A 46,515-nucleotide genomic window follows, 5' to 3' on the forward strand; every position below is an offset into this window, starting at 1 on the left:
TCGCGGCGATGTGGGCCGGCTTCGCCCTGGCGTTCATGACCAAGGGGCCGCCGGGCCTGCTGCCGTTGCCGGCGCTGCTGCTGTTCAACGCGGTGACGCCGGGGCCGCCGCGGCGCGCGCTGCAACTTTCCGGCATCGCGCTGTTCACGGTGCTGGCGCTGCCCTGGTACCTGGCGGTGATCCATGGCCATCCCGGCTTGCTGCAGTACTTCGTCGGCGACGAGGTGGTCAAGCGCGTGGCCAGCGATGCGTTCGGGCGCAACGCGCAGTGGTATGGCTGGGCGGTGGCGTATGCGCCGATCCTGGTCCTGGGCACGCTGCCGTGGACGCCGGCGCTGGCGCGCTGGGTCTGGCAGCTGCCGCGGCAGCTGCGGCAATGGTGGCGAACCCCGGCGCTGCGTCTGCAGCAGGCCGCGCCGCTGCTGCTGACCCTGTGGCTGCTGCTGCCACTGCTGGTGCTATGCCTGTCGCGCTCGCGGCTGCCGCTGTACGTGCTGCCGCTGTTCGTGCCGCTGGCGTTGCTGGCGGCGTGGCAGCGCGCGCAGGAGGGGCGCGCGCCGTGGCGCTGGCCGTGGCTGCTGGGCTGGTGCGGGCTGCTGCTGGCGCTCGCGCTGGCGCTGGCGCTGCTGCCCACGCACAAGGACGCCGGCGCCTGGGCGCAGGCGATCGCACAGCGCGCCGGCACGCCGGTGCGCGAGGTGGTGTTCGTCGAGGACATGGCGCGCTACGGCCTGCGCCTGGAACTGGGCGCGCAAGTGCGCAAGATCCGCCTGGATCCGCTGCCCGACGCGCCGCGCTTCGGTCCCGAGTACGACGCCGACCTGTCCACGGTCTTGCGGCAACCGTGCGCCGGCCGCGTGTGGGTGTGCAAGCAGGAGGTCTGGCCGCAGGTGGTCGCGCGCATCGCCGCGCAGGGGGCGCAGGTGCAGGCGCTGGGTCCGCCCTACCGGGGCCGGGTGCTGTTCCGGGTGCGGCCCGGCTCAGTCGCCGCGGCGGCGGATCGGGATCGCTGACAGCGGCACCGCAGCGATCTCGCCGCCGCCTTCGCGGATCGGCGCGCCCGGCGGTGGCGCCCAGGCGTGCGCGTAGATCACTTCCCAGGTGCTGGGCAGGGTGCCGTCGGCACCGCGCAGCGGCTCGTAGGCGGCGGTGGCGGCGGCGAACCGGCCGCGGCCGGTGAGGGTATGGCGGCGCGCCTGCAGCGCGTTGGTGGCCCCGATCGCGCGCAGTTCGCGCATCAGCGCGGCGAGGTCCGGATAGGTCAGGTTGAACACGTCGCGGTCCAGCACCGGATCGCGGAAGCCGGACAGCATCAGCGCATCGCCGAACTGCGCGATCGGCGCGAAGCGGCTCACGTGCGGCGTGGTCTGGTCGGCCTGGGCGAAGGCCTCGCGCAGTTCGATCAGCGTCTCTGGGCCGAAGCTGGAGCACAGCAACAGGCCGCCGGGGCGCAGCACGCGGCGGAACCCGGCGAACACCGCCGGCAGGTCCTCGACCCACTGCAGGCACAGATTGCTGAAGATCACATCGACGCTGTGCTCGGCCAGCGGCAGCGCGCGCGCGTCGGCGCAAACGCGGCCGAACGGCTTCCACCAGCCGGCCTGGCGCTTGGCCTGCTGCAGCATCGGCAGGGCCTGGTCGAGCGCGATCACCTGTGCGCGCGGCCAGCGCTTCTTCATCGCCGCGGCGGCATGCGCCGGACCGCTGCCCACGTCCAGCACCACCTGCGGCACGCGGTCGCCGAGGTAGTCCAGCGATTCCAGCAAGCGCCCCTGCACCTCGCGTTGCAGCGCCGCGGCGGCGTCGTAACTGGCGGCCGCACGCGCGAAGGCGCGGCGGATGTGCTGGGAGTCGAACGCGGAAGGATCCATCCGCGCATTATCGCCGCCCGCGTCGCGCTGCGGCCAGCGGTGGCGCCTGCATCACCGCGTTCTGCGCACGCGCCGCCAATCTCGGCTGACGAATCCCGACTCCCCAATCCCCAATCCCGGCGTTTCAGAATGTCCCCGGATAGCTCCCGCCATCCAGCAACAGGTTCTGCCCGCTCAGGTAACCCGCCTGCGCGCTGCACAGGAAGGCGCAGGCCGCGCCGAACTCCTCGGCGGTGCCGAAGCGCCCGGCCGGAATCTGCCGGCGCTTGCGTTCGGCCAGGTCGGCGGGGTCGACACCCTCGCGCTGCGCGGCATGGGCGATGTTGCCGCGCAGGCGGTCGGTATCGAACTGCCCCGGCAGCAGGTTGTTGATGGTCACGTTGTGCGCCACCGTACGCCGCGCCAGCCCGGCGACGAAGCCGGTGAGGCCGGCACGCGCGCCGTTGGACAGGCCCAGGCTGTCGATCGGCGCCTTCACCGCGGCGGAGGTGATGTTGACGATGCGGCCGAAGCCGCGCGCCTGCATCGCATCGACCGTGGCGCGGATCAGCGCGATCGGCGCCAGCATGTTGGCGTCGAGCGCGCGCAGCCAGTCCTCGCGTTCCCAGTCGCGGAAATCGCCGGGCGGTGGCCCGCCGGCGTTGTTGATCAGGATGTCGACCTGCGGGCAGGCGGCCAGTGCGGCGGCGCGTCCGGCCTCGGTGGCGATGTCCGCGGCTACGGCGACCACCTCGCCACCGCCGTGCAGCGCGCGCAGTTGCGCCGCGGCCGCATCCAGCCCGGCCTGGCCGCGCGCCACGATCGCCACATGCACGCCCTCGCGCGCCAGCGCCTGCGCGCAGCCCAGTCCCAGTCCCTTGCTCGCGGCGCACACCAGTGCCCACTTGCCGGCGATTCCCAGGTCCATGCTTGCACTCCGGTTCGAAGGAGTGGCGATGATCGGACATCGCCGCTGTGGCGGCCAGCGTCACATCGCGACGTTGAGGACACCGAGCACGCAAGGCAGGTGCAGGAGCGGCCTCGCTGCGCAGCGTTCATGCGTCGCGACTGAAGTCGCTCCCACAGGGGTGGCCGGCATCCTTGTGGGAGGGACTTCAGTCCCGACGACGGAGGCTGTCAGTCGGCTTTCTGCTTCGCTTGTCGCGGCGGTACGACAGTTGAGTCCCACGGCGGAGCCGCTTGCGTCTTTCTGACGTCGGTGCGGGTCGCGTGATGCGTTGTGGGAGTCAACTGTCATGTAGCGCGCGACGCACGAGACGGTGTGCGCTTTCCGACGGCGCAATGCGTCGGGACTGAAGTCCCTCCCACAGTGCACCCGGCGGGCTCGCCGCGAGCGGCTTCAGCCGCGACCCGACGCAACGGGCGCGTCGCGGCTGAAGCCGCTCCTACGACAGCATCGTGGAACGCGCGGCGCGACGCCGCTAGTCCAGCGTCGCCAGGAATCCGCGCAGCGCGTCGGTCACGGTATCGGCATGGCCGAGGAACGGGGCGTGGCCGCCGCCGGCGACGATCAGCGCGTGCGCGTTCGGCGCCAGTGCCGCGGCAGCCTCCATGCCCGCGGGCGGGACCAGGCGGTCGCGCTGGCCACCAATCCACAGGCTGGGTACGCGCAGGCCGGGCAGGGCGCGGCGCAGGTCGGTGCGTTCCAGCAGGGTCAGGCCGTCTTGCAGCACATGCGGGTCGGGTGCGCCGCGGGCGTCGAGCGCTTCGCGCAGGGTGCGCAGTTCGGCGCGCGCGTGCGCCGAGCCGAGCGTGTCCAGCGCCAGGAAGCGTTCGAGGGTGCCGCGGTAGTCCTCGGCGAGGTCGCGGCCGAACTGTTCGAACACCTGTGGCTCCACCGCGTGCGGCCAGTCGCTGCCGCGCACGAAGCGCGGCGTCGCCGCGAGCATCGCCAGCCCGCGTACCTGCGGTTGCGTGGCGGCGGCATGCAGCGCGAACAGCCCACCCAGCGACCAGCCCAGCCACACCGCCGGCGGCGTGGCCGCGGCGATCGCGCTGACCACGTGCGGCAGTGCCAGCGGCGTGTCGTCGCCGCGGCTGTGGCCGTGCCCGGGCAGGTCCACCAGGTGCAGGCGGTACTGCGCCGACAGGCGCTCCACCAGCGGCGCGAAGATGCCGCCATTCAGTGCCCAGCCGTGCAGCAGGACCAGATCGGGGCCCTGCCCCAGGGTGTCGATATGCATCGGTGTCGGTCGTCGCGAAGGAACAGGAGAGCGGCGTCGGCCGCCGCGTCAGTGCGCCGCGCGCCGCGCCAGCACCTGCGGCAGCAGCAGGCGCCAGTGCCGGCGCGGATAGCCGCGGGTGCACCAGGCCGACCAGCGATGCGCGCCGCGGCGCTGCTGGATCGCCGTACTCAGCCAGTCGCCGTCGATGCCTTGCCAGGCGCCGGCCGGCCTCAGCAGGTTGGGCGCCAGCCGTGGATGCACGTCGTCGCGCAGCATCTGCCACAGCGTGTCGGTGGCGAACGGCGAGGCGGCGAGCACGCCGGCGATGTGCGGATGGTGCGCGTCGACCGCAGTGTCCAGGTACAGCGCCGACAGCGCCTCCCAGACCTTGCGCCGCGCGGCCAGCGCACCGTCGCTCACGCCGGCAGACCGGGCGGATGTGCGGCCACGCGGTCGCGGGCCAGCGCCAGCGCATCCAGCAGCGCCTGCACCTGCGCCGGCGTGTGCAGCGCCGACAGGGTCACGCGCAGCCGCGACTTGCCTTCCGGCACGGTCGGCGGGCGGATCGCCGAGACCAGATAGCCGGCCTGTTCCAGCGCCGCCGACCACGCCAGCGCGGTGCGCTCCTCGCCGCACAGCAGCGGCTGGATCGGCGTGTCCGAGGCCATCAGGTCGAGGCCATGGCGACGTGCGCCGCCACGGAACAGGGCGATCAGTTCGACCAGGCGTTCGCGCCGCCACTGGTCGCGCCGCGCCAGCTTGACCGCGGCCAGCGACGCGGCGGCCTGCGCCGGCGGCAGCGCGGTGGTGTACAGATACGGCCGCGCGGTTTCGGCCAGGTGCCGGATCAGGGTGGCATCGCCGACCACCGCGGCGCCGTAGCCGCCCAGCGCCTTGCCCAGGGTCACCAGTTGCAGCGGGACGTCGTCGACTCCGAGGCCGGCCTCGGCGACGCTGCCGCGCCCATGCGGACCGACCACGCCGACGCCGTGCGCGTCGTCCAAGTACAGCAGTGCCTGTTGCGTGCGTGCCACCAGCGCCAGCGAGCGCAGCGGGGCGACGTCGCCGTCCATGCTGAACACGCCATCGGTGGCGAGCATCGCCGCGCCGTCGGCAGCGTGTTTGAGCTGGCGCATCGCGCCTTCGGCATCCAGGTGCGGATAGCGGCGCAGGCGGCAGCCGGCCAGGCGGCTGGCGTCGAGCAGGCTGGCGTGGTTGAGCCGGTCCTGCACGCACACGTCCTCTTCCTCGCTCAACAGCGCCTGCTGCACCGCCAGGTTGGCGATGAAGCCGCTGCCGAACAGCAGCGCCTGCGGATAGCCGAGCCAGTCGGCGATCTCGCGTTCCAGCGCCTCGTGCAGCGCGTGGTGGCCGCACACCAGGTGCGAGGCGGTGGCGCCGGCGCCTTCGCGCGCGGCCGCGTCCTGCAGGGCCGCGACCACTTCGAACTGCTGCGCCAGGCCCAGGTAGTCGTTGCTGCAGAAGCCGGTCAGCCAGCGGCCGTCGACTTCCAGGCGCACGCCGTCGCGGCGGCCGACGCTGCGGCGCATGCGCAGGCGCCCCTGCGCTTCGCGCAAGGCGCGCGCGGACTGGATGCGGTCGTGCAGGTCGGGACGGGCCATGGGCGCGGGACGGGCATCTGGCGGGCTAGCGTAGCGCGTCCCCGGCCGGGCCGGGCGTCGCCGGCGATGGACGGCCGGATCGGCGGACGGACGCGCGGCGTCAGACCAGGGCGGCGGCGATCGCCGGCGGGGTGGTGATGTCGGCGTGCACGGTGCCGGGATGGTCGTGGGCATCGGCATCGACCATCACCTGCATTGGCCGCAGCCCCAGCCGTGCGAACAGCGCCTGGTCGCGTTCGGTGTCCGGGTTGCCGGTGGTCAGCAGTTTCTCGCCGTAGAAGATCGAGTTGGCGCCGGCGCAGAAGCACAGCGCCTGCAGTTCGTCGCTCATGCTCTCGCGCCCGGCCGACAGCCGCACCATCGCCCGCGGCATCGCGATGCGGGCGACGGCGATCGTGCGCACGAACTCGAAGGGGTCCAGCTCGACCGTGCCGTGCAGCGGCGTGCCGGCGACCTGCACCAGCCGGTTGATCGGCACCGAATCCGGATGCACCGGCAGGTTGGCCAGCGCCTGCAGCAGGCCGGCGCGCTGGTCGCGCGACTCGCCCATGCCGACGATGCCGCCGCAGCAGGTCTTCAGGCCGGCGTCGCGCACGTGGGTCAGGGTGTCCAGGCGGTCCTGGTACTGGCGGGTGTGGATGATCGAGTCGTAGAAATCCGGCGCGGTGTCCAGATTGTGGTTGTAGTAGTCCAGCCCGGCCGCCTTCAGCGCCTGCGCCTGGGTGCCGTCGAGCATGCCCAGGGTGGCGCACGTCTCCAGGCCCAGCGCCTTCACCTCGCGGATCATCTCCGCCACCTTCGGGATGTCGCGGTCCTTGGGCGAACGCCAGGCCGCGCCCATGCAGAACCGCGACGCACCGGCGGCCTTGGCCTGGCGCGCCTTGTCCAGCACCGCCTCGGTGCTCATCAGCTTCTGCGCTTCCACGCCGGTGGCGTAGCGCTGCGCCTGCGGGCAATAGGCGCAGTCCTCCGGGCAACCGCCGGTCTTCACCGACAGCAGCGTGGACACCTGCACCTGCGCCGGATCGAAGTGTTCGCGGTGCACGGCGGCGGCGCGGTGCAGCAGCTCCGGGAACGGCAGATCGAACAGGGCAAGCAATTCCTGGCGTTGCCAGTCGTGTCGGACGACAGCGGACATGGGGGTTTCCTGACGGTCAGCGGCTGGGAAAGCGGGCAGTCTGGTGAGCATGCAAAGTCCTGTCAACTTTATGGGCGGTGGTTTGGTTGACGGCGGCTGGCGCTGGCTGCAGCGCCGCCTGCTGCCGGAACGCTGCCTGGTCTGCGCCGAGCCAGGCGTGCCCGGCCTGGACCTGTGCGCGGCCTGTCGCGATGGCGTGCCATGGAATGCGGCGGCCTGTTGCCGCTGTGCACTGCCGCTGCCGGCGCTGGATGCCGAGCAGGTCTGCGGCGCGTGCCAGCGTCAGCCGCCGCCGCTGGAGCGCGTCGCCAGCGCCTGCGTGTACGCCCCGCCGGTCGATGGCCTGTTGCGCCGCTTCAAGTTCCACCAGGATCTGGCGGCCGGGCGCGTGCTCGCCGCACTGCTGCAGGCACGCTGCGTGGCCTTGCCGCGGCCGCAGGCGCTGCTGCCGGTGCCGTTGCATCCGGCCCGGCTGCGCCAGCGCGGTTACGACCAGGCGCTGGAGCTGGCGCGGCCACTGGCGCGCGCGCTGGCGCTGCCGCTGTGCCTGGACCTGCAGCGGATGCGGGCAACCGCGGCGCAGTCCGAACTGGACGCCCGTGCGCGTCGGCGCAATCTGCGTGGCGCGTTCGCGGTGCCGGCCTCGGCTGCGTTGCCGGCGCATGTGGCCCTGATCGACGACGTGATGACCACCGGCGCGACCCTGCACGCCGCGGCAAAGGCGCTTCGCCGCGCCGGTGTGGAACGGGTCGATGCCTGGGTGGTGGCGCGGGTGCCGTGAGCGTGGTGCGTCTGTCGCACGCGCTGGCACAGGGGGCTCTGCAGCAAAGGACGTGCGGCACGGCGCATTGTCTGTCGTGAGCGCCGACCGCGACGCACTGCGTCGCGCGCATCGGCCGACGTGCCGCAGTGGCGATCTCTGCCAGGGCGCCGACGCCTTGGCGCATGAACGGTCGGCAGACACGCGCGGCTTTATGCTGGTGAAGAGGCCAACAACGAAAGGAGCGTGCGATGCGCTGGAAGGCTTTGGCTCTGTCGATGACGCTGTGTGTCTTCGCTGTCGCCGGGTGCGGTTATGGCAAGGCACCGGATGTCGCCGCCGCCATCCCGGTCAAGGCGAAGATCGAATGGCGCCTGGCCAGCCATGCGCCCACCCCCGACGCTGTCCAGGCCGACTACCACGGACAGCCGGTGTACCTGGCGCCGCAAGCGTTGCTGGTCGTCGAGGAGGCGGCGACCGTCGCGTCCGCCGACAACGGCGATGGCCAGCCCGCGCTGGATCTGCGCTTTCCTGGGCACGGCCAACGGCTGACCCAGGCCACCGCGCAGAACGTCGGCAAGCCGGTCGCCCTGCTGGCCGATGGCCAGGTGCTGACCGTGGCCACGATCATGGCGCCGCTGCCGGGGGACAGCCTGCGGATCAGTGGGTTGCAGGACATGCAGGAGCAGCAGCGGGTGCTGGCGCTGTTGACCCGCGCGCCGGCCGCGACCGTGCCGGCACCGGCCGCCAAACGCGAGAACGCATCGGTGCAAGGAGCCGCGGCGGGGTGCGCCCTGGCTCATCTCGGTGAGCGCCGGAGCAGCGGCCTTTGTGAGGACTTGAAGTTGGTTCCAGCGCACGATGCGCACTGCGCGTGAGCCCGACAGCTGCTAGGCGGCGCGCAGCGCCAGCGCCACGGCGATGCCGACGAAGATCGCCAGGCCGACCCAGTTGTTGTGCATGAAGGCGCGGAAGCACGCCGCGCGTTCACGATGCCGGGCCATGCGGAACTCGGCCGCCACCAGCAGTGCCGCCACGCCCAGGCCGGCCCAGTACCACACGCCCAGGCCCGCGCGATGCCCGACGAAGGCCAGGGCCACGAACATCAGCGCGTACAGCACGCCCTGGATGACCAGGTCCAGTTCGCCGAACAGGATCGCGGTGGACTTGGAGCCGGCGCGCAGGTCGTCCTCGCGATCGACCATCGCATACCAGGTGTCGTAGGCGGTGGCCCACAGGATGTTGGTCGCGTACAGCAGCCAGCCCAGTGCCGGCACCTCGCCGCGCACGGCGGCGAAGGCCATCGGGATGCCCCAGCCGAAGGCCATGCCCAGGTAGACCTGCGGCAGGTAGGTGTAGCGCTTCAGGTAGGGATAGCTGGCGGCCAGCAACAGCCCGACCACGCTCAGGCCGATGGTCAGCGCGTTCATGGTCAGCACCAGCGCGAACGCCACCAGCATCAGCACCGCGAACACCGCCAGTGCCTCGCGGCCGCTGACCGCGCCGGTGGCCAGCGGCCGGCTGCGGGTGCGCTCGACCTGCGGGTCCAGCCAGCGGTCGGCGTAGTCGTTGATCACGCAGCCGGCCGAGCGGGTCAGCCACACCCCGGCGGTGAACACGAACAGGGTCCACAGCGGCGGCACCCCGTCGGCGGCCAGCCACAGCGCCCACCAGGTCGGCCACAGCAGCAGCAGCGCGCCGATCGGCCGGTCGCCGCGCAGCAGTTTCCAGTACTGGCCCAGGCGCGCGCGCGGCGGCAGCGCGGCAGGCGTTTCGTAGCGTTCGTAAGCCATCGCGCAAGGGTAGCAGCCGCGTGGTGCCGGCGGCAGCACGCAATGTCGTGGCGGTGGCCTGCGACGCACGGTGACTGCCTGGGGCGCGAGGCGGCGTCGTCGCGTGTGGGTCTGCAGATGCGCTTTGGCAGTCAGTCCGGCCCCAGCCTGCGGGCGCGTCCGAGCGGCGCGTCTGCTACGCCTGGGGGATCGGCCTCGGCGCCGCCTGTGCGCCGCGCGCGGTTGCCTGGTCAAGCGGGACGGCCTCGTCAGAACGTCCGCGGGAGTGCTGTCGCAGGGAGTTGCGGCCGGGGGAGACGCGGCCGACGAATGCCGTTAGAATGCGCGTCCGTTGCGCCCGTAGCTCAGCCGGATAGAGTAGTGGCTTCCGAAGCCATTGGTCGGGGGTTCGAATCCCTCCGGGCGCGCCACCTAGTACTGCTCCCTGCTTCCTCCGCATCGCCTTTCCGGCGGTCGCGTGCTCGGCAAACAGACCCGCTGGCGCCGCATCGCGCCCGCCGGCGACGCGGCTATCGTATGCGTATGCCTGCGCTCATCTTCCCCATGCGTGTTCTTGCTCCTGCCCGTCCTGTCATCTGCTGCGCCGCAGACGTCGGCACCACCGCGCGCCAGCGCATCGGGCGCGCTGCGCAGATCCGCGCGTGGGCATGACCGTTCAACGTCCCACCAGCCCGCGGGCGGCCTTGCCCAAGCCGGCCGTCCGCCGGCTCGGCGCGGACGATGCGCTGGCCTATCTGCGGGTGGGCGAGGGCGCGCCGGTGCTGCTGGTGCACGGGGCGTTGTGCGACTACCGCTACTGGGCGCCGCAGCTGCGCGGCCTGGCCGACCGCTTCCAGCTCAGTGCGCTGAGCCTGGGCCAGTACTACCCGCGGCTGCCGTCGGCGGCGCGGCATGCATTCGGTTGGCGCTGGCATGCGCAGCAGCTCGCCGCCTTCATCGCCGAGGAAGCGCGGCCGGTGCATCTGGTCGGGCACTCCCGCGGCGCCGCCGTCGCCTGGCAGGCGGCGCTGCTGCGGCCCGACGCCATCGCCAGCCTGACCCTGTTCGATCCGGGCGGCCCGCAACCGCAGGGCCTGCCGGCCGAGGTGCAGGCGGTCCGCGCGCAGGCGATCGCGCTGCTCCAGGGCGGCCAGGTCGAGGCCGGCCTGGAATGCTTCGTCGACTCGGTCAGCCAGCCCGGCGCCTGGGCGCGCAGCAGCGCGAGCTTCCGGCAGATGGTGCGCGACAACGCGCAGACCCTGGTGCCGCAGATCGCCGACGCGCTGCCGGCGTACCGGCCCGAGCAGGCCGCTATCCTGACGATGCCGGTGTTGCTGGTCGCCGGCGAACGCAGCCCGGCGCAGTACCGCGACAACGCCACCGCGCTGGCGGCCTGGCTGCCCGATGCGCAACTGCAGAGCATCGCTGGCGCGTCTCATGGCATGACCTTTACCCATGTCCGGCGTTGCAATGGGGCGATCGCCGATGTGGTCGCCGCTGCTGAGCGTGTGCGTTGAATGCTGCCGGGGTGCGCGCCAGCGTGGAACATGCAGACGCTGGACGATTATCTAGACAAGAAGCGTGACCGGCCAATTTCTATGCACGGCACGTGTCCCCCGATCGCGGTCGGACGCACAGGCAAAATTCCTCTGGGTTTTGCGCATCGCCCGGATGCGCCTGTAAGCCAGCGGTTATAAATCGCCAGCGCCGATGCGCTGAATGAATCTTCACGCACTGTCACGATGAGACGGTCGTTGCAGACCGGAATTATTCATTTTTTCGGTATTGACAGTATCTGCCGGCTCGCTGAATTTCGAATCGAACACGCCCGCTGCCCATTCACGCCGACAGCCCTCGTGTTCCACGCAAGAAAAACAGCCGCAGTTGCTACTTTCTCAAATGACCTCAGGGGATTCCGTCATGAAAATGATCCGGATGCACGCACTCGTGCATGCTTTAGCGATCGCGACCTTTGCGTTTCCTGCCACACTGCTTGCGCCCGACGCGATGGCGCAGGCGATCGGCACGTTTCCGCCGATCGAAACCAGTATCTCGCTTCCGCACGATGAGGCTGCGCATCGTCAGCCGGCCGAATGGTGGTACATAACCGGCTTTCTGGACGGCACCGACCCGTCCGGCGGAAAACATGCGTACGCGTACGAAATGGTCGTGTTCCAGATCGATGGCGTGGCCAATATGCCACCAGTCTACGATGCGCATTTTGCGATCTCGGATCTGGATCGCGGCGATTTTCGCTTCAAGAAGCAGGTGACCACCGGTCCGTTCACCACCTCGACCGACCGGTTCGATCTGGACGTTGCCGGTTTTCAGATGGGTGGATCGATGGGCAGTTACTACGCCAAGGCCGCGCCTGCCGATCTGGATTACGCCATCGACCTCAGCACGCAGGCATTGCAGAAACCGACCTTGAACGGCACCAATGGCGTGGAAACCTACGGCGATTTCATCTCCCCGTATTATTCCTTCAACGTCAATGCCACCAGTGGTACGGTCTGGGATCACGGCGTGCCGGTCAAGGTGACCGGAACCTCGTGGTACGACCACGAATGGGCCAACGGCATTCCCGGCGATGCCAACAGCGGCTGGACCTGGTTCGGCGTGTCGCTGGACGACAACAGCCAGTACAACATCAGTTTCTTCATGAAAGGCGACGGCACGGTCGATCAGGCGCTCGCCGTCAAGACCGCCGACGGCCACTATGCGCCGGTCGATCCCGTCGCGATCAAGCTGGAGCGGATCGGCAGCTGGACCAGTCCGCATACCGGCTACACCTATCCGGCGCAGTGGAAGGTCACCCTGCCGGACGGCGCAATCACCATCACCCCGATGCTGCAGGACGCCGAACTGTATGCGCCGGCCACGCAGAAGTTCTATTTCGAAGGACCGGCCAAGGTGGTGGGCACGCTGGCCGGAAAATCCATTACCGGCAAGGCATTCGCAGAAATGAATCCCTGGGGCGTGGAGTGGGGTGCGCGCATCCTGCCTTGATCTCGTCGCCTCGCATCCAGTCCGCATCACATCCATCATTCATCCAGGACATCACCATGCATCTCTCATCAAGAACGTTCGGGCGCTTCCGCGGCTGGCTCGCCGCGGCCATGGTCATCGCGTGCGCATTCTCGTCCGTGCCCGCGGCTGCGCAAATCTTCGAAGAACCCGCACCGGTGCAGTTGCCGCGCGACGAAGGCCCACACCACAGCCAGTTGGAATGGTGGTATTTCGTCGGCCATCTGTACGGCGTCGATCCCAGCGGCGCCAAGCGCGAATTCGGCTACGAGGTCACCGTGTTCCAGTTGTGGCCGATCGGCTCCGGGCCTGCCACCTACTCCTGGCATTTCGCGGTGACGGACGTGAACAACAAGCTGCACAAGGTGGAAGAGCGCGTCGTCTCCGAACAGATCCCGGATCAGCAGGGATCCTTCAACTTCACCAACAACGGCTGGTCGATCAGCGGCTCGCAGCAAGCCTATGCGATCAAGGGCGCGCTCAGCGACGGACGTTTCGCCATCGACCTGAAGACCAGCAGCGACATGCCCTTCGTCCTGCATAACGGCAACGGCGTGGTGGATTATCGGCCGATCGCCAAGACCTCGGCCTACTACTCGTCCACGGCGCTGGATACGGAAGGCACGGTCTACGACAACGGCGTGCCGATCAAGATCGTCGGCACCTCGTGGCAGGACCGCCAGTGGTTCATCAAGGGCATGGCGTCCGACGAGAACGGCTCCTTCTTCGGCGGCGGCTGGAACTGGTTCGCCATCCAGCTCGATAACGACACGCAGTACATGCTGTATTACCTGCAGGACCCCAACACCGGCGCCATCACCAACAAGTTCGGCACGCGCGTCTCCAAGGGCGTGGCGACGCCGGTGTCCGGCGACCAGATGGACCTGCAGCGGCTCGCGACCTGGACCAGCCCGAATTCCGGCTACACCTACGAGTCGAAGTGGAACGTGATCCTGCCCGAGGGCAATCTGCTCATCACCCCATTGGTCGACGACCAGGAGATGTTGTGGACTGGTCACCGCACGTACTGGGAAGGCGCTTCGCAAGTGGTCGGCAACCTCAACGGCGCTGCCGTGACTGGCCGCAGCTACGTCGAGGTCAATCCGTGGCGGCAGCCGTACACGTCGCTGCCCTGAACGCCGCGACGTAGTGCAGCAGCGCTGTTCCAGGCGGAGACATCCGCCTGGAACACCGGCGTATGTGACGTCGGCAGTGGGGATGGTACGCGGCGCGGCCACGGCCACGTCGATTGGCCCGAGGCGGCGGCGCCGCCTCGCGATTGCCCAGGTCGGGCAGCAGAGGCGCGACGCAGCGTCAGGGATGGATGCCATCCTGCAGGAATGCGGTACCTGCCGCGTTCCCCGCACCACGGCTTGCCGGCCGCGGCCTGGTCAAGGTCACCTGTAGGCGCAGCTGAAGCCGCGCCTACGACAGACTTTCCGTCGTGACTGGCGGTGCCTTGAAGCCGCCCCGTTCGCCAGGTCACCGTTCCTGCGGCTCGAGTTCGCAGAGGACGATGTGCGTTGGACGTGGTACAGGCAGCGCTTCGACATGGCCCGCACCCGCTGGGTCCACGTGCCAACCGGCCCACCTACCGACGAGGTCGGCCCTAGGCGCTGCGCGCTAACGGTGCCGGCTCCCCACGATCCAGTTGCCGGTAGGCGATGGCCTCGGTCAGGTGCGCGGTGGCGATGGCGTCGCTGGCGTCCAGGTCGGCGATGGTGCGGGCCACGCGCAGGATCCGATGCAGCGAGCGCGCCGATAGCCGCAGGCGCTCGATGGCCTGTTCCAGCAGCGCCTCGTCGCGCGGCTGCAGGCGGCAGTCGCGCAGGGTTTCGCTGTGCCCGAGCTGACCATTGGGCCGGCCGGCGCGGGCCTGCTGGCGTTGCCGCGCCTGCTCCACCCGCGCGCGCACGGCGGCGCTGGTTTCGCCGGGCGGCGCATCGGCACGCAGCGCCTGTGGCGGGAGCCGCGGCACGTCCACGTGCAGGTCGATGCGGTCCAGCAGTGGGCCGGAGATGCGCGCGCGATAGCGCCGCACCGCGTCCTCGCTGCAGCGGCAGCGGCCGCTGGGGTCGCCGGCCCAGCCGCAGGGGCAGGGGTTCATCGCCGCCACCAACTGGAAGCGCGAAGGAAACTCGGCACTGCGCGCCGCGCGCGACACCGTCACCTGGCCCGACTCCAGCGGCTCGCGCAACACTTCCAGCGCGTGCCGGTTCCACTCGGGCAGCTCGTCCAGGAACAGCACGCCGTGGTGCGCCAGCGAGATTTCGCCGGGGCGCGGATGGGTGCCGCCACCGACCAGCGACACCGCGCTGGCGGTGTGATGCGGCGCCCGGTAGGGGCGTTGCCGCCAGCGCGCCGGATCCACGCCGCGGCCGCTGACCGAGGCGATGGCTGCGCTCTCCAGCGCCTCGGCTTCGCTGGCCTCGGGCAGGATGCCGGGCAGGCGCGAGGCCAGCAGAGTCTTGCCGCAGCCGGGGCTGCCGATCAGCAGCAGGTGGTGATGTCCGGCCGCGGCGATCTCCAGGGCGCGCCGCGCCTGCGCCTGGCCGCGCACGTCGCTCAGGTCGGGAAAGGGCGCGGCGACGGCCGGCGGCGCCGTCGCCGCGGGCAGGGTCTTGCTGCCGTTGAGCAACCCGCAGACCTCCAGCAGGGTGCGCGCGGTGAACGCCTGCACGTGTTGCGCCAGCGCGGCCTCGGCGCCGTTGTCGGCCGGCACGATCAGGGTGCGTCCGGCCTGTGCCGCGGCCAGCGCGGCCGGCAGGACGCCGTCGACCGGGCGCAATTCGCCGGTCAGGGCCAGTTCGCCGAGGAATTCATACTGGCCGAGCACCTGCGGGTCGAGCTGGCCGGCGGCGGCGAGGATGCCCAGCGCGATCGGCAGGTCGAAGCGGCCGCCCTCCTTGGGCAGGTCGGCCGGGGCCAGGTTGACGGTGATCCGCCGTGCCGGGAATTCGTACTGCGCACAGAGCAGGGCGGCGCGCACGCGATCGCGCGATTCGCGCACCGCTGCCTCGGGCAGGCCGACGATCTGCGTGGCCGGCAGGCCGCCGGAGAGATGGACTTCGACCCGAACCGGAGGCGCAAGCACCCCCGCGCGGGCACGGCTGTGCACCAGCGCCAGGCTCATGGTGGCGGGTGGATCAGGGGTTGGTGCTGGGCGTCTGCCCGCTGCGCGCCGCTTCCAGCGCGGCGACGCTGCGCTCCAGCGCTTCGAGCTTCTCGCGCGTGCGCAGCAGCACCGCGCGCTGCACTTCGAACTCCTCGCGGGTGACCAGGTCGAGCTTGCCCAGCCCGGCCTGCAGCGCACTCTTGAAGGTGCTCTGCAGTTCGTCGCGGGATTGGCGCAGACCCGGCGGCACCAGGTCGCTGAGGCGGCGGGCGAGGTCGTCGAGATGGTTGAGATCGATCATGGCTGTGCTCCGGCAGGTGGCGTCAGACTGCGGTATCCGGCGGGTCGGCACCATCGGGATCGGACGCGGCGCGCTGTCGGAAAATTCCGGCGTTGGGGGCGCGCGGCCATTGAACCCGACGGCCGCCGATCGCGCAACCGCGCTATCCTGAGGCCATTGTGATTGGAGAATGCCGCATGAAGATGATCATGGCCGTGATCAAGCCGTTCAAGCTCGACGACGTGCGCGAAGCGCTCGCCGCGCAGGGCGTGGCCGGCATCACCGTCACCGAGGTCAAGGGCTTCGGCCGGCAGAAGGGCCACACCGAGCTGTATCGCGGCGCCGAGTACGTGGTCGATTTCCTGCCGAAGGTGAAGCTGGAAGTGGCCGTCAGCGAGGACCAGGTGGAGCGCGTGGTCGAGGCCATCGTCAAGGCCGCCGCCACCGGCAAGATCGGCGACGGCAAGGTGTTCGTCTACGACCTGGGCACGGTGGTGCGCATCCGCACCGGCGAGCTGGACGCGGACGCGCTGTAACGCGATCACCGCGCCTGCATCGGCGTGGCATGGATGCGTTGTAGGAGCGGCTTCAGCCGCGACGGCGTATTCCTGTGACGCCTGTTGCGGCTGAAGCCGCGCCTATCGGCGTGGGGTTCGTGCCTGCCGGAGTCCCCGCTAGCGTGGCGGGCCAGCCGGATAGGCCGAGCACGCTTGCGCCAGGTGCCGGTTCAGATGCCGCCGCAGCCGCGGCGATTGAGTTGATACGGGACCTGGCCGAGAGTCGAGGACCGGGGCAGCGCCTGCGATCCGCGGCATCGGCGCACGTCGCGCGCGCCGATGCCGAAGAGGACCGGGGCTTAGCCGCCCAGTGCCTCGGCCACGAACGGCGGCAGCACCTGGGTGCCGGTGTGCAGGTGCGCGCTGTAGTAGCGGGTGGCGAACGGCTTGGCCGCGGCGTCGGCCTGGCGGAAGTCGAAGCCGCCCTGCTTGCGCGCCATGGTCACGCTCCACCAGCCGGTCGGGTAGCACGGCTGCGGGAACGGCACGGTGTGGAAGCTCGCAAAGCCGGCCTTGCCCATTTCCGCGCGCATTTCCTTGATCAGGTCCAGCAGCGCCAGCGGCGATTCGGACTGCTGCACCAGGATGCCGTCGTCCTTCAGCGCCTTGAAGCAACTCTCGTAGAAGGCCTTGTTGAACAGGCCTTCGGCCGGGCCGACCGGGTCGGTGGAGTCCACGATGACGATGTCCACGCTGCCGGCCGGGCAGTTGGCCATGTAGGCCACGCCGTCGTCGAACAGCAGTTCGGCGCGCGGGTCGTTGTTGGAGTCGCACAGTTCCGGGAAGTACTTCTCGGCCATGCGCGTGACCTGCTCGTCGATGTCGCACTGGGTGGCGCTTTCTACGCCCGGGTGCTTGAGGACTTCGCGCAGGGTGCCGCAGTCGCCGCCACCGATGATCACCACGCGCTTGGGCGCGGCGTGGGTGAACAGCGCCGGGTGGCTGATCATCTCGTGGTAGAAGAAGTTGTCGCGCGTGGTCAGCATGACCGCGCCGTCGATCACCATCAGCTTGCCCCAGTCGGTGGTGTCGTAGATCTCGATCTTCTGGAACGGCGACTGCACCTCGTCCAGCTTGCCGGTGATGCGGTAGCCGATGGCCGAGCCGGTGGGCTGGAAATGTTCGATGTACCAGTTGTCGTTGGCGCTCATGGAATGTCCTAGGAAAGCAAAAAGAAGCAGCGATCCCTTCTCCCCCCGGGAGAAGGTGGCGCGAAGCGCCGGATGAGGGTCGGGCGCAGCCTCGTGCGGCCAAGCCACGCGACGCTGTTACCACACCTCTCCGGATGAGGGTCGGGCGCAGCCTCGTGCAGCCGAGCCACGCGATGCTGTCGCCACACCCTTTCCGGATGAGCGCCAGGCGCAGGCTACGCCAGGCGCCCGCGAACCCGGCCCGGCTCCACCAGGAGCCGAGGGCGTCGGAACGGCGCGGATTGTAACGGACCCCACGCGTAGCAGGGGTTACAATCCACGCCCTTTTTCCGTCAGCCGAGCCGCCACGATGAGCGATTGGTCCCTCGACCAAGCCCGCAAGACCTACTCGATCCCGCATTGGGCCGACGGGTATTTCGATGTGGACGCGGCCGGCCGGCTGGTGGTGCGGCCGCAGGGCGCCGACGGCGTGGCGATCGCGCTGCCGGAAGTGGTGGACGCCGCGCGCGCGGCCGGCGCCAAGCTGCCGATGCTGGTGCGCTTCCCCGACATCCTCGGCGAGCGCCTGGGCAAGCTGCAGGCCGCATTCGCGCAGGCCCAGGCCGATTGGGACTACGCCGGCGGCTATACCGCCGTGTACCCGATCAAGGTCAACCAGCACCGCGGCGTGGCCGGCACCCTGGCCAGCCACCAGGGCGAGGGCTTCGGCCTGGAGGCGGGCAGCAAGCCGGAACTGATGGCGGTGCTGGCGCTGTCGCGTCCGGGCGGGCTGATCGTGTGCAACGGCTACAAGGACCGCGAATACATCCGCTTGGCGCTGATCGGGCGCAAGCTCGGCCTGCAGACCTTCATCGTCATCGAGAAGCCGTCGGAGCTGAAGCTGGTGCTGGAGGAGGCGCGCGCGCTGGACGTGAAGCCGGGCCTGGGCGTGCGCATGCGCCTGGCCTCGCTGGGCGCGGGCAAGTGGCAGAACAGCGGTGGCGACAAGGCCAAGTTCGGGCTGTCGCCGCGGCAGGTGCTGGACCTGTGGAAGACCCTGCGCGACACCGAGTACGCCGACGCGCTGAACCTGCTGCACTTCCACATGGGCTCGCAGATCTCCAACGTGCGCGACATCGCCAACGGCATGCGCGAGGCCACCCGCTATTTCGTCGAGCTGTCCAAGCTGGGCGCGAAGATCAGCCACGTCGACGTCGGCGGCGGCCTGGGCATCGACTACGAAGGCACCCGCTCGCGCAGCTACTGCTCGATCAACTACGGCCTGCATTCCTACGCCAGCAACATCGTGCAGCCGCTGGCCAGCGCCTGCGAGGAACACGGCCTGGCGCCGCCGCGCATCGTCACCGAGTGCGGGCGCGCGATGACCGCGCACCACGCGGTGCTGATCGCCAACGTGTCCGAGGTGGAGCAGGCGCCGGAAGGCCGCGTGCCCGACGCGCACGACGACGAGCCGGCGGCGATCCGCCACCTGCGCGAGATCCATGCCGAACTGGACCAGCGCCCGGCGGTGGAGCTGTTCCAGGAGGCGCAGCATTTCCACGCCGAAGGCCTCAGCGGCTACGCGCTGGGCCAGATCGACCTGACCCATCGCGCGCGCATCGACGACCTGTTCTACGCCATCGCCCACGGCGTGCGCGCGCGGCTGAGCCACGAGGAAAAGAGCCACCGCCCGGTGCTGGACGAACTCAACGAGCGCCTGGTCGACAAGTACTTCGTCAACTTCAGCGTGTTCGAATCGATTCCCGACGTGTGGGCGATCGACCAGGTGTTCCCGATCGTGCCGATCGAGCGCCTGAACGAGGCGCCGGCGCGGCGCGGCGTGGTCTGCGACATGACCTGCGATTCGGACGGCATGGTCAAGACCTACGTCGAGAACGAAAGCCTGGACAGCTCGCTGCCGCTGCACGCGCTGCGCCCGGGCGAGAGCTACCGCATCGGCTTCTTCCTGGTCGGCGCCTACCAGGAAATCCTCGGCGACATCCACAACCTGTTCGGCGACACCGACGCGGTGGAAGTGGCGGTGGACGGCGATGGCTACCGCATCGCCCAGCAGCGCCGCGGCGACACCACCGACGTGATGCTGGACTACGTCGGCTACCGCCTGGACGACCTGCGCGCCGCCTACGCCGAGCGTGTGGCCGCGGCGCAGTTGCCGGCCGCGCAGGCGACGGAACTGGCCGACGCGCTCGAGGCCGGCCTGACCGGCTACACCTACCTGTCGGACGAGCCGCTGGGCTGACAGCGCGCGACCCATTCAAGCCCCTCTCCCCGCGGGAGAGGGCTTGGGGTGAGGGTGCGCCCGTGCACGCAGCCTGGAGGTCAGCGGTCGCCGCTTGGCGCCGCGGCGGCGTTTCCCAGACGCGATCGCACCGGCGCCGGTGAACGGCCACCGCCGCAAACGCCGGCACAGCCAGTAAGCTGCGCGCTTCCTACCGCCACCTTCCTGCGATGCGCTCTCCCGGCCTCGACCTGCTGCGCGCCATCGCCATCGTCTGGGTGATGCTGTTCCACTCCTTCGTGGTCGGCGGACTGGGGCCGGATTGGGAGTGGCTGTCGCGCGATGGCTGGATGGGCGTGGACCTGTTCTTCGTGCTCAGCGGCTTTTTGATCGGCGGCCAGGTGCTGGCGCCGCTGGCCCGTGGCGAGCGGCTGCGCTACGGCGAGTTCTATCGCCGCCGCGCCTACCGCATCCTGCCGGCGTACGTGGTGGTGCTGGCGCTGTACCTGGCCTGGCCCGGCTTCCGCGAAGCGCCGGGGATCGCGCCGTGGTGGCTGTTCGCCAGCTTCACCCTCAACCTGGGCATCGACTACGCCAACCAGCAGGCGTTCTCGCATGCGTGGTCGCTGTGCGTGGAGGAGCATTTCTACCTGGTGTTCCCGCTGCTGGCGGCTTGGATGCTGCGGCGGCCGTCGGCGCCGCGTTTCGCGGCGCTGTGCGTGGCCGTGGTGCTGGGCGGCATCGCCCTGCGCAGCGCCATCTGGCTGCACGACAGCGCGCTGGATCGCATCGGCGCCGGGCTGCAGCGTAACTGGTTCATCGAGGATCTCTACTACCCGACCTGGAACCGCCTGGACGGCCTGCTGGCCGGCGTGGCGCTGGCGGTGCTGAAGACCTTCCGGCCGCAGCACTGGCAGCGGCTGCAGCGCCACGCCAGCGCCGTGACGCTTGCCGGCATCGCGGTCTGCGCGCTGGCGATGTGGCTGTTCCGCGACCGCACCGGCCTGCTCGGCAATGCGGTCGGCTGGCCGGTGCTGTCGTTGGGGCTGGCGCTGCTGGTCGGCGCCGGCGCCTCCACGCAGGGATGGCTGGGGCGTGGCCGGGTGCCGGGTGCGGGCTGGCTGGCCGCGGTGTCCTGCAGCCTGTACCTGAGCCACAAGGCCGCGTTCCATCTGACCCAGGTGTGGTTCGGCGCGCAACTGGACGGCCGCGGCCTGCTCGCCTTCGCCGCCTATGCCGGCATGGCGCTGCTGTTCGCGGCCGTCCTGCACTACGTGGTGGAGCGGCCGTTCCTGCGCCTGCGCGAGCGGCGCAGCGCGCCCGCCCCGGTCGCGCTGCCCGGGAGCTGACAGCCCTGCTACGTCCTCATCCGCGCTCGGCCAGCGCGGCGTGCGCCGCCTGCAGGCGCTGTTGCAGGATCTCCGCCAGCCGTGCCACTGCCGGCGGCGGCGTGGCGACTGCGCGATGCAGGTTCAGTCCCAGCGCCGGCAGCGTCGGCAGGCCGCCGGCACCGGGCGGGAGCAGCGCCAGTCCGGCCGGCACGCCGGCCGGCGTGCGCAGGGTGATGCCCAATCCGGCGCGCACGGCCGCCCACACGCCGCCGAGGCTGGCGCTGGTGAAGGCGATACGCCACGGGATGCCGGCGCGGTCCAGGGCGGTGGTCGCGGCCGTGCGCAGCAGGCAAGGCGCTTCCAGCATCACCAGTGGCAGCGGCGCCTCGCCGCTCCAGGTGGCCGTCGCGGGCATGTCGCTGCGGTCGGCGGCGGCGATCCAGCGCAGCGGCCACGCCGCTTGCGCCTGCCGGTGCGCCGAGGCCGCGCCGGAGTCCCAGGCCAGGGCCAGGTCCAGTTGTCCGGCCTCCACCCGCGCCAGCAGTTCCTGGTGGCGGGCGATGCGCGCTTCGATCCGCACCTGCGGGTGGGCGCGGGCGAAACGCCCCAGCACGTCCGGCAGCATGTGCTCGCCGAAGTCCTCCTGCAGCCCCAGCCGCACCCAGCCCTGCAGCGCCGTGTCCTGCAGCGCCACCACCGCCTCGTCGTTGAGTTCGAGCAGGCGCCGCGCGTAGCCCAGCAAGGCTTCGCCGGCCTCGGTCAGGGCCAGGCCGCGGCCCTGGCGGCGCAGCACCGGCTGCCCGGCCTGCTCCTCCAGCTTCTTCAGCTGCGCGCTGATCGCCGAGGTGGAACGCCCGCGGCGGTCGGCCGCCTTGGCGAAGCTGCCCAGTTCCACGCCGGCGACGAAACTGCGCAGCGCGTCGAGGTCGAAGGTGGTGGGGCGCATCGGTCGATCCTGGTTTTCCGGATGGTCGTTTCGATATTTTCCGATTTTTCGGAAGATCCTGCGCGACTAGGCTGTGCCCGTTCCCCATGCGAGGCCTGCCCGATGTCCGACCCATCCACGCCGTTTCCCTCCCCGCAGGCCGCGTTCGGCGACATCGCACCGGCCTTTGCCCGCCTGACCGACGAGGTGCTGTTCGCCGAGGTGTGGCAGCGCCCGGGCCTGTCGCCGCGCGAACGCAGCCTGGTCACGGTGGCCGCGCTGGTTGCGCTGTATCGGCTGGAGCAACTGCCGCTGCACCTGGGGCGCGCGCTGGACAACGGCCTGGACCGCGAGGCGCTGGCCGAAGCCATCACCCACCTGGCCTTCTACGCCGGTTGGCCGTGCGCGGCGTCGGCGCTGCCGTTGCTGCGTGCCGCCGTCGCGGCGCGGCCGGCCACGTCGGAGGCGCGCTGATGCCGTACGCCCGCATCTCGCTGCTGCGCGGCCACCCGCCCGAATACCTGCGCGCGCTGTCGGCCAGCCTCTACCAGGCCATGCACGAGGCGTTCGAGGTGCCGGCCGGCGACTGCTTCCAGGTCATCCACCAGCACGACCCGGACGAACTGGTGTTCGACCGTCATTACCTGGGCGGGCCGCGCTCGGAGGGCTTCATGCTGATCGCCATCACCGCCGGTCGCGAACGCAGCGCCGCCTGCAAGCAGGCGTTCTACCAACGCCTGGTCGAACTGCTGGCGATCGCGCCGGGCATCGCGCCGGAGGACGTGATGGTCACCATCGTCACCACCGCGGCGCAGGACTGGTCCTTCGGCGGCGGCCGCGCCGGCATCACCGCCAGCGGAGCGCCGGCATGATCGCCATGCAGTACAGCATCGCGTTGCCGGCGGACTACGACATGGCCATCATCCGCCGCCGCATCGCCGACAAGGGGCCGTTGCTCGATACGCTGCCGGGGTTGCAGTTCAAGGCCTACCTGGTTGCCGATCGCGCCGACCCGCTCCTGCCAGGCGGGCAGAACCTGTACGCGCCGTTCTACCTGTGGCGCGATGCCGCGGCGATGCACGCGTTCCTCGTCGGTCCCGCCTTCGCCGCGCTATGCGAGGCGTTCGGCCGACCGGCGGTGCAGTCGTGGATGGTCGGGACGGCGTCGACGTCGCCGGCGCTGCGCACGGCGCGCTATGCCACCCGCGCGCTTCAGGCACCGTCGCGCGCCGTGGGCAGCGACTCCGACGACGTGCATGCGCCTGACGCACGCGTGCTGGCCACGGTGCGCGGCTATGAACCGCAGGGATGGACGCGGCTGCGTTTCCAACTGTGGCGCGATCTGCCGCCGGCGGACGACGAGGCACAGCGCTATGCCGTACATCACCTCAGCGCCCCCGGCGTGCTCGACGCAGCCGGGTGAGCCGGCGGCGTCGCGCGCTCAGTACATGTTCTTCTTGTAGTCGGCCTGCAGCCCCTTGCGGACCACGCCGGGCACCGAGACCGCCGCGCGCATCAGCGTGGCCTGGGCGCCGCGCGCGCCGCTGAGCCGGACGTGGTCGCGGAAGATCGCCGGCGGGTCCAGGTCGTGCGCGATGGCGGCGGGTGGCCAGGCGTCGAAGCGGCCCAGCGCGGGGCTGCGCGTCTCTTCGAGGAGCGCCGGCAGCACCCGCACCGCCAGATGCGGAATGCGTCCATCGACGGCGAGCGCGCTGCGGATCGTCGCATCGGGGCTGGGGCGGGCGAGCCCTTCGATGCGGACGCAGCGCGCGCTGCCCGGGCGCAGCGCGAGCAGGGCGATCTGCGGCCGCGCCAGCAGATTGCCCAGGCTGTCGACGCGCCGATTGCCCGGCCGGTCGGCAAACCACCAGGCGTCGCGATGCGCCTGCAGCAAGGCCCCGGCGCGATCGCCGCGCGGGCTGACATCGACGCGGCCCTCGGCATCGGCGGTGGCCAGCACCAGCAGCCGGCAGTTGGCGAGAAATCCCTCCACCGTTTCCGGTGGCGTGGCGTCGGTCGGTGTCTCGGCACGCCACCAGTCGGCACGGAGCAGGGCTTTGGCACAGTGCAGATAGCACTCCTCGACGGCGATGAACAGGCGCGTGCCGTCGTCGCCGGCGATGCGGCCATTGATCCGCAAGGTCTCGCCCAAACCGGGCACCAGGAACAGCGACCCGAAGCCGGCGCCGACCTGCGGATGCGCCGTGTCCAGCGCCTGCAGCGGGATCGACAGCAGGTGCGGGGTGTCGGCGCGCGCGAAGCCGGGCGCGCCACTGCCTGCGCTCAACGCCAGACGCTGGCCGGCGACGCCGGCGAACAGCAGCGGACTGGCGGCCAGCCAGCGCAGCGCGTGCGCGTCCAGATGGTCGATCACCTTCATGTCGCGCGGGCCGGGCAGGCGGCCCACGCAGTCCTGCAGCTGCGCTGCGTCGGTGACGAAGTCGGTCATCGCGGCGTCTCCGGGAAGCGGAACACCACGCGGTCGAGCGGAGCGGGAGAGAGCATCGCAAAGCACTCCTGTGAACGAGCGGGAGGCTTGCGCGAAGGCTGGCGACGTCTGGAAACGTACCACAGCGCGGCTGACGCCGCGTCCAGCGACCGTACGTCCTTGGCCAGGCAAAACCGCGACAGGGCACCTCCCATCTCCCCGGGAACGTGTCCTGTAGACGCAGCACGCCGTGGCGGATGCAGGTGATGCGAGGCGCGCTACAGCCGCAGTTCGAACCCGAGATAGGCCGAGCGCCCGGGCGCCGGCGAGAACATCGGCTGGTTGTTGCCACCCCAGAAGAAGCTGTCGTACCAGACGTAGGCGTAGCGGGTGTCGGTGAGATTCTTGACCTGCAGGTCGAGGCTGATGCGCGGGCTGAGCTGGTAGCGCACGCTGGCGTCGACCACGCGGAAACCGCCGTACTTGCCCTGCGCGTTGCGCTCGTCGATGTAGTAGTCGCCCTGTGCGCGCGCCTGCACGCCGACCGTCCAGCGCGCATCGGGTCGGTAATCGACGCCGGCGTTGCTGATGTAGCGCGGCACCGAGAACACTTCGCGCCCGCGCAGGGATTCGCCGGAGGCGTTGTAGGCGCTGATCACCTTGGCCTCCTGCAGCGCCTGCGACAGCCACAGCGTCCAGTGCTCGCCCAGGTGCGTGCTCAGTTGCAGGTCCATGCCCTGGCGCCGGGTCTGGCCCAGGCCCACCGTGGTGCCGGAGCTGACGTTGTTGGCGACCTCGTCGGTGGCGTCCTGCCGCCATACCGCCACGCGTGCCTCGGTGCCTGCCGCCGGCTGCAGCTTCAGGCCCAGCTCCTTGCCGGTGTTGATCGACGGCCGCACGCCGGGCTGGCCGGGCGTCAGGTAGGCCGGCGCGGTGGAGCCGGTGAGGATCTGGAAGGTGCGGCCCCAGTTGGCGTACACGCTCAGCTGCGGGGTCAACGCATAGATCACGCTGAGCTTGGGCTGGTCGATCCAGCCATAGCGCTGCAGCGGTGCGTGCACGCCGCCGGGCAGCGTGGTGTCGCCGGAGAAACGGTCGACGCGGAACGCCGGCACGATCTTCAGCGCGGCGGTCGGCTGCAGCACCGCCTGCAGGTACAGGCCGAGGTTGTCGAGCGTGTAGCGGTCGTCGTTCTGCACGCGCGCCGGTGCACTCCAGAAATCGGTGGGCACCGCGTAGGCGTAGCGATCGCGGCGATAGCGGTTGTCCTGGTGCTCGGCGTTGAGGCCGGCTTCCACGCTCAGCAGGTCGCTGGCCTGCCAGGTGACGGTGCTGAGCAGGCCGGTCTGGGTTTCGTCCCATTGCCGGCGCTGCCGCGGCGCGTTGCCGACCGGATAACTGGTAAAGGTGACCCGGCGTTCTTCGTCGTAGCGATTGACGTACAGCGTGTTGCGCAGCTGCAGGCCGTCGCCGAGCCTGAAGTCGGCATGCACGCTGGCCTGGTGCAGGGTGCGCTCGCCGCCGTCGTTGGCATTCTGCGGCGGCGACTGCTCGCGGTCCTCTGCCAGTTGCGCGGCGGTGAGGAAGCCGGGCGCATCGGCGGCGAGATGATAGGCGCGGGCGATCAGGCCGATGCGCGCGGTGTCGTCGTCCTCGCCGTAGAACCACTTGCCGCCGAGGGTGTACTTGCGCGCGCTGTCATGCGCGCGTTCGCCCTGCGTGGCCTGCGCGCCGACGAAATAGTTCTGTGCCAGGCCACCGGCCTCGTGGCCGACGGCATACTGCAACTCGCGCGTGGCGAAGCTGCCGTGGCTCAGCCGCAGGTCCTGGTAGTCGCCGCCCTGGCGCGTGGCGATGTTGAGGTTGCCGCCGATGTTGTGCAGGCCGTAGCGCGGGTCGTTGGTGCCGCGCACCACTTCGATGTAGGCGATCTCCAGCGGGAAGATCATGTCGGTGAAGCGCTGGTTGCCGCTGTTGGCATCGCTCGGCACGCCATCGATCAGGATCTTGATGCCGTTGAGGTAGCCCTCGCCATTGAAGGCGCGGAACGTGGCCTTGCCGGTCTCGGCGCCCTGGCGGATCTCGGTGAGCTGCACGCCGGGCATCATGCCCAGCAATTCCCAGCCGTTCATGACCTGCTTGTCGCCGATCTGCTCGCTGCCGAGCACGTCGACCGAGCTGAGGATGTTGCGGGTGGACAGCGAGGCGGCGGTCTCGCGCCGCGCCTCCACGGTGCCCAGGGTGGTGGTGGTCTCGGAGGTCAGGGTCTGCGCGCCGGCGTGGCCGGCGGCAAGCCCGGCCAGGACGGCCAGGGCAAGGGAATCGATCTTCATGGGCCTGCAAGCAAGTGGGGACAGCGGAGGGCTGGCGGCAACGGCGAGGTTGCGGGGCTTGCTTGTTCGGGACGCTGGGCGTCCGTCGCTCCGTGAAGGCAATGTTAAACGATGTGGCGGGGGAAGTGCGGCCGTCCGCCAGCCGCGACGACGACAGGGCCTCCGGTCACGACGGGAAGCGCCTTGTAGGAGCGGCTTCAGCCGCGACGTGGTGATCCTGGTGAACCCGGCGCGGCAGACGCCGCTCCCACAAGGCAACCCGCCTCCGGCGTGGAGTAGCGGAAGCAGGTCGTTGGCGTTGCCCTACAGCCGCACTTCGACGCTCAGGTAGGCCGAGCGTCCTGGCGCCGGCGAGAACATCGGCTGGTCGTTGCCGCCCCAGAAGAAGTTGTCGTACCACACGTAGGCATAGCGGGCGTCGGTGAGGTTCTTGACCTGCAGGCCGAGGCTGCTGCGCGAGGTGAGCTGGTAGCGCACGCTGGCGTCGACCACGCGGAAACCGCCGTACTTGCCCTGCGCATTGCGCTCGTCGATGTAGTAGTCGCCCTGCGCGCGCGCCTGCACGCCGAATGTCCAACGCGCGTCGGGCCGGTAGTCGAGGCCGGCGTTGCTGATGTAGCGCGGCGTGGAGAACACCTCGCGTCCGCGCAGCGATTCGCCGGTGGCGGTGTAGGCGCTGACCACCTTGGCTTCCTGCACCGCGTGCGAGAGCCACGCGGTCCAGCGCTCGCCCAGCTGCGTGCTCAGTTGCAGGTCCACGCCTTGCCGGCGGGTCTGGCCGAGCCCGACCGTGGTGCCGGTGCTGGGCATGTTGGCCACTTCGTCGGTGGCGTCCTGGCGCCATACCGCCACGCGCGCCTCGGTGCCGGCCACCGGCTGCAGTTTCAGGCCCAGTTCCTTGCCGGTATTGATCGAGGGCCGGAACGCCGGCTGGCCCGGGGTGAGATAGGCCGGCGCGGTGGAGCCGGTGAGGATCTGGAAGGTGCGTCCCCAGTTCGCATACACGCTCAGCTGCGGCGTCAGCGCGTAGATCACGCTGAGCTTGGGTTGGTCGATCCAGCCGTAGCGTTGCAGCGGCGCATGGATGCCGCCGGGCAGCGCGGTCTCGCCGGAGAAACGGTCGGCGCGGAACGCCGGCACGATCTTCAGCGCGTCGGTCGGCTGCAGCACCGCCTGCAGGTACAGACCGAGGTTGTCCAGGCTGTAGCGATCGTCGTTCTGCACCCGTGCCGGCGTGCGGTCGAAATCGGTCGGCACGCTGTAGGCATAGCGCGCGCGCCGGTAGCGGTTGTCCTGGTGCTCGGCGTTGAAGCCGGCTTCCACGCTCAGCAGATCGCTGGCCTGCCAGGTGACGGTGCTGAGCAGCCCGGTCTGGGTTTCGTCCCATTGCCGGCGCTGCCGCGGTGCGTTGCCGACCGGGTAGCTGGTGAAGGTGACGCGGCGGTCGTCCTCATAGCGATTGACGTACAACGTGTTGCGCAGCTGCAGGCCGTCGCCGAGCTTGAAGTCGGCGTGCACGCTGGCCTGGCGCATGTCGCGGTCGTCGCCGTCGTTGGCGTTCTTCGGCGGCGATTGCGCGCGGTCCTCGGCCAGTTGCGCGGCGGTGAGGAAGCCCGGTTCATCAGCCTCGTGGTGGTAGATCCGGGCGATCAGGCCGATGCGCGCGGCATCGTCGTCTTCGCCGTAGAACCATTTGCCGCCGAGCGTGTACTTGCGCGAGGTGTCGTGCTGCCGATAGCCGTGCGCGGCCTGCGCACCGACGAAGTAGTTCTGCGCCAGGCCATCGGCTTCATGGCCGGCGGCGTACTGCAGCTCGCGCGTGGCGAAGCTGCCGCCGCTCAATCGCAGGTCCTGGTAGTTGCCGCCCTGGCGCGTGGCGATGTTGAAATTGCCGCCGATGTTGTGCAGGCCGTAGCGCGGATCGTTGGTGCCGCGGACCACTTCGATGTAGGCGATCTCCAGCGGAAAGATCATGTCGATGAAGCGCTGGTTGCCGCTGTTGACGTTGCTCGGCACGCCGTCGATCAGCACCTTGATGCCGTTGAGATAGCCCTCGCCATTGAAGGCGCGGAAGGTGACCTTGCCGGATTCGGCGCCCTGCCGGGTTTCGGTGAGCTGCATGCCGGGCATCTGCCCGAGCAGCTCCCAGCTGTTCATGACGTTCTTGTCGCCGATCTGCTCGCTGCCGAGCACGTCGACCGAGCTGAGGATGTTGCGGGTGGACAGCGAAGCGGCGCTGTGGCGCCGCGCTTCCACAGTGCCGAGCGTGGTGGTGGTGTCGGTCGACGTCTGCGCGGCGCCGTCGCCGGCCGCGAGCCCGGCCAGCACGGCGAGGGCATGGGTATAGGTCTTCATGGTATCTGCGGACGAAGGGGAGTGGAGGCTGGCGGCAGCGGCGGGCTGCAGGCGAGCGGATGGTGCGCGGTCCGATCCACGAGCGCGTCACCATTTGCGTGATGTTATATCATTTCGTTAAAAAGATGTCGGAATAGACGAGCGACCGGCATGCCCGGCCGGCCTCTGCCCTGCGACGACAGGGGATGTTTGCGCCGCGAGGGCGTGGGAAAGGGGAGGTGGCGGGGCCGCGCGCGACCCCGCGGCCGCTCAGGCCGGTTGCCGCGCGACCTGGAAGCCGGCGAAGGACTGCGTCACCGGCATGATTTCCAGCCGATTGATGTTCAGATGCGGCGGCAGCGTCGCGACCCAGAAGATCTGTTCGGCGATGTCGTCGGCGGTCATCGGCTGCGCGCCCTGGTAGAGCGTGTCCGAGGCCTTCTGGTCGCCATGGGTGCGGACCAGGGTGAATTCGGTCTCGGCCATGCCCGGTTCGATCGCGGTCACGCGCACGCCGGTGCCGTGCAGGTCCGAGCGCAGGCCCAGCGAGAACTGGCTGACGAAGGCCTTGGTGCCGCCGTAGGTGTTGCCGCCGGGGTAGGGATACAGCGCGGCGACCGAACTGATGTTGATGATCGCGCCACGGCGCTGGATCAGCGTCGGCAGCAGGCGATGGGTCAGCGTCACCAGCGCGGTGATGTTGGTGTCGATCATCGTGCGCCAGTCGTCCAGTTGCGCGGCCTGCGCGGGCGCGGTGCCCTGGGCCAGGCCGGCGTTGTTGACCAGCAGGTCGATGCCGCGGAACGCCTCGGGCAGCGCCGCCAGCATCGCGTCCAGGGCGTCGGTGTCGCGGATGTCGAAGGCGGCGATGTGCACGCGTTCGGCGCCGAAGGCGTCCAGCAGCGGCTGCAGGCGCTCGGCGCGGCGGCCGGTGGCGATCACGCGCCAGCCGGCGTCGACGAAGCGGCGCACGGCGGCGGCGCCGAAACCGGAAGTGGCACCGGTGATCAGGGCAGTCTGGGTCATTGGGGGGGGGCCGGGAATCGGGAGGAGGGAATCGGGAATGGTAAAAGCAAATGCGGTGGCAGGGTGTCGACACCGCCTTGCGCTCGCGGAGGATCACCGCATGCGCGCGATCACGGCCGCTGCGGCAACCCCCACGCGCGGTCCCGCACCCGCACGGCTCAGGGAACGGGCGAGCACTCGCTCTTCCCATTCCCGATGCCCTAATCCCGATTTCCGGCGCTACTGCGCCTTGCTTGATCGCCGGTAGGTCGCGGACAGTGGACTGCAGCGCGTCACATCAGCGTCGGCGCGTCAATGGCGACGACGCATGCATGCACACAGAGGCGAGAACGGCACGGAGCCTGCTTCACCCATTCCCGAATCCCGATTCCCCAATCCCGGCTTCACTGCGCCTTGATCGCGATCGCCGACAACCCACTGCCGTTCAACTTCTGCTTGGCTTCGGCCAGTTCGCTGGCGGTGCCGTAGGGCCCCATGCGCACGCGGTAGACGGTCTTGCCGCTGATCTGCGCCGATTCCACGCGCGCCGACAGGCCCAGCATCGCCAGCTTGGCCTTGGTCGACTCGGCGTCGCCGGAGGCGCCGAACGAGCCGGCCTGCAGGATGTAGCGCGCGTTGTCGGGCGCGGCGGTGGCCGCTGCTGCGGCCGGTGCGGTGGTCGCGGCCGGCGTGGCCGTGGTCGCCGTCGGCCTGGACGCCGCCGGGGTGGCCGCGGTGCCGGCCGCCACGCTCGGCGTTTCCGGCAGCGGGGTCGGGTTGGCCGCGGTTGCCGTCGGCGCGGCCGTGGCCGCCGCCGGCGTGGTGCCGGTCGCGGCGGCAGTCGCGCCCGCGGCGGCTTGCGCCTTGGCCTGGCGAGCCGCCTCGGCGCGCGCGCTGGCGGCCAGTTCGGCGTCGGACATCTGCACTTCCTTGCCGGGCAGCAGGGTGTAGAAGTCGTACTGGGTCTGCGCGTCCTTCTTCGCCTCCGGCTTGGTGCTGCCGGCCGCGTTGGCGGCGGGCTTGGGCAGGTCCGGCGCCGCATCGACGTCGGCATCGGCCACCGGTGCCGGTTGCGCATCCGGATTGGCGCGCGGGCCGCCCACGCGCAGGAAGTCGCCATCCTTCTTGAACAGGCCCGGCGCGCCGAGGAACACCACCGCGGCGATCGCCGCGCCGGCGATCAGCCACACCCACCCGGGCGTGCCGTTGCCGGTGTTGCGTCGAGCCTGGGTCTTACCGCGTCGTGCTGCCATTTACCGCTTCTCCACTCACATTTTTTCCGGGGCCGAGACGCCCAGGAGGTTCAGACCGTTCGCCAAGACCTGCTGCGCCGCCACCGCCAGGGTCAGCTTGGCGTTGCGTTCGCCGGCGTCGTCCACCAGCACCGGGGTGCCGTGGTACCAGGTGTGGAAGGCCGTGGCCAGTTCGCGCAGGTACTGCGCGATCAGATGCGGCTCCAGCGCATGCCCCGCATTCTCCACCACTTCCGGGTAGCGCGAGAGTTCCTGCATCAGTTCCAGCGAGGTCGTGTCGTTCAGCCGGTTCAGTTGCGCCTGGCCGTCGGCCTGGTCGTAGTCCAGCTTCTTCTCCTGCGCCTGGCGCAGCAGGCTGCACACGCGGGCATGCGCGTACTGCACGTAGAACACCGGGTTGTCGTTGCTCTGCTGGCGCGCCAGGTCGATGTCGAAGGTGAGCTGGGAATCGGGCTTGCGCGCGATCAGGAACCAGCGGGTGGCGTCGCGGCCGGCCTCCTCGATCAGGTCGCGCAGGGTCAGGTAGCTGCCGGCGCGCTTGGACAGTTTCACTTCCTCGCCGCCGCGCATCACCGTGACCATCTGGTGCAGCACGTATTCCGGCCAGCCCTTGGGGATGCCCAGGTCCATCGCCTGCAGGCCGGCGCGCACCCGCGCCAGCGAGCCGTGGTGGTCGGCGCCCAGCTCGGTGATGGCGCGCACGTAGCCGCGCTGCCACTTGCTCAGGTGGTAGGCCACGTCCGGCACGAAATAGGTGTAGCTGCCGTCGGACTTGCGCATCACCCGGTCCTTGTCGTCGCCGAAATCGGTGGATTTCAGCCACAGCGCGCCGCCGTCCTCGTAGGTATGGCCGGAGGCGATCAGCTTCTGCACCGCCTCCTCGACCTTGCCGTCGCGGTACAGCGAGCTTTCCAGGAAGTAGATGTCGAAATCCACGCCGAACGCGGCCAGGTCGTGGTTCTGCTCGTTGCGCAGATAGGCCACGGCGAAGCGGCGGATCGCGTCCAGATCCTGCGGATCCCTGGCGCCGGTCACCACGTGGCCTTCCAGGTCCACCGCGGCGCCGGCCAGGTAGGCGTCGGCCACGTCCTGGATGTAGTCGCCACGGTAGCCTTCCTCTGGCCAGTCCGGGCTGTCCGGGGTCTTGCCCTGGGCGCGCGCCTGCACCGAGCGGGCCAGGTTCTCGATCTGGTTGCCGCCGTCGTTGTAGTAGAACTCGCGCTTGGCGTTCCAGCCGTTGGCCTCGAGCAGGCGCGCCAGGCAATCGCCGATGGCCGCGGCGCGGCCGTGGCCGACGTGCAGCGGGCCGGTCGGATTGGCCGAGACGTACTCCACGCCCACGGTGCGGCCGTTGCCGACCAGGCTGTGGCCATAGTCCTCGCCCTGCTTGAGCACCGTCAGCACCTCGCGCTGGTAGGCGCCGGGGCCGAGGTGGAAATTGATGAAGCCCGGGCCGGCGATCTCGACCTTGCTGACATCGTCGTTGGCCGGCAGCGCGTCCACCAGTTGCTGGGCCAGGGCACGCGGATTGGTGCGCGCGGCCTTGGCCAGCAGCATTGCCGCGTTGGTGGCGAAGTCGCCGTGCTCGCGGGTCTTGGGCCGCTCGACCACGAAGTCCGGCGGCAGGGTGTCGGCCGGCAGGGTGCCATTGGCGCGCAAGGCTTCGATGCCTTGACCGATCAGGGCGCGGAGTTGGGATTTCACGAGATCTCTGCTTGAAGCGCGGAACCGGCGATTTTACCCGACCCGCCGCCTCCCGGCCCGTCCCGGGTTCAGCCCGACCTCAGCCGTGACGCGGCCGCAGGCCCACTCCGGCCAGACCGCTGCGCGGCGGCATGGCCGTGGCCGCCGCTGGCCCCGCCGGGCGCGCGTGCCAGGCCGGCAAGGCCTGCCCCGGGTCGCGGCTCAGGCCCAGCCGCGCGATGCCATCGAGACCGGCACGCCGTCGCCCACGATGAAATGGTCGAGCAGGCGCACGTCGATCAGGTCCAGCGCCTGTTTCAGCCGGTGGGTGACCGCGCGGTCGGCGGGCGAGGGTTCCGGGTTTCCGGACGGGTGGTTGTGGCCGATGATCACCGCCGCGGCATTGAGCATGAGCGCACGCCGCACCACCTCGCGCGGGTGCACCTCGGCGCCGTCCAGGGTGCCCTGGAACAGCTCCTCGAAGGCCAGCCAGCGGTGCCGGGTGTCCAGGAACAGCGCGGCGAACACCTCGTAGGGCCGCGACCGCAGGCGTTGCGCGAAGTAGCGGCCGGCGCTGACCGGGTTGCTGAGGGTGTCGCCACGCTGCAGTTCCGCGGCCAGGTGGCGCTCGCCCAGTTCCAGCGCCGCCGACAGCTGGCAGGCGCGCGCCGGCCCCAACCCGGGCAGGCGCACCAGGTCGCCGGGCGTTCGGTCCAGCAGCGTGCGCAACGGCCCGTGCCGCTGCAGCAGGTCGCGCGAGGTGCGCACCGCGTCGCTGCCGGGCAGGCCGGAGCCGAGAAAGATCGCCAGCAGTTCGGCGTCGGAAAGGGCCCGGGGGCCGCGTGCCAGCAGCTTTTCCCGGGGACGTTCTTCGCAGGGCCAGTCGGAGATGTGCATATCGCCAGGGTGCCGGCCGACATGGTGCAACGGTATCAGGCCGCCAAAAACCATCGGGTAAGCTAATCGTCCTTGTATGGGTAGGACATTCCCGACGTGACCCCGATTTTCGAGAGGCCCCTGCAGGGGCGACGTGTGCTGTTGTGCGTCGGCGGGGGAATCGCCGCCTACAAGGCGCTGGAACTGGTGCGGCGCCTGCGCGACGCCGGCGCCGAGGTGCAGGTGGCGATGACCGCCGGCGCGCAGCAGTTCGTCACCCCGCTGAGCTTCCAGGCGCTGTCGGGTCATCTCACCCGCACCACGCTGTGGGACAGCGGGGCCGAGCAGGCGATGGGCCACCTGGAACTGGCCCGCTGGGCCGAACAGATCGTGGTGGCGCCGGCCACCGCCGACCTGCTGGCGCGCCTGGCGCACGGGCTGGCCGACGACCTGGTGGGCACGCTGTGCCTGGCCAGCACCGCGCCGCTGACGGTATGCCCGGCCATGAACCACCGCATGTGGCTGCATCCGGCCACCCAGGCCAACATCGCCACCCTGCGCCAGCGCGGCGCGCAGGTGGTCGGCCCGAACGACGGCCCGCTGGCCGAAGGCGAGTCCGGCCCCGGCCGCCTGGCCGAACCCGAGCAGATCGTCGCCGCGCTCGCTGGGCGCACCGACCAGGGCGCCGCGTCGGTTGCCCCGCCCGCCGCCAACGCCAACGTCGCCATCCCGTCGCGGTCTGGCACGGGCGCTGGCACTGGCGCCTTGCGCGGCCTGCGCATGGTGATCAGCGCCGGCCCCACCTACGAAGACCTGGATCCGGTGCGCTACCTGGGCAACCGCAGCAGCGGCAAGATGGGCTACGCCCTGGCCGCCGCCGCCGCCCGGCAGGGCGCCGAGGTGGTGCTGGTCAGCGGGCCGGTGCATTTGTCTACGCCCGACGGCGTGCAGCGCATCGACGTGCGCTCGGCCGCGCAGATGCGCGAAGCGGTGCTCGGCGCGCTGCCGGCGGACATCTACATCGGCACCGCCGCGGTCGCCGATTACACGCCAAAACAGGTGGCGGCGCAGAAGATCAAGAAGAGCGGCGAGACCCTGACCCTGGAGCTGACCCGCACCCCGGACATCCTGGCCGAGGTCGCCGCGCAGACCCAGGCGCTGAAGCTGGTGGTCGGCTTCGCCGCCGAGACCCACGACATCGAGCGCTATGCCCGTGGCAAACTCGCCGACAAGCACCTGGACCTGATCGTGGCCAACCGGGTGGGGGTGGCCGGCAACGGCTTCGAGAGCGACCAGAACGCGGCCACCGCCTATTGGCAGGATGGCGAACGCGACTTCCCGGCGGTCTCCAAGACACAGCTGGCCGAACAACTGCTGGACCTGATCGCGCAGAGGCTGCACGCATGAGCACTCCCACGCCCTATCCGCTGCAGGTGAAACTGCTGGATCCGCGCTTCGGCGACAGCTGGCCGCTGCCCGACTACGCCACCGAAGCCAGCGCCGGGCTCGACCTGCGCGCGGCCACCGAGGCGCCGCTGACCCTGGCGCCGGGCGACACCGCGCTGATCCCCAGCGGCCTGTCCATCTACATCGCCGATCCGCAGCTGTGCGCGGTGGTGCTGCCGCGCTCGGGCCTGGGCCACCGTCACGGCATCGTGCTGGGCAACGGTACCGGCCTGATCGACGCCGACTACCAGGGGCCGTTGCTGATCAGCGTCTGGAACCGCGGCCGCGAGGACTTCACCATCGCCCCCGGCGATCGCATCGCGCAGTTGGTGGTGATGCCGGTCGTGCGCGTCGCCCTGCAGGTGGTGGATACTTTTGCCGACAGCGCCAGGGGAACGGGTGGATTCGGCCATACCGGAGTGCGCTGACAGGGGATCGTCTGCATGAGCGAGGCAACACAAGCGCGGCCGGTGCCGCAGGGTTTGCGCAAGGTGGCGCCTCTGCTGACGGTGCTGCTGGTGCTGTTGGTGGTCTGGTTCGGCTGGAGCGGGGTCGAGCAATGGCGGGCCGAGCAGGCCGCCGCCATGCTGGAGCAGGCACGCGATGCCGCGGTCATGCAGACCCAGCAGGCGCTGGCCGGCGCGGGCAAGCGCCTGTCCGAGCGCCTGCAGCAGCCGGCCGTGCAGGCGGCCCTTAGCCGCGGCGATGCCGCGGCCGCCGCGCAGGCGCTGCGTGCGGACTGGGCGCAGGCCGAGGACGCGCTGGTGCTGCCCGCCGACCTGGAGCCGGGCTACGCCGATACGGCGCGCTTCGGCTACGGCCGCCTGGCGCTGCTGGAAAAGGCCCTGCTGACCGGCAAGCTGGCCAGCGCGGTGATCCGCGACGGCGGCGGCCCGCGGCTGGGCCTGGCCGCGCCGGCGTCGCTGGGCGGCAGCGCCGGGGTGGTCTACCTGCGCCTGCCTCTGGCGCTGCTGACCGATCCGGTCGCGCAGGCATCGGTGCCGGGCACCGGCTACCTGGCCCTGCGCCAGGGCGGCTACGACGTGATCGCCGCCGGCGACAATGCGCTGCACGATCGCGCCGACGCGCTGTCGCGGCCGGTCGGCGACAGCGGCCTGCGCATGGTCGCCTCGCTGCCGGATACCGAAGCCGGTCCGTTTGGGCTGGGCGCGCTGCCTTGCCTGCTGGTCGCCGGCCTGTGCGCGGTGCTGGGCGCACTGCTGTTGCTGGCCGCGCGTGGGCGCCTGCCGCAGCCACGGGCGCGCCGCGCCGGCGCGGCGGCCACCGAAGAACACACCCTGCAGCAGAGCCTGCAACGCCAGGAGCTGCCGCCGCCGCCGCCGCCCGCCGCCGAGGAGGCCACGCCGGCCAAGCCGGTGCCGGCGTTCACGGTGGCGCCGGAGATCTTCCGCGCCTACGACATCCGCGGCGTGGTCGGCCGCGACCTCAGCCCGCAGGTCGCGGCACTGATCGGCCAGGCGATCGGCGCGGTGATGCAGGAACAGGGGCTCAACGAGGTGGTGGTCGGCCGCGATGGCCGCTTGTCCGGGCCGGAACTGTCGGCCGCGCTGATCGAAGGCCTGCGCCGCGCCGGTTGCCATGTCACCGACATCGGCCTGGCGCCGACCCCGGTGGTGTACTTCGCCGCCTATCACCTGCGCGCCGGCAGCTGCGTGGCGGTCACCGGCAGCCACAACCCGGCCGACTACAACGGCTTCAAGATCGTGATCGGCGGCGAGACCCTGTCCGGCGCCGCCATCGCCGACCTGCACGCGCGGATCAGCACCGGCCGCCTGCCCACTGCCGAGGAACCGGGCCGGCTGCAGCAGCGCGACGTCGGCGACGACTACATCCAGCGCATCGCCGACGACGTGCAGCTGGACCGCCCGCTCAAGGTCGTGGCCGATGCCGGCAACGGCGTCGGCGGCGAGCTGGCGCCGCGGCTGCTGGAGGCGATCGGCGCCGAGGTGGTGCCGCTGTACTGCGACGTCGACGGCACCTTCCCCAACCACCATCCCGACCCCAGCGAGCCGCGCAACCTGGAGGATTTGGTGCAGACCGTGCGGCGCTTCGACGCCGACCTGGGCGTGGCCTTCGACGGCGACGCCGACCGCCTCGGCGTGGTCACCAAGGACGGCACGGTGATCTATCCGGACCGCCTGCTGATGCTGTTCGCCGCCGACGTGCTGCAACGCAATCCCGGCGCGCTGGTGATCTACGACGTCAAGTGCACCGGCAAGCTGTCCGACTACGTGCTGCGCAACGGCGGCAGCCCGCTGGTCTGGAAGACCGGGCATTCGCTGATCAAGGCGAAGATGCGCGAGACCGACGCCGAGCTGGCCGGCGAGATGAGCGGCCACTTCTTCTTCAAGGAGCGCTGGTACGGGTTCGACGACGGCCTGTACGCGGCGGCGCGATTGCTGGAGATCCTGGCCCAGCGCGAGGAAGCGCCGTCGGAAGTGCTGGCCGAGTTGCCCGACAGCGTGGCTACGCCGGAGATCAAGCTGCCGGTGGACGGGCAGGATGCGCATGCGCTGGTCGCCGACCTGGCCGCCCGGGCGCAGCAGGACGGCTCGCCGTTCGCCGGTGCGCGGCTGCTGACCATCGATGGCCTGCGCGCCGATTTCCCCGACGGCTGGGGCCTGGTGCGCGCCTCCAACACCACGCCGGTGCTGGTGCTGCGCTTCGAGGCCGACAACGCGGCGGCGCTGGAGCGGATCAAGGCGCTGTTCCGCGCCCAGCTGCAGGCGGTGCTGCCGGGGCTGACGCCGACGTTCTGAGGGGGCTTCGCGCGCCCGGCCTGGTCCGGGCGCCGGACCGTACGGCGGCTCAGCCGCCGGCGGTGGTCGCGGCCGCTGCCGGGCCGACGCCGCGGGCCGCGCGGTAGCGCTGCAGCACGTCCTCGATTTCCTGATCCAGGCCGAGCCGCTGCTGCTCGAAGTTCTTCTGCATGCGCAATTGCCACAGCAGGGCGCGGTGCCGCTGCTGCACCTCGTCGGCGGTCTTGGCCGGCACGCTCTGCCCGGTCAGCTCGCGCGTGCCGGCGCCGGACAGCAGGCCGATCAGGCCCTGGCGCAGGCTCTCCACGTTGTAGCGCGCGGTCTGGATGTTGTTGTCGACGATGCCGATGCGCTCGGCGAACACCCGGCGCAGCTCGTCCTCGGTCTGATACGACAGCAGCATCGCCTGGTCGGTGCGCTTGCGCGTTTCCAGCGCCGCCTGGTCGGCGCGCTGCTGCGCGGCATCGGCCGCGGCCGCGGCGCGCTCCTCGGCGTTCAGCGCGCGTCCGACCTCGGCGCTGCGCATGCCGCTGGTGACGTTGAACTCGTCGCGGGCCTGGTTCACCGCTTCCGGCGGCAGCGCATCGCTGCAGGTGCGTTGTCCGCCCTGGTTCCAGCAATACAGCTTCTTGGACGGTGCCGGTGCCTGCTGCGCGGCGGCCGGCAAGGCCAGCAGCGCCAGCACGGCCGGCAGGACGCGATTGCGTGGTCGGATCGGCATCGTGGCAGCCCCCTGCTGTCAGCCAGACGAAGCGCAACCGTAGCGGGCCCGGTAGGCCAGCAGCGGTTCGCGGAAGCCGACAAGGTCTGCGTTTCCGTCGATGAATGCAAGCAGGTCGCCCAGATGCGCGACCGAGACCACAGGAACGCCGGCTTCGGCGGCCACCGCCTGCGCCGCCGAGCGGCGGTCGTCCTCGGCCGCGATCTCCTGGCGGTCCAGCGCGACCAGGATCGCGGCCGGCGCGCCGCCGGCGGCGCGGATGATGCCCAGCGCCTCGCGGATCGCGGTGCCGGCGGTGATCACGTCGTCCACGATCAGCACCCGGCGGCCGGCCAGCGGCGCGCCGATCAGGCTGCCGCCTTCGCCGTGCGCCTTGGCTTCCTTGCGGTTGAACGCCAGCGGCAGGTCGCGCCCGCGCCGCGCGTACTCGCAGGCCACCGCCGTGGCCAGCGGAATGCCCTTGTAGGCCGGGCCGAACAACAGGTCGAAGTCGAGCCCGGCGGCGTCGGCCGCATCGGCATAGCACGCCGCCAGCCGCGCCATGCTGGCACCGGAGTCGAAACGTCCGGCGTTGAAGAAATACGGACTGAGGCGCCCGGACTTCAGCGTGAACTCGCCGAAGCGCAGCGCCTCCACGTCCAGGGCCAGTTGCAGGAAACGTTGCCGGTAGTCGGTCATTGGAGCGCCGGGAATGGGGAAACGGGAATAGGGAACCGATAAAGCGTACCCCAGCAGGACCGCGAAGACGGAACAACCGCTATGCTTTTCACCATTCCCTAGTCCCCTTTCCCCATTCCCGGCTCTCCATGCGCATCATCAGCTTCAACGCCAACGGCCTGCGGTCGGCCGCCACCAAGGGCTTTTTCGAGTGGTTCGCCACGCAGCAGGCGGACGTGCTGTGCGTGCAGGAGACCAAGGCGCAGGAGCATCAGCTGGCCGGGCCGGCGTTCCTGCCGGACGGTTACCGGGTCTGGTTCCGCGACGCCAGCACCAAGAAGGGCTACAGCGGCGTGGCCATCTACAGCAAGCGCGAGCCGGACGAGGTGCGGACCGCGCTGGGCTGGCCGGAGTTCGACGAGGAAGGCCGCTACATCGAGGCGCGCTTCGGCAACCTGAGCGTGGTGTCCTTCTACATCCCCTCCGGGTCCTCCGGCGAGCTGCGCCAGGGCTACAAGTTCCAGGTCATGGACTGGCTGCGGCCGATCCTGGTCGAGTGGCTGCACAGCGGCCGCGACTACGTGCTGTGCGGCGACTGGAACATCGTGCGCTCGGCGCTGGACATCAAGAACTGGAAGTCGAACCAGAAGAACTCCGGCTGCCTGCCGGCCGAGCGCGACTGGCTCAACGGCCTGTGCGCCGACCGTGCCGAGGAGGCCGACCCGGCCAGCGGCCGCGGCTGGGTGGATGCCTACCGCGCGCTGCATCCGGAGGGCCAGGACTACACCTGGTGGAGCAACCGCGGCGCGGCGCGGGCCAACGACGTGGGTTGGCGCATCGACTACCAGTTCGTCACCCCGACCCTGCGCGAGCGCCTGCAAGGCTGTTCCATCTACACCGCGCAGCGCTTCTCCGACCATGCGCCCTTCACGGTGGACTACCGCGAATGAGCGGCGGCACCTCCGCGGCGCCGGTGTCGTACAAGGGCTGGGCCGGGATCAAGCGCGCCTTCGCCACGCCGTCGGCGGCGACCATGGCGCTGCTGGGCTTCGGCAGCGGGCTGCCGTTCCTGCTGATCGCTTCGCAGACCTTGTCCACGCGCCTGCGCGACGTCGGCCTGGACCTGGGCAGCATCGGCCTGATCAGCCTGGCCAGCTTCTTCTACCTGCTCAAGTTCCTGTGGGCGCCGCTGCTGGACCGCTACCGCTTCCCGCTGCTCGGCTTCCTCGGCCGGCGCCGCTCGTGGCTGCTGGTCGCGCAGCTGGGCGTGGCCATCGGCCTGGTGGCGCTGGCGTTCACCCGCCCGGAGTTGAGCGTGGGCACGCTGGTGCTGTGGGTGCTGATCGCCTCCTTCGCCGGCGCCACCCAGGACTCGGTGGTGGATGCCTACCGTATCGAGATCGCGCCGCCGTCGGCGCAGGCCGCGCTCGCCGCGACCTACACCTTCGGTTATCGCATCGGCCTGATCCTGTCCGGCGCCGGCGCGCTGTACCTGGCGCAGTTCGGCAACTGGACATTGGCCTACCTGGTCATGGCCGGGCTGATGCTGCTGCCGATCGTCACCACCCTGGTGTGCCGCGAGCCGGAGGTGCCGGCGGCGACGGTGGTGCGCAGGATCGACGTGGTCGGCGCGTTCTGGCAGCCGATCTCCAGCTTCTTCTCCAGCAACGGCCTGGCGCTGGGGCTGGCGCTGTTGCTGTTCGTGGGCCTGTTCAAGTTCCCCGACCAGGTGATCGGGGTGATGTCCGGTCCGTTCTACCTGGACTCGGGCTTCGACAAGGCCGACATCGCCAACGTCTCCAAGCTGTTTGGGGTGTGGATGGGCATCGCCGGGGCCTTCGTCGGCGGCCTGGCGGTGGCCGCCTTCGGCTTTCGGCGCATGCTGCTCGTCGCCGCGTTGGGCGTGGCGCTGTCCAACCTGGCGTTCCTGCTGATGGCGCACAACCCCGGCCAGCTCTGGTCGTTCTACGCCGCGCTCAGCGCCGACAACCTGTTCCAGGGCTTCGCCGGCACCGTGCTGGTCGCCTTCATGTCCTCGCTGACCGATCGCAACTTCACCGCCACCCAGTACGCGCTGCTGGTGTCGCTGGCCAATCTGCCGGGCAAGTTCGTCGGCGGTGTCTCCGGCTACATCGTCGAAGCCACCTCCTACAGCACCTTCTTCGTGCTCAGCGCCTTCACCGTGATCCCGACCCTGCTGTTGCTGGCCTGGCTGTGGCCGCGGATCCGCGAACAGACGCCACAGGCGGTGTCGTCCCGCGATTGAAAGGGCGTCCCCAGGCAGGGATGATGGGCAGCGGCGCACGGGTGCGCCGCCGCCCGGGAGTCCGCATGAGCGACCTTGTGTTGCGCGATATCGACCCGTTCCTGCTCGAACGCATCCGCCGCATCGCCGTTGCGCGCGGCTGGACCCAGCGCCAGGCGGTGCTGGCGCTGATCGAGCAGGGCCTGTTCTCCAGCGAGCACGACGTGCGCAGCGGCTTCGAGCACCGCGAAGTGGATGCGCTGTCGGAGGCGATCGCGGCCTTGCGCGCGCTGCCGGCCGGCAGCGGCTTCTGACCTTCTCGCTGGCGTGGTTGCTCAGGCGGGATGGATCGCGCCGAGAATGCGCGGCCCGCGCGCGCCGCTGACCGACGGCAGGTTGCCCGGCAGCCCGGCCAGGGTCTGTCGCGCCAGCCAGGCAAAGCCCATCGCTTCGATGTAGTCCGCGTCCAGGCCCTGCGCCTGGGTGGATTGCACCTGCACGCCCGGCAGGCGCGCCTGCAGCCGCGCTAGCAATACCGGGTTGTGCACGCCGCCGCCGCACACCAGCAATTGCCGGGTCGCCGGCTGCTGCGCCAGCAGTGCATCGGCGATCGTCGCCACGGTCAGCTCCAGCAGCGTCGCCTGCACCGCGGCCGGCGCCGGCGCCGGTGTTTCCAGGCAGGCCTCCAGCCAGCGCAGGTGGAACTGCTCGCGCCCGGTGCTCTTGGGCGGCGGCAGCGCGAACCAGGCATCGGCCAGCAGGCGCTGCAGCAGGTCGGCGTCGACCGCGCCGCTGGCGGCGAACGCGCCGCCGGCATCGTAGGGCTGGCCCTGATGGCGCTGGCACCAGGCATCGAGCAGTGCGTTGGCCGGGCCGGTGTCGAAGCCGCGCACGGCGCCGCGCGCCGGCAGCAGGGTCAGGTTGCCGATGCCGCCGAGGTTGAGCACGGCCCGGTCCTCGTGCGCCGCCCCCAGCATCGCCGCATGGAAGGCTGGCATCAGTGGCGCGCCATGGCCGCCGGCGGCGACATCGCGGCGGCGGAAATCGCAGACCGTGGCGATGCCGGTCAGTTCGGCGATGCGGTTGCCGTCGCCGAGCTGCCAGGTGAAGGCGGGATCGGCCAGCGGGCGATGGCGCACGGTCTGCCCGTGCGAACCGATCGCGCGGACCGCGGCCGGCGCGACGCCGGCGTCTTCAAGCAGGCGCAGGGCCGCCTCGGCGAAGGCGATCGCGACCTCGGCATCGAGTCGCCCCAGTGCGTCCAGCGAGGTGATGTCGCCGCCTTCGCCCAGGGCGATCAGCGCCGCGCGCTGCTGCGGTGCCCAGGCATAGGTACGGCCCAGCTGCAGGTGCGGGCGTCCATCGTGGCCGAAGCGCACCAGCGCGGCATCGATGCCGTCGGCGCTGGTGCCGGACATCAGGCCCAGGAACAGGGCGTCGTCGGGAACGGCGGAGGGCGAGGACATGCAAGGCACCAGGCGGCGGTCGGCGCCGCAGCGTGGGCCAGGTGCCGCCGCCCGTCAATGCGCGGCGCGGCGGAACGGCACGCTGGTGCTCAGCCGGCGTCGTGCGAGGCGGCGGCCTTGGACGAGGCGACGACCTTCTTCTTCTTCGCCGCCGGCTCGTCGGCATCGGCGTAGATCAGCTTCTCCACGCGCTGGATGCGCGCCAGCGCCGGCGAGGTCTGGGCGCGGAACGCGGCCAGCTCGGCGCCCGCCAGCGGGGTCGGCGGCGGCATCGTCACCGAGGCCGGATTGCGCTGCACCCCGTCCACGCGGAATTCGTAGTGCAGGTGCGGCCCGGTGGCCATGCCGGTCATGCCGACATAGCCGATCACCGTGCCCTGGTTGATGCGCTGGCCGGCCTTGATCCCGCCGAAGCGCGACATGTGCCCGTACAGCGTGCTGTAGCCCTTGCCGTGGTCCAGGATCACCACGTTGCCGTAGCCGCGCTGGGTGCCGACGAACTGCACCCGCGCATCGCCGGCGGCCATGATCGGGGTGCCGGTCGGCGCGGCGTAGTCGATGCCCTTGTGCATGCGCATGGTGCCCAGCACCGGGTGCTTGCGCGCGCCGAAGGTGGAGCTGATGCGGCTGTAGGACACCGGCATGCGGATGAAGCTCTTCTTCAGCGGCCGCCCGGTCACGTCGAAATACTCGGCCGGCTTGCCGCCGCGCTCGAAGCGGAAGCCGCTGTAGGTCTTGCCGCGGGTGGTGAAGGTCGCTGCCAGGATCTTGCTGGTGTCGATGCGCTCGCCTTCGCGCCAGGTCTCGTCCATGACCACGCTGAAGCGGTCGCCCGGCTGCAGGTCCTTGTCGAAGTCGATGTCGTACTTGAAGATCTCGTCGGTCATCGTCGCGATCGCCGACGGCGACAGCCCGGCCTTGCGCGCGGCCACGTACAGCGAGCTGGTGATCTCGCCGCTGGTGACCACGGTGCGCGTGCTGGTCTCGCGCTCGATCACCTTTTCCTTGATGTCGTCGTCGAGCAGCGACAGTTCCACCCGGTGGGTGGCATCGCGGTCGAAGCGCAGGGCGCGCAGGTCGCCCGTCGTCGCCAGGTCGAAGCCGATTTCCGCGCCCGGGCGCAGCTTGGTCAGCGCGTCGTGGGTGCCCGGATGGTCCAGCACCCGCTGCATCACCGTGGCGGGGATGCCGAGCTGCTCGAACACCGAGCCCAGGGTCTGCCCGGATTGGATCCGCACCACCTGCCAGTTGTCGGTGATCGCGGCCTGCTGTTGCTGCGCCAGCGAAATCGGCGGCAACGGCAGCGCCAGCGTCGCCTGCGTGGTCTGCAGCGGCACGTCGATGGCGTTGGAAAAGCCGGGGACGATGGTGGCGACCATCGCGCCGATGGTGGCGAACAGGCTGGCGTGGATCCAGTGGCGGCGCGTCCAGCGTCCGGCGGGAAGGTGTTCCTTCAACTTGCGATGCAGCGCAGTGTCGTGGAGAACATGAAGGCGTTGCTGGAAGCGCTGCCGGCGCGCGCGTTCCTGATCACTGTTGGGCATCAAGGCTTCCTCACGAGCCCGAAGCGCGAGCTCAAAACTCGGCTACCATAAACATGGTTCCACAGCGCGTCAAACCATTGAGCCGGCTCGGATTTTCACCTGGCTGCATGGTTAACTCGCTCTTAACGCCATTCACGTTGCTTGACGCCATTCGCCGGAGTTCCTGTTTTGTCCACGATCGAAGAGTCCCTTGCCCTGATCGGCCGCGGTGCCGATGAAATCCTCAAGCGTGAAGAACTGGAGGCCCGCCTGCGCAGCGGCCGCCCGCTGCGGGTCAAGGCCGGCTTCGATCCCACGGCGCCGGATCTGCACATCGGCCACACCGTGCTGTTGAACAAGATGCGCCAGTTCCAGGACCTGGGACACCAGGTGATCTTCCTGATCGGCGACTTCACCGGGATGATCGGCGACCCGACCGGCAAGAACGTCACCCGCAAGCCGCTGACCCGCGAGGACGTGCTGGCCAATGCGCGCACCTACGAAGAGCAGGTGTTCAAGGTGCTGGACCGGGAGCGCACCGAGGTGCGCTTCAACTCCGAGTGGTTCGGGCAGATGAGCGCGGCCGACATGATCCGCCTGGCCGGCCAGCACACCGTCGCGCGCATGCTCGAGCGCGACGATTTCGCCAAGCGCTATGCCGCGCAGCAGTCCATCGCCATCCATGAGTTCCTGTACCCGCTGGTGCAGGGCTACGACTCGGTGGCGCTGAAGGCCGACGTCGAACTGGGCGGCACCGACCAGAAGTTCAACCTGCTGATGGGCCGCGGCCTGCAGGAGCACTACGGGCAGCCGGCGCAGATCGTGCTGACGATGCCGCTGCTCGAAGGCCTGGACGGGGTCAACAAGATGTCCAAGTCGCTGGGCAACTACATCGGCATCAGCGAGCCGGCGATCGACATCGTCACCAAGACCATGAAGATCGGCGACGAGCTGATGTGGCGCTGGATCGAACTGCTGTCCTTCGAGATCGGCATGAGCGAGGGGCAGGCGCTGCGGCAGCAGGTGCAGGCCGGCGGCCTGCACCCGCGAGAAGTGAAGCTGCGCCTGGCGCGCGAACTCACCACCCGCTTCCACGATGCGGCTGCCGCCGAGCAGGCCATCGTCGGCTGGCATGCGGTGGTGACCGGGCAGGGCGACACCAGTGCCTTGCCGCTGCAGCAGGTCGCCGTGCCGGCGGAGGGGCTGCGGATCGCCGCGCTGCTGACCGCCGCAGGCCTGACCGCCAGCAATTCCGAGGCCACCCGCAAGCTGAAGGAGCGGGCGGTGCGCGTGGCCGGCGACGTGGTGGAGGATCCGCAGCAGAGCTTCGCCCCTGGTTTCGAGGGCGTCCTGCAGGTCGGCAAGCGCACCTTTGCCCGGGTGCAACTCGTCGAAGCGTGAGATCGGCTGCCCGGTCCCGGCGAGGAGCCGGGTGTGGGGGCGGCCGGCAGGGGGCTACAACGCTCTATATATAGAGGCGCGCCACGCGAGCAAGTGCCAAGCAGTGCGGAGGGGCGTAAAGGCAGGGTCGGCGGGACTGGCAGGACCTCCGCGACGGGAGAGTGAAAAAAGTTTTCACACCCTCTTCCCAAGCGGGCGATTTGGGGCCATACTTTCCCTCCCCTGACGCAACGCCTTCACGGCAACGCGGCAAGGGCGTCAAAACCTCTTCAAAAAGGTGTTGACGAAGTGAAAAAGTCGGCTAATATGGCCGGCTCGCTTCGAGGAAAAGCCTTCGGGTTTGGACGAAGAAGCAGCGTCAACCACCTGATCAAAAAGGTGTTGACGGCAAGAAAAAAGCCGCTATGATGGGCGGCTCGGTTCGACGAAAAG

General features: G+C 70.1%; 41 protein-coding genes and 1 tRNA gene (1 of these 42 cut by a window edge). 20 read left to right on the forward strand and 22 right to left on the reverse strand.

The window, feature by feature from the left end; all coding sequences use genetic code 11:
• Positions 1 to 1,013, forward strand: the 3' portion of a protein-coding gene (locus M3U25_RS13305) for a glycosyltransferase family 39 protein (protein ID WP_355502404.1). Its footprint begins 502 nt before the window's first position; 1,013 of the gene's 1,515 nt are visible here — the last part of the coding sequence; its start codon lies beyond the left edge, outside the window; its stop codon occupies positions 1,011 to 1,013.
• On the opposite strand, the gene bioC is transcribed toward M3U25_RS13305, so the two are convergent.
• The 6 genes from bioC to bioB all read right to left on the reverse strand — a co-directional run bounded on the left by bioC (position 981) and on the right by bioB (position 6,796).
• Positions 981 to 1,871: a malonyl-ACP O-methyltransferase BioC gene (gene bioC / locus M3U25_RS13310; RefSeq protein ID WP_355502401.1), complete on the reverse strand. Its 891-nt coding sequence runs from the start codon at positions 1,869 to 1,871 to the stop codon at positions 981 to 983. The two genes, M3U25_RS13305 and bioC, sit on opposite strands and share 33 nt — an antisense overlap.
• A 124-nt stretch (positions 1,872 to 1,995) precedes the next feature.
• On the reverse strand, positions 1,996 to 2,778 hold the full coding sequence (locus M3U25_RS13315; RefSeq protein ID WP_242081392.1) for an SDR family oxidoreductase: 783 nt from the start codon (positions 2,776 to 2,778) through the stop codon (positions 1,996 to 1,998).
• Between the two features lie 514 nt (positions 2,779 to 3,292).
• Positions 3,293 to 4,054 carry a pimeloyl-ACP methyl ester esterase BioH gene (gene bioH / locus M3U25_RS13320; protein WP_242159260.1) on the reverse strand — a complete coding sequence of 254 codons (762 nt, stop codon included), beginning with the start codon at positions 4,052 to 4,054 and terminating at the stop codon, positions 3,293 to 3,295.
• Positions 4,055 to 4,102: 48 nt separating this feature from the next.
• On the reverse strand, positions 4,103 to 4,456 hold the full coding sequence (locus M3U25_RS13325) for a hypothetical protein (RefSeq protein WP_355502397.1): 354 nt from the start codon (positions 4,454 to 4,456) through the stop codon (positions 4,103 to 4,105).
• On the reverse strand, positions 4,453 to 5,658 hold the full coding sequence (gene bioF, locus M3U25_RS13330) for an 8-amino-7-oxononanoate synthase (RefSeq protein ID WP_355502394.1): 1,206 nt from the start codon (positions 5,656 to 5,658) through the stop codon (positions 4,453 to 4,455). The genes M3U25_RS13325 and bioF overlap by 4 nt, the downstream gene beginning before the upstream one ends.
• Positions 5,659 to 5,758: 100 nt before the next feature.
• Positions 5,759 to 6,796, reverse strand: coding sequence for a biotin synthase BioB (bioB, locus tag M3U25_RS13335; RefSeq protein ID WP_355502391.1), 1,038 nt, complete (start codon positions 6,794 to 6,796; stop codon positions 5,759 to 5,761).
• Positions 6,797 to 6,845: 49 nt separating this feature from the next.
• Here bioB and M3U25_RS13340 point away from each other — a divergent pair, with 49 nt between their 5' ends.
• Together M3U25_RS13340 and M3U25_RS13345 are read left to right on the forward strand one after the other, a co-directional pair.
• Positions 6,846 to 7,577, forward strand: coding sequence for a ComF family protein (locus tag M3U25_RS13340; RefSeq protein ID WP_355502389.1), 732 nt, complete (start codon positions 6,846 to 6,848; stop codon positions 7,575 to 7,577).
• 230 nt (positions 7,578 to 7,807) lie between these two features.
• Positions 7,808 to 8,434 (forward strand): preprotein translocase subunit SecD, encoded by a 627-nt coding sequence (locus tag M3U25_RS13345; protein WP_355502386.1) that lies wholly within the window; start codon positions 7,808 to 7,810, stop codon positions 8,432 to 8,434.
• Positions 8,435 to 8,446: 12 nt separating this feature from the next.
• On the opposite strand, the gene ubiA is transcribed toward M3U25_RS13345, so the two are convergent.
• A complete protein-coding gene (ubiA, locus tag M3U25_RS13350; protein ID WP_355502383.1) occupies positions 8,447 to 9,349 on the reverse strand; it encodes a 4-hydroxybenzoate octaprenyltransferase in 903 nt (300 codons plus the stop codon).
• A gap of 333 nt (positions 9,350 to 9,682) precedes the next feature.
• Between ubiA and M3U25_RS13355 the strand changes: the two genes are divergently transcribed.
• From M3U25_RS13355 to M3U25_RS13370, 4 genes are all read left to right on the forward strand, one after another.
• Positions 9,683 to 9,759, forward strand: a tRNA-Arg gene (locus M3U25_RS13355).
• 237 nt (positions 9,760 to 9,996) lie between these two features.
• Positions 9,997 to 10,845: an alpha/beta hydrolase gene (locus M3U25_RS13360; protein ID WP_355502380.1), complete on the forward strand. Its 849-nt coding sequence runs from the start codon at positions 9,997 to 9,999 to the stop codon at positions 10,843 to 10,845.
• A gap of 403 nt (positions 10,846 to 11,248) precedes the next feature.
• Positions 11,249 to 12,337, forward strand: a complete 1,089-nt coding sequence (locus M3U25_RS13365; RefSeq protein WP_355502377.1) for a lipocalin-like domain-containing protein — start codon at positions 11,249 to 11,251, stop codon at positions 12,335 to 12,337.
• Positions 12,338 to 12,474: 137 nt separating this feature from the next.
• Entirely contained in the window at positions 12,475 to 13,491 is a 1,017-nt protein-coding gene (locus tag M3U25_RS13370; RefSeq protein ID WP_355502374.1) for a lipocalin-like domain-containing protein, read from the forward strand.
• 473 nt (positions 13,492 to 13,964) lie between these two features.
• Here the strand turns inward: M3U25_RS13370 and M3U25_RS13375 are convergent, their stop codons facing one another.
• Both M3U25_RS13375 and M3U25_RS13380 read right to left on the reverse strand, forming a co-directional pair.
• Positions 13,965 to 15,488, reverse strand: coding sequence for a YifB family Mg chelatase-like AAA ATPase (locus M3U25_RS13375; RefSeq protein WP_355502372.1), 1,524 nt, complete (start codon positions 15,486 to 15,488; stop codon positions 13,965 to 13,967).
• A 13-nt stretch (positions 15,489 to 15,501) separates the two neighbouring features.
• Positions 15,502 to 15,771, reverse strand: a complete 270-nt coding sequence (locus tag M3U25_RS13380; RefSeq protein WP_355502369.1) for an accessory factor UbiK family protein — start codon at positions 15,769 to 15,771, stop codon at positions 15,502 to 15,504.
• Positions 15,772 to 15,947: 176 nt separating this feature from the next.
• On the opposite strand from M3U25_RS13380, the gene M3U25_RS13385 reads away from it, so the two are divergent.
• Positions 15,948 to 16,286 (forward strand): P-II family nitrogen regulator, encoded by a 339-nt coding sequence (locus tag M3U25_RS13385; protein WP_010341856.1) that lies wholly within the window; start codon positions 15,948 to 15,950, stop codon positions 16,284 to 16,286.
• A gap of 320 nt (positions 16,287 to 16,606) precedes the next feature.
• On the opposite strand, the gene speE is transcribed toward M3U25_RS13385, so the two are convergent.
• On the reverse strand, positions 16,607 to 17,458 hold the full coding sequence (speE, locus tag M3U25_RS13390; RefSeq protein WP_263392163.1) for a polyamine aminopropyltransferase: 852 nt from the start codon (positions 17,456 to 17,458) through the stop codon (positions 16,607 to 16,609).
• Positions 17,459 to 17,807: 349 nt separating this feature from the next.
• On the opposite strand from speE, the gene speA reads away from it, so the two are divergent.
• Both speA and M3U25_RS13400 read left to right on the forward strand, forming a co-directional pair.
• Entirely contained in the window at positions 17,808 to 19,697 is a 1,890-nt protein-coding gene (speA, locus tag M3U25_RS13395) for an arginine decarboxylase (RefSeq protein ID WP_160946720.1), read from the forward strand.
• A 209-nt stretch (positions 19,698 to 19,906) separates the two neighbouring features.
• On the forward strand, positions 19,907 to 21,025 hold the full coding sequence (locus M3U25_RS13400; protein ID WP_355502363.1) for an acyltransferase: 1,119 nt from the start codon (positions 19,907 to 19,909) through the stop codon (positions 21,023 to 21,025).
• 16 nt (positions 21,026 to 21,041) lie between these two features.
• Here the strand turns inward: M3U25_RS13400 and M3U25_RS13405 are convergent, their stop codons facing one another.
• The gene (locus M3U25_RS13405) at positions 21,042 to 21,953 is read right to left on the reverse strand and encodes a LysR substrate-binding domain-containing protein (protein ID WP_355502360.1); all 912 of its coding nucleotides are present in this window, start codon (positions 21,951 to 21,953) and stop codon (positions 21,042 to 21,044) included.
• Between the two features lie 102 nt (positions 21,954 to 22,055).
• On the opposite strand from M3U25_RS13405, the gene M3U25_RS13410 reads away from it, so the two are divergent.
• The 3 genes from M3U25_RS13410 to M3U25_RS13420 are packed head-to-tail and all read left to right on the forward strand — an operon-like array spanning position 22,056 to position 23,355.
• Positions 22,056 to 22,406 (forward strand): carboxymuconolactone decarboxylase family protein, encoded by a 351-nt coding sequence (locus tag M3U25_RS13410; RefSeq protein WP_355502357.1) that lies wholly within the window; start codon positions 22,056 to 22,058, stop codon positions 22,404 to 22,406.
• The gene (locus tag M3U25_RS13415; protein ID WP_355502354.1) at positions 22,406 to 22,804 is read left to right on the forward strand and encodes a tautomerase family protein; all 399 of its coding nucleotides are present in this window, start codon (positions 22,406 to 22,408) and stop codon (positions 22,802 to 22,804) included. Before M3U25_RS13410 ends, M3U25_RS13415 begins: the two co-directional genes overlap by 1 nt.
• Complete coding sequence (locus tag M3U25_RS13420; RefSeq protein ID WP_355502351.1) at positions 22,801 to 23,355, forward strand: DUF4865 family protein; 555 nt, start codon at positions 22,801 to 22,803, stop codon at positions 23,353 to 23,355. Before M3U25_RS13415 ends, M3U25_RS13420 begins: the two co-directional genes overlap by 4 nt.
• Before the next feature lie 18 nt (positions 23,356 to 23,373).
• On the opposite strand, the gene M3U25_RS13425 is transcribed toward M3U25_RS13420, so the two are convergent.
• The 7 genes from M3U25_RS13425 to radC form a co-directional block, all read right to left on the reverse strand.
• Positions 23,374 to 24,381, reverse strand: a complete 1,008-nt coding sequence (locus M3U25_RS13425) for a pyridoxamine 5'-phosphate oxidase family protein (protein WP_355502348.1) — start codon at positions 24,379 to 24,381, stop codon at positions 23,374 to 23,376.
• 257 nt (positions 24,382 to 24,638) lie between these two features.
• Positions 24,639 to 26,693, reverse strand: a complete 2,055-nt coding sequence (locus tag M3U25_RS13430; RefSeq protein WP_355502345.1) for a TonB-dependent receptor — start codon at positions 26,691 to 26,693, stop codon at positions 24,639 to 24,641.
• A 303-nt stretch (positions 26,694 to 26,996) separates the two neighbouring features.
• Positions 26,997 to 29,048 carry a TonB-dependent receptor gene (locus tag M3U25_RS13435; RefSeq protein ID WP_355502342.1) on the reverse strand — a complete coding sequence of 684 codons (2,052 nt, stop codon included), beginning with the start codon at positions 29,046 to 29,048 and terminating at the stop codon, positions 26,997 to 26,999.
• 249 nt (positions 29,049 to 29,297) lie between these two features.
• A complete protein-coding gene (locus M3U25_RS13440) occupies positions 29,298 to 30,053 on the reverse strand; it encodes an SDR family NAD(P)-dependent oxidoreductase (RefSeq protein WP_160946710.1) in 756 nt (251 codons plus the stop codon).
• Positions 30,054 to 30,436: 383 nt separating this feature from the next.
• Complete coding sequence (locus M3U25_RS13445; RefSeq protein ID WP_355502339.1) at positions 30,437 to 31,285, reverse strand: SPOR domain-containing protein; 849 nt, start codon at positions 31,283 to 31,285, stop codon at positions 30,437 to 30,439.
• Positions 31,286 to 31,300: 15 nt separating this feature from the next.
• Entirely contained in the window at positions 31,301 to 32,989 is a 1,689-nt protein-coding gene (gene argS, locus M3U25_RS13450; protein ID WP_242161533.1) for an arginine--tRNA ligase, read from the reverse strand.
• Between the two features lie 201 nt (positions 32,990 to 33,190).
• Complete coding sequence (gene radC, locus M3U25_RS13455; protein ID WP_355502335.1) at positions 33,191 to 33,865, reverse strand: DNA repair protein RadC; 675 nt, start codon at positions 33,863 to 33,865, stop codon at positions 33,191 to 33,193.
• Between the two features lie 96 nt (positions 33,866 to 33,961).
• Between radC and coaBC the strand changes: the two genes are divergently transcribed.
• From coaBC to M3U25_RS13470, 3 genes are read left to right on the forward strand one after another with little or no spacing between them, the layout of a single operon-like run.
• Positions 33,962 to 35,251, forward strand: a complete 1,290-nt coding sequence (coaBC, locus tag M3U25_RS13460) for a bifunctional phosphopantothenoylcysteine decarboxylase/phosphopantothenate--cysteine ligase CoaBC (RefSeq protein ID WP_242161537.1) — start codon at positions 33,962 to 33,964, stop codon at positions 35,249 to 35,251.
• Entirely contained in the window at positions 35,248 to 35,718 is a 471-nt protein-coding gene (dut, locus tag M3U25_RS13465) for a dUTP diphosphatase (RefSeq protein ID WP_017907877.1), read from the forward strand. The genes coaBC and dut overlap by 4 nt, the downstream gene beginning before the upstream one ends.
• 15 nt (positions 35,719 to 35,733) lie before the next feature.
• On the forward strand, positions 35,734 to 38,070 hold the full coding sequence (locus M3U25_RS13470; protein ID WP_355502333.1) for a phosphomannomutase/phosphoglucomutase: 2,337 nt from the start codon (positions 35,734 to 35,736) through the stop codon (positions 38,068 to 38,070).
• A gap of 49 nt (positions 38,071 to 38,119) precedes the next feature.
• On the opposite strand, the gene M3U25_RS13475 is transcribed toward M3U25_RS13470, so the two are convergent.
• Entirely contained in the window at positions 38,120 to 38,791 is a 672-nt protein-coding gene (locus M3U25_RS13475; RefSeq protein ID WP_242161541.1) for a hypothetical protein, read from the reverse strand.
• Between the two features lie 18 nt (positions 38,792 to 38,809).
• Positions 38,810 to 39,469 (reverse strand): orotate phosphoribosyltransferase, encoded by a 660-nt coding sequence (gene pyrE, locus M3U25_RS13480; protein ID WP_355502330.1) that lies wholly within the window; start codon positions 39,467 to 39,469, stop codon positions 38,810 to 38,812.
• A 128-nt stretch (positions 39,470 to 39,597) separates the two neighbouring features.
• Between pyrE and M3U25_RS13485 the strand changes: the two genes are divergently transcribed.
• The 3 genes from M3U25_RS13485 to M3U25_RS13495 all read left to right on the forward strand — a co-directional run bounded on the left by M3U25_RS13485 (position 39,598) and on the right by M3U25_RS13495 (position 42,007).
• Positions 39,598 to 40,398 carry an exodeoxyribonuclease III gene (locus M3U25_RS13485; protein WP_242161545.1) on the forward strand — a complete coding sequence of 267 codons (801 nt, stop codon included), beginning with the start codon at positions 39,598 to 39,600 and terminating at the stop codon, positions 40,396 to 40,398.
• The gene (locus tag M3U25_RS13490; protein WP_242161548.1) at positions 40,395 to 41,714 is read left to right on the forward strand and encodes an MFS transporter; all 1,320 of its coding nucleotides are present in this window, start codon (positions 40,395 to 40,397) and stop codon (positions 41,712 to 41,714) included. Before M3U25_RS13485 ends, M3U25_RS13490 begins: the two co-directional genes overlap by 4 nt.
• 65 nt (positions 41,715 to 41,779) lie before the next feature.
• Positions 41,780 to 42,007, forward strand: a complete 228-nt coding sequence (locus M3U25_RS13495) for a hypothetical protein (protein WP_026143529.1) — start codon at positions 41,780 to 41,782, stop codon at positions 42,005 to 42,007.
• Between the two features lie 21 nt (positions 42,008 to 42,028).
• Here M3U25_RS13495 and M3U25_RS13500 read toward each other — a convergent pair whose 3' ends face one another.
• Both M3U25_RS13500 and M3U25_RS13505 read right to left on the reverse strand, forming a co-directional pair.
• Positions 42,029 to 43,159, reverse strand: a complete 1,131-nt coding sequence (locus M3U25_RS13500; RefSeq protein ID WP_355502325.1) for an anhydro-N-acetylmuramic acid kinase — start codon at positions 43,157 to 43,159, stop codon at positions 42,029 to 42,031.
• An 89-nt stretch (positions 43,160 to 43,248) separates the two neighbouring features.
• Positions 43,249 to 44,703, reverse strand: a complete 1,455-nt coding sequence (locus M3U25_RS13505) for a peptidoglycan DD-metalloendopeptidase family protein (RefSeq protein WP_242161552.1) — start codon at positions 44,701 to 44,703, stop codon at positions 43,249 to 43,251.
• Between the two features lie 168 nt (positions 44,704 to 44,871).
• Between M3U25_RS13505 and tyrS the strand changes: the two genes are divergently transcribed.
• Positions 44,872 to 46,083 (forward strand): tyrosine--tRNA ligase, encoded by a 1,212-nt coding sequence (gene tyrS / locus M3U25_RS13510; protein WP_355502321.1) that lies wholly within the window; start codon positions 44,872 to 44,874, stop codon positions 46,081 to 46,083.
• Positions 46,084 to 46,515: the final 432 nt, after the last annotated feature.

The organism is Xanthomonas sp. PPL134, from assembly GCF_040595915.1.
GTDB lineage: Bacteria > Pseudomonadota > Gammaproteobacteria > Xanthomonadales > Xanthomonadaceae > Xanthomonas_A > Xanthomonas_A indica.

Bases quoted from the DNA above. Each gene is read 5' to 3' on its own strand.
- M3U25_RS13440 (WP_160946710.1), bottom strand. From the start codon at position 30,053: ATGACCCAGACTGCCCTGATCACCGGTGCCACTTCCGGTTTCGGCGCC.
- M3U25_RS13495 (WP_026143529.1), top strand. From the start codon at position 41,780: ATGAGCGACCTTGTGTTGCGCGATATCGACCCGTTCCTGCTCGAACGC.
- bioF (WP_355502394.1), bottom strand. From the start codon at position 5,658: ATGGCCCGTCCCGACCTGCACGACCGCATCCAGTCCGCGCGCGCCTTG.
- speE (WP_263392163.1), bottom strand. From the start codon at position 17,458: ATGAGCGCCAACGACAACTGGTACATCGAACATTTCCAGCCCACCGGC.
- M3U25_RS13490 (WP_242161548.1), top strand. From the start codon at position 40,395: ATGAGCGGCGGCACCTCCGCGGCGCCGGTGTCGTACAAGGGCTGGGCC.
- M3U25_RS13420 (WP_355502351.1), top strand. From the start codon at position 22,801: ATGATCGCCATGCAGTACAGCATCGCGTTGCCGGCGGACTACGACATG.
- dut (WP_017907877.1), top strand. From the start codon at position 35,248: ATGAGCACTCCCACGCCCTATCCGCTGCAGGTGAAACTGCTGGATCCG.
- bioB (WP_355502391.1), bottom strand. From the start codon at position 6,796: ATGTCCGCTGTCGTCCGACACGACTGGCAACGCCAGGAATTGCTTGCC.
- M3U25_RS13400 (WP_355502363.1), top strand. From the start codon at position 19,907: ATGCGCTCTCCCGGCCTCGACCTGCTGCGCGCCATCGCCATCGTCTGG.
- speA (WP_160946720.1), top strand. From the start codon at position 17,808: ATGAGCGATTGGTCCCTCGACCAAGCCCGCAAGACCTACTCGATCCCG.
- M3U25_RS13315 (WP_242081392.1), bottom strand. From the start codon at position 2,778: ATGGACCTGGGAATCGCCGGCAAGTGGGCACTGGTGTGCGCCGCGAGC.
- M3U25_RS13445 (WP_355502339.1), bottom strand. From the start codon at position 31,285: ATGGCAGCACGACGCGGTAAGACCCAGGCTCGACGCAACACCGGCAAC.
- M3U25_RS13500 (WP_355502325.1), bottom strand. From the start codon at position 43,159: ATGTCCTCGCCCTCCGCCGTTCCCGACGACGCCCTGTTCCTGGGCCTG.
- ubiA (WP_355502383.1), bottom strand. From the start codon at position 9,349: ATGGCTTACGAACGCTACGAAACGCCTGCCGCGCTGCCGCCGCGCGCG.
- M3U25_RS13475 (WP_242161541.1), bottom strand. From the start codon at position 38,791: ATGCCGATCCGACCACGCAATCGCGTCCTGCCGGCCGTGCTGGCGCTG.
- M3U25_RS13385 (WP_010341856.1), top strand. From the start codon at position 15,948: ATGAAGATGATCATGGCCGTGATCAAGCCGTTCAAGCTCGACGACGTG.
- pyrE (WP_355502330.1), bottom strand. From the start codon at position 39,469: ATGACCGACTACCGGCAACGTTTCCTGCAACTGGCCCTGGACGTGGAG.
- M3U25_RS13380 (WP_355502369.1), bottom strand. From the start codon at position 15,771: ATGATCGATCTCAACCATCTCGACGACCTCGCCCGCCGCCTCAGCGAC.
- M3U25_RS13470 (WP_355502333.1), top strand. From the start codon at position 35,734: ATGAGCGAGGCAACACAAGCGCGGCCGGTGCCGCAGGGTTTGCGCAAG.
- M3U25_RS13485 (WP_242161545.1), top strand. From the start codon at position 39,598: ATGCGCATCATCAGCTTCAACGCCAACGGCCTGCGGTCGGCCGCCACC.
- M3U25_RS13505 (WP_242161552.1), bottom strand. From the start codon at position 44,703: ATGCCCAACAGTGATCAGGAACGCGCGCGCCGGCAGCGCTTCCAGCAA.
- M3U25_RS13405 (WP_355502360.1), bottom strand. From the start codon at position 21,953: ATGCGCCCCACCACCTTCGACCTCGACGCGCTGCGCAGTTTCGTCGCC.
- M3U25_RS13430 (WP_355502345.1), bottom strand. From the start codon at position 26,693: ATGAAGATCGATTCCCTTGCCCTGGCCGTCCTGGCCGGGCTTGCCGCC.
- M3U25_RS13360 (WP_355502380.1), top strand. From the start codon at position 9,997: ATGACCGTTCAACGTCCCACCAGCCCGCGGGCGGCCTTGCCCAAGCCG.
- M3U25_RS13345 (WP_355502386.1), top strand. From the start codon at position 7,808: ATGCGCTGGAAGGCTTTGGCTCTGTCGATGACGCTGTGTGTCTTCGCT.
- M3U25_RS13340 (WP_355502389.1), top strand. From the start codon at position 6,846: ATGCAAAGTCCTGTCAACTTTATGGGCGGTGGTTTGGTTGACGGCGGC.
- bioH (WP_242159260.1), bottom strand. From the start codon at position 4,054: ATGCATATCGACACCCTGGGGCAGGGCCCCGATCTGGTCCTGCTGCAC.
- M3U25_RS13425 (WP_355502348.1), bottom strand. From the start codon at position 24,381: ATGACCGACTTCGTCACCGACGCAGCGCAGCTGCAGGACTGCGTGGGC.
- M3U25_RS13365 (WP_355502377.1), top strand. From the start codon at position 11,249: ATGAAAATGATCCGGATGCACGCACTCGTGCATGCTTTAGCGATCGCG.
- bioC (WP_355502401.1), bottom strand. From the start codon at position 1,871: ATGGATCCTTCCGCGTTCGACTCCCAGCACATCCGCCGCGCCTTCGCG.
- M3U25_RS13435 (WP_355502342.1), bottom strand. From the start codon at position 29,048: ATGAAGACCTATACCCATGCCCTCGCCGTGCTGGCCGGGCTCGCGGCC.
- M3U25_RS13410 (WP_355502357.1), top strand. From the start codon at position 22,056: ATGTCCGACCCATCCACGCCGTTTCCCTCCCCGCAGGCCGCGTTCGGC.
- radC (WP_355502335.1), bottom strand. From the start codon at position 33,865: ATGCACATCTCCGACTGGCCCTGCGAAGAACGTCCCCGGGAAAAGCTG.
- M3U25_RS13375 (WP_355502372.1), bottom strand. From the start codon at position 15,488: ATGAGCCTGGCGCTGGTGCACAGCCGTGCCCGCGCGGGGGTGCTTGCG.
- M3U25_RS13415 (WP_355502354.1), top strand. From the start codon at position 22,406: ATGCCGTACGCCCGCATCTCGCTGCTGCGCGGCCACCCGCCCGAATAC.